The organism is Vibrio rarus (assembly GCF_024347075.1).
In the GTDB taxonomy this organism is placed as follows: domain Bacteria; phylum Pseudomonadota; class Gammaproteobacteria; order Enterobacterales; family Vibrionaceae; genus Vibrio; species Vibrio rarus.
On record NZ_AP024900.1, the window covers coordinates 2,018,259 to 2,075,060 of the forward strand.

Annotated in this window: 62 protein-coding genes (2 of these 62 running past the window's edge); 31 read left to right on the forward strand and 31 right to left on the reverse strand. The window is 43.4% G+C overall.

Translation table 11 applies throughout. The annotated features are described in order from the left end of the window. Together OCU56_RS09140 and asnB are read left to right on the forward strand one after the other, a co-directional pair. Positions 1-805 carry the 3' portion of a GGDEF domain-containing protein gene (locus OCU56_RS09140; RefSeq protein WP_261872924.1) on the forward strand. The gene continues 32 nt to the left of window position 1, outside the view, so 805 of the gene's 837 nt are visible here — the last part of the coding sequence; the start codon falls outside the window, past its left edge; the stop codon is at positions 803-805. 170 nt (positions 806-975) lie between these two features. Continuing rightward, positions 976-2,640: an asparagine synthase B gene (gene asnB, locus OCU56_RS09145; protein WP_261872925.1), complete on the forward strand. Its 1,665-nt coding sequence runs from the start codon at positions 976-978 to the stop codon at positions 2,638-2,640. 61 nt (positions 2,641-2,701) lie between these two features. Here the strand turns inward: asnB and rfaH are convergent, their stop codons facing one another. The 4 genes from rfaH to htpG form a co-directional block, all read right to left on the reverse strand. After that, positions 2,702-3,193, reverse strand: a complete 492-nt coding sequence (gene rfaH / locus OCU56_RS09150) for a transcription/translation regulatory transformer protein RfaH (protein ID WP_261872926.1) — start codon at positions 3,191-3,193, stop codon at positions 2,702-2,704. 109 nt (positions 3,194-3,302) lie between these two features. Continuing rightward, positions 3,303-4,277 (reverse strand): ferrochelatase, encoded by a 975-nt coding sequence (hemH, locus tag OCU56_RS09155; protein ID WP_261872927.1) that lies wholly within the window; start codon positions 4,275-4,277, stop codon positions 3,303-3,305. 85 nt (positions 4,278-4,362) lie between these two features. Then, complete coding sequence (gene adk / locus OCU56_RS09160; protein ID WP_261872928.1) at positions 4,363-5,007, reverse strand: adenylate kinase; 645 nt, start codon at positions 5,005-5,007, stop codon at positions 4,363-4,365. Positions 5,008-5,176: 169 nt separating this feature from the next. Then, on the reverse strand, positions 5,177-7,078 hold the full coding sequence (htpG, locus tag OCU56_RS09165) for a molecular chaperone HtpG (protein ID WP_261872929.1): 1,902 nt from the start codon (positions 7,076-7,078) through the stop codon (positions 5,177-5,179). Between the two features lie 253 nt (positions 7,079-7,331). On the opposite strand from htpG, the gene OCU56_RS09170 reads away from it, so the two are divergent. Continuing rightward, the gene (locus OCU56_RS09170) at positions 7,332-8,189 is read left to right on the forward strand and encodes a winged helix-turn-helix domain-containing protein (RefSeq protein ID WP_261872930.1); all 858 of its coding nucleotides are present in this window, start codon (positions 7,332-7,334) and stop codon (positions 8,187-8,189) included. Further along, positions 8,189-8,713 carry a regulatory protein ToxS gene (locus OCU56_RS09175; RefSeq protein ID WP_261872931.1) on the forward strand — a complete coding sequence of 175 codons (525 nt, stop codon included), beginning with the start codon at positions 8,189-8,191 and terminating at the stop codon, positions 8,711-8,713. Before OCU56_RS09170 ends, OCU56_RS09175 begins: the two co-directional genes overlap by 1 nt. A gap of 70 nt (positions 8,714-8,783) precedes the next feature. Here the strand turns inward: OCU56_RS09175 and yfcE are convergent, their stop codons facing one another. Next, positions 8,784-9,332, reverse strand: a complete 549-nt coding sequence (gene yfcE, locus OCU56_RS09180) for a phosphodiesterase (protein ID WP_261872932.1) — start codon at positions 9,330-9,332, stop codon at positions 8,784-8,786. A gap of 238 nt (positions 9,333-9,570) precedes the next feature. Here yfcE and OCU56_RS09185 point away from each other — a divergent pair, with 238 nt between their 5' ends. From OCU56_RS09185 to OCU56_RS09200, 4 genes are all read left to right on the forward strand, one after another. After that, a complete protein-coding gene (locus OCU56_RS09185; RefSeq protein ID WP_261872933.1) occupies positions 9,571-10,479 on the forward strand; it encodes a TIGR01777 family oxidoreductase in 909 nt (302 codons plus the stop codon). Between the two features lie 342 nt (positions 10,480-10,821). Next, positions 10,822-11,676, forward strand: a complete 855-nt coding sequence (locus OCU56_RS09190) for a co-chaperone YbbN (protein ID WP_261872934.1) — start codon at positions 10,822-10,824, stop codon at positions 11,674-11,676. A gap of 135 nt (positions 11,677-11,811) precedes the next feature. Further along, complete coding sequence (locus OCU56_RS09195; protein ID WP_261872935.1) at positions 11,812-12,732, forward strand: SPFH domain-containing protein; 921 nt, start codon at positions 11,812-11,814, stop codon at positions 12,730-12,732. Continuing rightward, the gene (locus OCU56_RS09200; RefSeq protein ID WP_261872936.1) at positions 12,729-13,181 is read left to right on the forward strand and encodes an NfeD family protein; all 453 of its coding nucleotides are present in this window, start codon (positions 12,729-12,731) and stop codon (positions 13,179-13,181) included. The genes OCU56_RS09195 and OCU56_RS09200 overlap by 4 nt, the downstream gene beginning before the upstream one ends. A 49-nt stretch (positions 13,182-13,230) precedes the next feature. On the opposite strand, the gene ligA is transcribed toward OCU56_RS09200, so the two are convergent. Together ligA and zipA are read right to left on the reverse strand one after the other, a co-directional pair. After that, positions 13,231-15,255: an NAD-dependent DNA ligase LigA gene (gene ligA, locus OCU56_RS09205; protein WP_261872937.1), complete on the reverse strand. Its 2,025-nt coding sequence runs from the start codon at positions 15,253-15,255 to the stop codon at positions 13,231-13,233. 73 nt (positions 15,256-15,328) lie between these two features. Further along, entirely contained in the window at positions 15,329-16,336 is a 1,008-nt protein-coding gene (gene zipA / locus OCU56_RS09210; RefSeq protein WP_261872938.1) for a cell division protein ZipA, read from the reverse strand. A 180-nt stretch (positions 16,337-16,516) separates the two neighbouring features. Between zipA and cysZ the strand changes: the two genes are divergently transcribed. The 5 genes from cysZ to crr all read left to right on the forward strand — a co-directional run bounded on the left by cysZ (position 16,517) and on the right by crr (position 21,274). After that, a complete protein-coding gene (cysZ, locus tag OCU56_RS09215) occupies positions 16,517-17,263 on the forward strand; it encodes a sulfate transporter CysZ (RefSeq protein WP_261872939.1) in 747 nt (248 codons plus the stop codon). 138 nt (positions 17,264-17,401) lie between these two features. Further along, positions 17,402-18,370, forward strand: a complete 969-nt coding sequence (gene cysK, locus OCU56_RS09220; protein ID WP_261872940.1) for a cysteine synthase A — start codon at positions 17,402-17,404, stop codon at positions 18,368-18,370. A 246-nt stretch (positions 18,371-18,616) separates the two neighbouring features. Continuing rightward, a complete protein-coding gene (locus tag OCU56_RS09225; protein WP_261872941.1) occupies positions 18,617-18,874 on the forward strand; it encodes an HPr family phosphocarrier protein in 258 nt (85 codons plus the stop codon). A gap of 124 nt (positions 18,875-18,998) precedes the next feature. Further along, the gene (gene ptsI / locus OCU56_RS09230) at positions 18,999-20,723 is read left to right on the forward strand and encodes a phosphoenolpyruvate-protein phosphotransferase PtsI (protein ID WP_261872942.1); all 1,725 of its coding nucleotides are present in this window, start codon (positions 18,999-19,001) and stop codon (positions 20,721-20,723) included. A 41-nt stretch (positions 20,724-20,764) separates the two neighbouring features. Beyond that, positions 20,765-21,274, forward strand: a complete 510-nt coding sequence (gene crr / locus OCU56_RS09235; protein WP_261872943.1) for a PTS glucose transporter subunit IIA — start codon at positions 20,765-20,767, stop codon at positions 21,272-21,274. A gap of 212 nt (positions 21,275-21,486) precedes the next feature. Here crr and OCU56_RS09240 read toward each other — a convergent pair whose 3' ends face one another. Further along, on the reverse strand, positions 21,487-22,395 hold the full coding sequence (locus OCU56_RS09240) for a Dyp-type peroxidase (RefSeq protein WP_261872944.1): 909 nt from the start codon (positions 22,393-22,395) through the stop codon (positions 21,487-21,489). A gap of 16 nt (positions 22,396-22,411) precedes the next feature. After that, the gene (locus OCU56_RS09245) at positions 22,412-22,870 is read right to left on the reverse strand and encodes a DUF2919 domain-containing protein (RefSeq protein WP_261872945.1); all 459 of its coding nucleotides are present in this window, start codon (positions 22,868-22,870) and stop codon (positions 22,412-22,414) included. 77 nt (positions 22,871-22,947) lie between these two features. On the opposite strand from OCU56_RS09245, the gene OCU56_RS09250 reads away from it, so the two are divergent. Further along, positions 22,948-23,289, forward strand: a complete 342-nt coding sequence (locus tag OCU56_RS09250) for a DUF2956 domain-containing protein (protein WP_261872946.1) — start codon at positions 22,948-22,950, stop codon at positions 23,287-23,289. A 7-nt stretch (positions 23,290-23,296) separates the two neighbouring features. Here the strand turns inward: OCU56_RS09250 and OCU56_RS09255 are convergent, their stop codons facing one another. From OCU56_RS09255 to OCU56_RS09290, 8 genes are all read right to left on the reverse strand, one after another. Further along, positions 23,297-23,575, reverse strand: coding sequence for a winged helix-turn-helix domain-containing protein (locus OCU56_RS09255; protein WP_261872947.1), 279 nt, complete (start codon positions 23,573-23,575; stop codon positions 23,297-23,299). 291 nt (positions 23,576-23,866) lie between these two features. Further along, the gene (locus OCU56_RS09260) at positions 23,867-24,043 is read right to left on the reverse strand and encodes a hypothetical protein (RefSeq protein WP_261872948.1); all 177 of its coding nucleotides are present in this window, start codon (positions 24,041-24,043) and stop codon (positions 23,867-23,869) included. Positions 24,044-24,158: 115 nt separating this feature from the next. Then, positions 24,159-24,857, reverse strand: a complete 699-nt coding sequence (locus OCU56_RS09265) for a hypothetical protein (RefSeq protein WP_261872949.1) — start codon at positions 24,855-24,857, stop codon at positions 24,159-24,161. A 14-nt stretch (positions 24,858-24,871) separates the two neighbouring features. Continuing rightward, entirely contained in the window at positions 24,872-25,825 is a 954-nt protein-coding gene (locus OCU56_RS09270) for a glycine zipper domain-containing protein (protein WP_261872950.1), read from the reverse strand. Then, on the reverse strand, positions 25,822-26,235 hold the full coding sequence (locus tag OCU56_RS09275) for a hypothetical protein (protein ID WP_261872951.1): 414 nt from the start codon (positions 26,233-26,235) through the stop codon (positions 25,822-25,824). The genes OCU56_RS09270 and OCU56_RS09275 overlap by 4 nt, the downstream gene beginning before the upstream one ends. Beyond that, positions 26,223-26,759 carry a recombinase family protein gene (locus tag OCU56_RS09280; RefSeq protein ID WP_261872952.1) on the reverse strand — a complete coding sequence of 179 codons (537 nt, stop codon included), beginning with the start codon at positions 26,757-26,759 and terminating at the stop codon, positions 26,223-26,225. Before OCU56_RS09280 ends, OCU56_RS09275 begins: the two co-directional genes overlap by 13 nt. Positions 26,760-27,240: 481 nt before the next feature. Next, entirely contained in the window at positions 27,241-27,678 is a 438-nt protein-coding gene (locus OCU56_RS09285) for an HNH endonuclease (protein ID WP_261872953.1), read from the reverse strand. 6 nt (positions 27,679-27,684) lie between these two features. Then, positions 27,685-28,218 (reverse strand): recombinase family protein, encoded by a 534-nt coding sequence (locus OCU56_RS09290; RefSeq protein ID WP_261872954.1) that lies wholly within the window; start codon positions 28,216-28,218, stop codon positions 27,685-27,687. 32 nt (positions 28,219-28,250) lie between these two features. On the opposite strand from OCU56_RS09290, the gene OCU56_RS09295 reads away from it, so the two are divergent. From OCU56_RS09295 to OCU56_RS09310, 4 genes are all read left to right on the forward strand, one after another. Further along, on the forward strand, positions 28,251-28,601 hold the full coding sequence (locus OCU56_RS09295) for an ArsC family reductase (RefSeq protein ID WP_261872955.1): 351 nt from the start codon (positions 28,251-28,253) through the stop codon (positions 28,599-28,601). 182 nt (positions 28,602-28,783) lie between these two features. Then, positions 28,784-29,920, forward strand: coding sequence for a succinyl-diaminopimelate desuccinylase (gene dapE / locus OCU56_RS09300; protein ID WP_261872956.1), 1,137 nt, complete (start codon positions 28,784-28,786; stop codon positions 29,918-29,920). Position 29,921: 1 nt separating this feature from the next. Continuing rightward, positions 29,922-30,617 carry a M15 family metallopeptidase gene (locus OCU56_RS09305; protein WP_261872957.1) on the forward strand — a complete coding sequence of 232 codons (696 nt, stop codon included), beginning with the start codon at positions 29,922-29,924 and terminating at the stop codon, positions 30,615-30,617. 31 nt (positions 30,618-30,648) lie between these two features. Continuing rightward, positions 30,649-30,885, forward strand: a complete 237-nt coding sequence (locus tag OCU56_RS09310; RefSeq protein WP_261872958.1) for a DUF2897 family protein — start codon at positions 30,649-30,651, stop codon at positions 30,883-30,885. A 144-nt stretch (positions 30,886-31,029) separates the two neighbouring features. On the opposite strand, the gene bamC is transcribed toward OCU56_RS09310, so the two are convergent. Then, on the reverse strand, positions 31,030-32,079 hold the full coding sequence (gene bamC / locus OCU56_RS09315; protein ID WP_261872959.1) for an outer membrane protein assembly factor BamC: 1,050 nt from the start codon (positions 32,077-32,079) through the stop codon (positions 31,030-31,032). A gap of 54 nt (positions 32,080-32,133) precedes the next feature. Beyond that, positions 32,134-33,012: a 4-hydroxy-tetrahydrodipicolinate synthase gene (gene dapA, locus OCU56_RS09320; protein WP_261872960.1), complete on the reverse strand. Its 879-nt coding sequence runs from the start codon at positions 33,010-33,012 to the stop codon at positions 32,134-32,136. 241 nt (positions 33,013-33,253) lie between these two features. On the opposite strand from dapA, the gene OCU56_RS09325 reads away from it, so the two are divergent. The 3 genes from OCU56_RS09325 (at position 33,254) to OCU56_RS09335 (ending at position 36,436) form a co-directional block, all read left to right on the forward strand. Further along, a complete protein-coding gene (locus OCU56_RS09325; protein ID WP_261872961.1) occupies positions 33,254-33,793 on the forward strand; it encodes a glycine cleavage system protein R in 540 nt (179 codons plus the stop codon). Between the two features lie 253 nt (positions 33,794-34,046). Then, positions 34,047-34,511 (forward strand): thioredoxin-dependent thiol peroxidase, encoded by a 465-nt coding sequence (gene bcp, locus OCU56_RS09330; RefSeq protein ID WP_261872962.1) that lies wholly within the window; start codon positions 34,047-34,049, stop codon positions 34,509-34,511. Between the two features lie 359 nt (positions 34,512-34,870). Continuing rightward, a complete protein-coding gene (locus OCU56_RS09335) occupies positions 34,871-36,436 on the forward strand; it encodes a polysaccharide lyase 6 family protein (protein WP_261872963.1) in 1,566 nt (521 codons plus the stop codon). Between the two features lie 269 nt (positions 36,437-36,705). On the opposite strand, the gene OCU56_RS09340 is transcribed toward OCU56_RS09335, so the two are convergent. Together OCU56_RS09340 and OCU56_RS09345 are read right to left on the reverse strand one after the other, a co-directional pair. Beyond that, positions 36,706-37,785 (reverse strand): AI-2E family transporter, encoded by a 1,080-nt coding sequence (locus OCU56_RS09340; RefSeq protein WP_261872964.1) that lies wholly within the window; start codon positions 37,783-37,785, stop codon positions 36,706-36,708. 4 nt (positions 37,786-37,789) lie between these two features. Further along, complete coding sequence (locus tag OCU56_RS09345; protein WP_261872965.1) at positions 37,790-38,011, reverse strand: sulfurtransferase TusA family protein; 222 nt, start codon at positions 38,009-38,011, stop codon at positions 37,790-37,792. 202 nt (positions 38,012-38,213) lie between these two features. Here OCU56_RS09345 and bepA point away from each other — a divergent pair, with 202 nt between their 5' ends. The 3 genes from bepA to OCU56_RS09360 are packed head-to-tail and all read left to right on the forward strand — an operon-like array spanning position 38,214 to position 40,495. Next, positions 38,214-39,683: a beta-barrel assembly-enhancing protease gene (bepA, locus tag OCU56_RS09350; RefSeq protein WP_261872966.1), complete on the forward strand. Its 1,470-nt coding sequence runs from the start codon at positions 38,214-38,216 to the stop codon at positions 39,681-39,683. Between the two features lie 12 nt (positions 39,684-39,695). Continuing rightward, complete coding sequence (gene arsC, locus OCU56_RS09355) at positions 39,696-40,046, forward strand: arsenate reductase (glutaredoxin) (protein WP_261872967.1); 351 nt, start codon at positions 39,696-39,698, stop codon at positions 40,044-40,046. 17 nt (positions 40,047-40,063) lie between these two features. After that, a complete protein-coding gene (locus OCU56_RS09360; protein WP_390904835.1) occupies positions 40,064-40,495 on the forward strand; it encodes a DUF2069 domain-containing protein in 432 nt (143 codons plus the stop codon). Between the two features lie 338 nt (positions 40,496-40,833). Here the strand turns inward: OCU56_RS09360 and OCU56_RS09365 are convergent, their stop codons facing one another. Beyond that, positions 40,834-42,036 carry a DUF2066 domain-containing protein gene (locus tag OCU56_RS09365; RefSeq protein ID WP_261872969.1) on the reverse strand — a complete coding sequence of 401 codons (1,203 nt, stop codon included), beginning with the start codon at positions 42,034-42,036 and terminating at the stop codon, positions 40,834-40,836. A gap of 105 nt (positions 42,037-42,141) precedes the next feature. Continuing rightward, entirely contained in the window at positions 42,142-42,768 is a 627-nt protein-coding gene (upp, locus tag OCU56_RS09370; protein ID WP_261872970.1) for a uracil phosphoribosyltransferase, read from the reverse strand. Positions 42,769-43,067: 299 nt separating this feature from the next. Here upp and purM point away from each other — a divergent pair, with 299 nt between their 5' ends. From purM to OCU56_RS09385, 3 genes are all read left to right on the forward strand, one after another. Beyond that, positions 43,068-44,108 carry a phosphoribosylformylglycinamidine cyclo-ligase gene (gene purM, locus OCU56_RS09375; protein WP_261872971.1) on the forward strand — a complete coding sequence of 347 codons (1,041 nt, stop codon included), beginning with the start codon at positions 43,068-43,070 and terminating at the stop codon, positions 44,106-44,108. Between the two features lie 2 nt (positions 44,109-44,110). After that, positions 44,111-44,695, forward strand: coding sequence for a phosphoribosylglycinamide formyltransferase (gene purN, locus OCU56_RS09380; RefSeq protein ID WP_261872972.1), 585 nt, complete (start codon positions 44,111-44,113; stop codon positions 44,693-44,695). Between the two features lie 145 nt (positions 44,696-44,840). Beyond that, positions 44,841-45,995 (forward strand): S1 family peptidase, encoded by a 1,155-nt coding sequence (locus OCU56_RS09385; protein WP_261872973.1) that lies wholly within the window; start codon positions 44,841-44,843, stop codon positions 45,993-45,995. On the opposite strand, the gene OCU56_RS09390 is transcribed toward OCU56_RS09385, so the two are convergent. Then, complete coding sequence (locus OCU56_RS09390) at positions 45,979-46,821, reverse strand: class II glutamine amidotransferase (RefSeq protein ID WP_261872974.1); 843 nt, start codon at positions 46,819-46,821, stop codon at positions 45,979-45,981. The genes OCU56_RS09385 and OCU56_RS09390 overlap by 17 nt on opposite strands. A 41-nt stretch (positions 46,822-46,862) precedes the next feature. Then, positions 46,863-47,441: a D-sedoheptulose 7-phosphate isomerase gene (gene lpcA, locus OCU56_RS09395; RefSeq protein WP_261872975.1), complete on the reverse strand. Its 579-nt coding sequence runs from the start codon at positions 47,439-47,441 to the stop codon at positions 46,863-46,865. A gap of 280 nt (positions 47,442-47,721) precedes the next feature. Between lpcA and fadE the strand changes: the two genes are divergently transcribed. Next, positions 47,722-50,190, forward strand: a complete 2,469-nt coding sequence (gene fadE / locus OCU56_RS09400) for an acyl-CoA dehydrogenase FadE (RefSeq protein WP_261872976.1) — start codon at positions 47,722-47,724, stop codon at positions 50,188-50,190. 60 nt (positions 50,191-50,250) lie between these two features. On the opposite strand, the gene dnaQ is transcribed toward fadE, so the two are convergent. Further along, on the reverse strand, positions 50,251-50,973 hold the full coding sequence (dnaQ, locus tag OCU56_RS09405) for a DNA polymerase III subunit epsilon (protein ID WP_261872977.1): 723 nt from the start codon (positions 50,971-50,973) through the stop codon (positions 50,251-50,253). A gap of 56 nt (positions 50,974-51,029) precedes the next feature. On the opposite strand from dnaQ, the gene rnhA reads away from it, so the two are divergent. Further along, positions 51,030-51,494: a ribonuclease HI gene (rnhA, locus tag OCU56_RS09410; protein ID WP_261872978.1), complete on the forward strand. Its 465-nt coding sequence runs from the start codon at positions 51,030-51,032 to the stop codon at positions 51,492-51,494. A gap of 27 nt (positions 51,495-51,521) precedes the next feature. On the opposite strand, the gene OCU56_RS09415 is transcribed toward rnhA, so the two are convergent. After that, positions 51,522-52,247: a class I SAM-dependent methyltransferase gene (locus OCU56_RS09415; protein WP_261872979.1), complete on the reverse strand. Its 726-nt coding sequence runs from the start codon at positions 52,245-52,247 to the stop codon at positions 51,522-51,524. Positions 52,248-52,286: 39 nt separating this feature from the next. Here OCU56_RS09415 and gloB point away from each other — a divergent pair, with 39 nt between their 5' ends. Next, positions 52,287-53,045: a hydroxyacylglutathione hydrolase gene (gene gloB / locus OCU56_RS09420; protein WP_261872980.1), complete on the forward strand. Its 759-nt coding sequence runs from the start codon at positions 52,287-52,289 to the stop codon at positions 53,043-53,045. Between the two features lie 120 nt (positions 53,046-53,165). Next, positions 53,166-54,752: a LysM peptidoglycan-binding domain-containing protein gene (locus tag OCU56_RS09425; protein ID WP_261872981.1), complete on the forward strand. Its 1,587-nt coding sequence runs from the start codon at positions 53,166-53,168 to the stop codon at positions 54,750-54,752. On the opposite strand, the gene OCU56_RS09430 is transcribed toward OCU56_RS09425, so the two are convergent. The 4 genes from OCU56_RS09430 to tilS all read right to left on the reverse strand — a co-directional run. Beyond that, positions 54,742-55,623, reverse strand: coding sequence for an endonuclease/exonuclease/phosphatase family protein (locus tag OCU56_RS09430; protein WP_261872982.1), 882 nt, complete (start codon positions 55,621-55,623; stop codon positions 54,742-54,744). The two genes, OCU56_RS09425 and OCU56_RS09430, sit on opposite strands and share 11 nt — an antisense overlap. A gap of 137 nt (positions 55,624-55,760) precedes the next feature. Continuing rightward, complete coding sequence (glnB, locus tag OCU56_RS09435) at positions 55,761-56,099, reverse strand: nitrogen regulatory protein P-II (protein ID WP_261872983.1); 339 nt, start codon at positions 56,097-56,099, stop codon at positions 55,761-55,763. Between the two features lie 100 nt (positions 56,100-56,199). After that, positions 56,200-56,511, reverse strand: a complete 312-nt coding sequence (locus tag OCU56_RS09440) for a c-type cytochrome (protein ID WP_261872984.1) — start codon at positions 56,509-56,511, stop codon at positions 56,200-56,202. Position 56,512: 1 nt separating this feature from the next. After that, a protein-coding gene (gene tilS, locus OCU56_RS09445; RefSeq protein ID WP_261872985.1) for a tRNA lysidine(34) synthetase TilS crosses the window boundary here: on the reverse strand, positions 56,513-56,802 show its end. Its footprint extends 1,045 nt past the window's final position; the window shows 290 of its 1,335 coding nt (coding positions 1,046-1,335); the start codon falls outside the window, past its right edge; the stop codon is at positions 56,513-56,515.

Below are 56,802 nucleotides of genomic sequence, written 5' to 3' on the forward strand. Positions count from 1 at the left end.
GATCATCATCATTACTGCTTTAGCAAAAGTGACTATTTTACGCAAACGAGAAATCATCGTTATCTATGGCTGTAGCATTTTATGTGGCTACCTATTTGTTATGTATACTCACAAGCACACTGAGATTTTAAGCCATCACCTGCTGATTTCTAATTTAATGATTATTAGTTGGTTACTTTATCTCGGGCAGGATCATTACACGACTCAGTTACGCAACTTTACTCACAACCAACAACAGCGTAAAGCCAAACAAAAAATCACCATGCAGATGATGCAATTAGAAGCGCAAAAAGTGCAACTGCAAGTTCTTCTTGGTCGTGATGCAATGACCGGACTGTATAATAGAGGCTATTTTGATCACCAGTTACTTGAAGAAATTAATCGTGCTTCTCGTGCTCACTCTCCTCTTGGCTTGCTGGTTATCGATGTCGACCACTTTAAAGTAGTCAATGACAAACTAGGGCATCACATTGGGGACGAATACTTAAAAACACTCGCCACGACTCTCGACCAAACTTGTCGCCGTGAAACTGACACTGTAGCGAGATTTGGTGGTGAAGAGTTTGTCATTCTATTACCCAACACCAGTCATAGTGGCTTAATCTCCATTTCACAAAGCCTACTACAGGCTGTCTCTGATCTGAATCTGCCACACCCGATACAACCTAAGGTCAGCATTAGTATCGGTGGCTGTGAGTTTGACCCTGACACTATGAATCGGCTGACCTTTTTTGAAAAAGCTGATCAGGCTTTATATAAAGTCAAAACATCGGGACGCGATGGATTTAGCATTCCCCCCTTGTAAGCGTTCACTTTTTCTTCACTTGATAAACAATATCAACCTAAAAGACCGTTTGATTAAATATCATTCGGGTTAAGTTACCTTTTGCTATTTAAATATTGAATAGTGGGTTGCTTTTTCTGCCAACAGTGGCAAATTGAACTTATACGAAATGAATTTGTAAGGATATAAACATGTGTTCGGTATTTGGGATTCTCGACATTAAAACTGATGCAGACAAACTTCGCCCTGTGGCGTTAGAAATGTCGAAGAAACTTCGCCACCGTGGGCCGGATTGGTCTGGTATTTATTCATCAGAAAGAGCCATTTTAGCTCACGAGCGTTTAGCTATCGTTGGGTTAAATAGTGGTGCTCAGCCACTGTATAGTTCAGATAAGAAATTGATCTTAGCGGTGAATGGTGAAATTTATAACCATAAAGAAATTCGTGCTCGCTATGAAGGCAAGTATGAATTCCAAACAGATTCGGATTGTGAAGTGATTCTGGCTCTTTACCAAGATAAAGGTGTGGATCTACTTGAAGAACTGAACGGTATCTTTGCTTTTATTCTTTATGATGAAGAAAAAGACACCTATTTAATTGGTCGCGACCACATTGGTATCATCCCTCTTTACCAAGGCCATGATGAACACGGTAACTTCTACGTAGCGTCTGAGATGAAAGCATTGGTTCCTGTATGTAAAACAGTCAGTGAATTTCCTCCAGGTAGCTACCTAGATTCGACCTCTGAAGAAGCCACACGATACTATGTACGTGATTGGAACGAATATGCCGCAGTACAAGGCAACTCCACCAGCAAAGAAGAGCTCACTGAAGCCCTTGAAGCGGCGGTTAAACGTCAACTAATGACAGATGTGCCTTATGGCGTACTACTGTCTGGCGGTCTTGACTCTTCTATTACTTCAGCCGTGGCTAAACGCTTTGCTGCAATGCGTGTTGAAGACGACAGCCAATCAGAAGCATGGTGGCCACAATTGCACTCTTTTGCTGTGGGTCTTGAAGGGGCGCCGGATCTTATCGCCGCTCGTGAAGTGGCCGACCAAATTGGCACCGTTCACCATGAAATGACCTACACCATTCAAGAAGGTCTCGATGCCATTCGCGATGTGATTTACCATATTGAAACCTACGATGTGACTACCATTCGTGCCTCTACGCCTATGTTCCTAATGGGACGTAAAATCAAAGCGATGGGGATCAAAATGGTGCTTTCTGGTGAAGGTGCAGATGAAATCTTTGGCGGTTACTTGTATTTCCATAAAGCGCCAAACGCACAAGAGTTCCATGAAGAAACGGTACGTAAATTGCTGGCTTTGAACATGTTTGACTGTGCTCGTGCCAACAAATCTTTGGCCGCTTGGGGCGTTGAAGGTCGAGTACCTTTCCTTGATAAAGAGTTCATTGATGTAGCAATGCGCTTAAACCCTAAAGACAAAATGTGTGGCAACGGAAAAATGGAAAAACACATCTTACGTGAGTGTTTTGAGCATTACCTTCCAGAATCCATCGCTTGGCGTCAAAAAGAGCAATTCTCTGATGGGGTTGGCTATAGCTGGATTGATACATTACGTGAAGTGGCCGAAGCGAAAGTCACCGATCAACAAATGGAATCGGCTAAATATCGTTTCCCGTACAACACACCGTCAACCAAAGAAGGTTACGTGTACCGTGAAATCTTTGAAGAGTTGTTCCCGCTACCATCGGCAGCAGAATGTGTACCGGGTGGACCTTCCGTTGCGTGTTCATCAGCAAAAGCGATTGAGTGGGATGAGTCATTCAAAAACAACGCCGATCCATCCGGTCGTGCAGTGAAGTCCATTCACAACGAAGCCTACTAATACGGTTTTACTCATAAAAGACATAAAGGGCGCTAACTGAGTTAGCGCCCTTTACTTATCATTACAAACCTAAATCTTGGTTATCAACCACTACTTCCACTTTTTTGTTAATCAAGGTAATTAACAAAATGGAACGTTTATCCCCATCAGGCTCTTGATAAATAGCATCAACCCCAGCAAATTGACCTGATTTAATCTCCACGCAATCCCCCTGACTTGGCATCTCTGATTCAATCACCTGTTGCCCGTCTTCGAGGTCTTTTAAAGTCAAGATGAGGTCACCTTGCAACTCCGTAGGATATTGTCCAGTACGAATAAAATCCGCCACACCCCGAGTAGAACGTATCGTGGTAAATGACGGGCCCTGTTCATAATCAAACTGGATAAACATATAACTAGGAAACAAGGGTTCCATTTTTTGTGTACGCTTACCGCGTATCACTTTCTCTGTAATGAGCTTAGGGTAATACACTTCAACACCTTGATTTTCTAGGTGCAACTGTGCCCGCTGTTGGTCCCCTCGCTTACAATACAATAAATACCAACGTTTCATCACCTTACCCCTAAACAGCTCTCTGTACCCTTTCCTGTTCGGTTACAGATTCATTGTATATACTCTATCAGTTCATTCACCGACTTAATATCCAACAAGGCACGAGTGCTCAATCACTGTACGGTATGCGGTCATTAACTAAACTAGCCATCAATTTAATATGGGCATCACTGTCGTTGAGACAAGAAATATAGTTGAATTTTTCTCCCCCTGCCAGAATAAAAACCTCACTACATTCAACGGAGATCTCTTCCAACGTTTCCAAACAGTCTGCCGAAAACGCCGGCGTCAAAATATCTAACTGTTTTATGCCTTGTTTTGGCAGTTGCTGTAATGTTTTATCAGTATAAGGTTGCAACCACTGCTCTCGACCAAAGCGAGATTGATAAGTCATCCCTATTTGGTGAGACTTTAAGCCTAACTCTTTGGCTAACAAATCGGTGGTCTTCGCGCAGTGCTGCGGGTAAATATCGCCATTATCAGCAAACCGTTTAGGGATCCCATGATAAGAGCACAACAAATACTCCCCGCGCCCTCTTTGTTGCCAAGAACGGCGCACAGAGTCTGCTAAGGCTTTAATGTACAGAGGGTGATCATGATAATCACCTACTACCTCAAACGAAGGGACGACCGTCATTTGTTTGAATGCCACACTAAGGCCATCCACCACGGCGGCCGTTGTGGTGGCCGAATATTGCGGATATAAAGGCAAAACTATCACCTTTTGCACCCCTTGCTGAAGCAATGACTGCATCCCCACCAATAAACTGGGGTTACCATATGTCATCCCCAATTCCACAGGAATAGACAAGGCCTGCTTTAGCTTAGCCACTTGTCTTTTAGCGTGCACCAGCAAAGGTGACCCCTCCTTCATCCACACCCCCTGATAAAGCTTAGCAACCTTAGGGGCACGCACCGGCAATATCACGCCATGTAAAAGCGGGCACCATAACCAGCGGTTCATATCCACAACACGTTTATCATGCAAAAACTGACTTAAAAAGCGCTTTACCCCTTTGGTTGTGGCTTCATCGGGAGTGCCTAAATTAACGAGCAATACACCTATTTTAGATTGGTTTTCCATAACGTCCTGACATCTAAGCAATAAAAAAAGGACGACCCTAAGGTCGTCCTTCTAGTATCTAAATTCGTGTATCAATAAGCAATAATTAAGAGAGTGCTTTTTCGATGTCAGCGCTCACTTCTGCAACTTGCTTAGTACCATCGAACTTCAAGTACTGAGTATTGCCTGCTTCTGCTTCTTTACCGTAGTATTGAACCAGTGGAGCCGTTTGCGTGTGGTATACGTCTAAACGAGCACGAACGGTTGCTTCTTTGTCGTCATCACGAACGACTAACGCTTCACCAGTAACGTCATCAATGCCTTCTTCTTTCGGCGGATTGAATACTACGTGGTAAGTACGTCCTGATGGAAGGTGAGCACGACGACCCGCCATACGCTCTACGATTACATCGTCAGCTACGTCAAATTCAATCACGTAATCCACTTGAACGCCCATTTCTTTTAGGCCGTCAGCTTGTGGGATTGTGCGAGGGAAGCCATCAAGTAGAAAGCCTTTTTCGCAGTCGTCTTGTGCAATACGTTCATTGATAAGACCTAGAATGATGTCATCAGAAACCAATTGACCTGCATCAATTACACCTTTAGCTTTTTTGCCTAGCTCAGTTCCCGCTTTGATCGCGGCACGTAACATGTCACCAGTAGAAATTTGTGGGATACCATATTTTTCCATGATGAACTGAGCCTGAGTGCCTTTACCTGCACCAGGAGCACCTAAAAGAATGATGCGCATTGTTTTTCCTCTTTGAATATTCTTTTTATACCGAAACCCAAAACAGCATCCTGAAAGCACAGATTCTACTGCCAGTTTTGGTATAAATTGGCTTTGATAATGATTAAGCCCAGAATACTAGCATAATTCTAGGCTTAATGTTCAGCTTTGCTTATAATCCGTTAATCGGTTATTTAACCAGCAACTGATTGACAGCGCTTAGGAATTGACTTGGGTCTTCTAAAGAACCACGCTCCGCCAGCATTGCTTGACCTAATAGCAGTTCAACCCAACGGCCAAAGGCAATATCATCTGCCGTATCGGCCATCTGTTTCACCACATCATGCTCTGGGTTTAACTCTAAAATGTACTTAACCTCAGGTGCTGCTTGACCTGCAGCCTCTAATAGTTTGGCCATTTGCGTGCCCATTTCCATATCGTCAGTAACAACGACTGCAGGAGTATTTGCCAACTTAAATGTGGTACGGACTTCTTTAACACGCTCACCTAAGTACTCTTTGGTGCGCTCAACAACCGATTTAAACTCTTCCTCGGTCTCTTTATGCTTCTCTTTTTCCTGCTCGTCTTCAAACTGGCTCAGATCAAGACCCGCTTTAGTGATGGACTGGAACGACTTACCATCAAACTCAGTTAAGTAGTTCATTAGCCACTCATCGATGCGGTCATACATTAAGACCACTTCAATGCCTTTTGCTTTAAATTGCTCTAGGTGAGGGCTGTTTTTGGCAGCAGCATAACTATCGGCCGTTAGGTAATAAATCTTATCTTGACCTTCTTTCATGCGCTCAACATAGCCTGCTAGGCTAGTAGACTGCTCATTGCTATCCACTTCCGTTGATGCAAAACGCAATAGACCGGCCACTTTTTCTTTGTTGGCATGATCTTCTGCAGGGCCTTCTTTTAACACTAGGCCAAACTCTTTCCAGAAAGAAAGGTACTTGTCGTTGTCTTTCTTAGCCAGTTTTTCCAGCATAGTCAGCACACGTTTAGTACAAGCATTGCGCAGTGATTGAGTCACTTTGTTGTCTTGTAGGATTTCGCGAGACACGTTCAATGGTAAATCGTTAGAGTCGATCAAACCCTTCACAAAGCGTAGGTAGGATGGCATGAATTGCTCGGCGTCATCCATGATGAAAACGCGTTGTACATAAAGTTTAAGACCACTTTTATGATCACGGTTCATCATATCCCACGGGGCTTTTGATGGCACATACAACAAGCTAGTGTAGTCGTTTTTGCCTTCTACCTTGTTGTGACTCCACAATAGCGGATCAGCATAATCACTTGAAACATGCTTGTAGAACTCTTGGTATTCTTCGTCGGCAATGTCAGACTTAGCACGCGTCCAAAGAGCTTGAGCCTTATTGACCTGCTCCCATTTGGTTTCGTCCGTTGCTTTACCTTCGTCATCGGTCACCTGAGTCAAAATAGACACAGGAATACCAATATGATCAGAATACTTACTGATCACATCACGCAAACGCCACTCAGATAGGAACTCTTTACCTTCTTCACGCATGTGCAAAATAATATCAGTACCACGAGACGCCTTAGTGATGTCTTCAATGGTGTAATCCCCTTCACCCGCAGAGTGCCACTGCACCCCTTGCTCAGCAGAAAGGCCCGCAGCACGAGTGCGCACGGTAACGGCATCCGCGACAATAAATGCCGAGTAGAAGCCCACACCAAACTGACCTATTAGCTGTGAATCTTTAGATTGGTCTTCAGATAGCTTAGAGAAGAACTCCGCAGTGCCTGACTTCGCAATAGTACCTAAGTGCTCGATGACATCATCACGAGTCATACCGATGCCATTATCAGAAACGGTTAAAGTATTGGTTTTTTCATCAAAAGAGAGTTTAACGCCTAAATCGGCCTCCCCTTGGTAGAGATCAGGCTGAGATAACGCTTGAAAACGCAGTTTATCCGAAGCATCCGAAGCATTCGAAATAAGCTCACGCAAGAAGATTTCTTTATTTGAATACAGTGAGTGGATCATAAGGTGAAGCAGTTGCTTAACCTCTGATTGAAAACCTCGCGTTTCTTTATTCGCTGATGCAGTTTCGCTCATTTTTACTCCATATCTTTCATGTTATTCACAAATGCATTTGTATGCATATAATGTATTACTTGTACCTATGATTCATGAGATAGGGGTCAGTTAGACAAATTCAAGGTTAATTAGGATAAAAAAACTGTTTTTTATAAGAAATTTTATTATGCTATGCCGGATATTCGTTCAAAACGACGATTTATCTCATACTTCATAGGGAATGAGTGTGATGGTGCATGAAGCATATTTGCGAAAATCAAAGAAGATATAAATGAGCCAAATCGGTATTAAATACATACTAGCCCAGCAATATATTTTTGATCCAAATAGTAACTCTCTTATCGATCAACTAGATGACGATAGTTTGGTGCGACTTGGTAGTAATGAAAGCCGAATCCTTACTTTATTATGCGAACATGCAAATGAAGTGGTCACCCGTGACCAACTGCATGAGTTTGTTTGGCGTGATCAAGGCTTTCAAGTTGATGATTCTAGCCTCACTCAGGCCATTTCTACTCTAAGAAAAGTACTTAAAGACTCAACCAAGTTACCCCAATTTATAAAAACGGTACCAAAGCGTGGTTATCAACTCATTTCCTCTGTTGAACAAGCCTCCGCTACCACGCAAAAAGAAGCGCTAATCACAGCGTCTATGGGTGATCAACACGCTCTTGCTTCTATCAGCAAATTACAATTGAAAGAGGCAGAGACAGAAAGCCCGTTACCAAATACCAAGAAACCCGCTTTCTGGACCCATTGGGACACCAATACACGAATTATATTAGTCATAGCATTACTGCTGCCTATTATTGCGTTAATCACCCCTAACTCTGCGCCGGCCAAATTTCGTGCAGTAACGGTAGTCAATGGTATTCCCGTTAACACTACCGAAGGCCATCCAGACTTAAGTAAGTGGGTAGACAGTATTAACAGTTGCGTCAGCCACTATATAAATGCGCACCCAAACGATGCAACCCCAGTAGAAGTGATTGCGACGGCCAGTCAAGCTCAGCAACTCTTTTTGAGCTACATTCATGGCCCTACACATACATCGGAAAATACCACCATACGATTAGTGGCAAACCAACAAGACTTAGTGGGTATTTGTGCTGAGGAGGACGACCAATAATGAATAAACGTGTTGCGTTGATCTTACTCGCGATTTCGACTGTGATTAGTGGATGGCTGTTCTGGGGCAGTAATGTCAAAATAGAGCAAGTGCTTACTGCTCGTGAATGGCAAACTCACTTAGTGGCTTTTGTGCATTCAGAACAAGCAGATAAAAAACTTGGCAAGCTGCGAAAAGTCAACATTACCTCTAACGTCAAGTATTGGCCGAATGGTGAATACATGCGTGTATCTCGTATTCAATTATTTGGCACGACCAAGAACAGCCCCCATACGCTCAATATAACGGAATCTGGCTCTTGGCAATTAAGTGATAACTACTTACTGATCGATCTGAAAGATTTTAAACAATCATCAGCCATTGATAACCAAGAATTTAGTGAAGCTCACTTAAATATCATCAAACAAGTGTTATTGACCGATGCCCAACAAAGCCGTCGAGTTGACATCATTAACAATAACTCGATTTTGCTGACCAGTTTAGATCACGGCTCTCGAGTATTAGTGTCAACGATGGAGCTATAAGCCCCGTCGTTGTCCATCATTGCTATAACCATAAAGGAGGCTCTATCTCCTTTATGGTTTCTCTCTCACGCTACTCAATGTGTGTTTGTGCTAACACATCACCGCTAAAGCTCACTACCTGCAGTTGATTATCACTCAGTACACCATAACTGGCCACATTGCCCCCTTTAGGTAACGTGGCTGAGCCTGGATTAAATAGTGTGTACTCACCCATACATTCAGCAACCGGGAAATGGGTGTGCCCATGGGCAAGCACATCACCGCGTTTCAGGGGTGGCAATTTGTTTTGGTTGTATAAATGACCGTGAGTTAAAAAGAGCCTTTTTCCCCCATCTAACAACACCAATGCGAAGTCGCTCATCATGGGAAACTCAAGCAACATCTGATCCACTTCACTATCACAATTACCGCGAACCGATATAATATCTTGTTGATATTCATTAAGAAGCTCCGCCACTTTGGCTGGAGCATAGTCAGCAGGAACGGCATTTCTTGGTCCGTGATTGAGGATATCACCTAGTAAAATAAAGTGATCGGCACCAGACGCTTTATAAGCCTCTATAACACGTTTTGTGGAGGTTAAGCAGCCATGCAAATCGGAAGCAAAAAACAGTTTCATTATCGATGTTACTCTATCTATTTTATATTTGGCCAAAGTGTAACAATGCCATAGGCCAAGCGCCAGAGGATCCACCACTTACCTAGACAGAACGAATACACGGTTAGGTTTGATTGATACAAGAGTCGAATTACACCGTCTATAATTATAAGTCGCCATGTAAGATGTCCATGGCGTGCCCTTTAGGTTAACCATACAGGACCTGTGGCTTAGGTTATTTTTTGAAATTGGAGCGGGTATGCACATATTGATTACAGGTGGAACAGGGTTCGTTGGCCGTTCTTTGGTCAAACAACTGATCCCTCATCAAATGACTATCTTGAGCAGAGATTGTGATAATGCTGCGCGCCAACTAAAACACGTCAACTCTAACAGTTTACAATTCATCAACTCCTTAAATCACCTCTCGTGCTTGTCAGACTTTGACGCTGTAATCAATCTCGCCGGAGAGCCTATCGTGAACAAGCGTTGGTCTGAGGCACAAAAAAAACACATTTGCGACAGTCGCTGGGACATCACACGCAAACTTGTGCAACTCATAAAACAAAGTGACTCGCCACCGAAAGTACTGATTAACGCTTCAGCAGTGGGGATCTATGGGGATCAAAAACAATTACGAGTAGAGGAAGACACCCCATATAAAACCTGCGGTTTTGCACACTATGTCTGCCAAGAGTGGGAAAACATTGCTCATCAAGCGCACAGCCAGCGTACCCGAGTAGTGGTACTGAGAACGGGCATTGTATTAGGCCTTCAAGGAGGGGCACTGGAAAAAATGTTGCCCCCTTACAAGCTTGGCTTAGGAGGGCCTTTAGGTTCTGGGCAACAATATATGCCTTGGATTCATATGCAGGACATGGTGCGTGCTATGCAATTTTTGCTAGAAACCCACGCCTGCAGTGGCGCTTTTAACTTAGTCGCCCCTCACCCAGTCACTAACCTAGAATTTAGCCAAACACTGGCCAAGTTATTAGGGCGCCCCCATTTTTTTGTCACACCTAAATTTGTTATGCAGTGGGTACTAGGTGAGTCCAGTTGCTTGCTGTTTGATAGTGTCAATGCAAAACCTAAACGTTTAACCGAGATGGGCTTCACTTTTAACTACTCTCGCTTACAACCTGCACTCGCGCAAATCCTTGCAAGTTAATTTTGTTAACCGTTTTGATAAAAAATGGCATATCGCCATAATTTTGTAATAAAAGGTGTGCAAAATAACCACTGTTACGATAATCATCACGTTGCAGAGGACAGTATGTCTTTAAACAAGCTGAATTGGTTAAGCGTAGGGGTTGTGGTTCTTGTTTTAGTTCTATTGTAATCCTTACACTAACCAAGACTACAGAAACTCAGGTTCACTCCGTTAATGATACCAATTAGCGAGAATGACCTGAGTTTTTTGCATCTGTACCATTCATACCTTGAGATTACATAAAGTAACCCAATCTATAAGGTAATTACGCACACTTATTATTAGTCTAGGAACATACCCATGCATTCAGAATTCATCGTAGAAATGAACCAGCAAAACTTCCAACAAATTTTGCAAGGCTCCATGAACACCCCGGTTGTTGTTTACTTCTGGGCACCGATGAGTCAAGAGAGTGCAGATCTTGTTCCGCAAATGCAGCAATTGGCACAGCAATATGCAGGGGCATTTACTCTCGCGCTTCTTAACTGTGAACAAGAGCAACAAATCGCGGCTCAATTTGGCATTCAAGCTCTACCGACTATCGCTTTGTTCGATCAAGGACAGGCCGTTGATGGATTAGGAGGACCGCAACCTATTGCGGCTATCGAAGCCATGTTGCAAAAACACTTACCCAGCCAAGATGAGTTAAACCTGCAAAAAGCCTTAGCATTGATGTCAGAGCAGCAATACAGCGAAGCCCTCACTCTATTAAATGGCCTTGAGCAAGAGTTGCAAGATAAAGGGGAAGTGAAACTGGCTAAAGCAGACTGTCTATTAGCTACGGCACAATTTAGTGACGCTGAAGCATTATTGGCGCACATTCCATTAGAGTATCAAGACAACTACTACAAAGGGCTGATTGCCAAATTAGAGTTGCACGCACAAGCCTCTAACAGCCCAGAAATCCAAGGGTTAGAGTCACAACTGGCTAATGATTCTAGCAATGCCAAAGTCGCCAACGAACTGGCCTTGCAATATCACGCCGTCAACCGCAGCGATGAGGCTCTTGAGGTGTTATGGTCATTTATTGCTAAAGATTTAGGGGTTCTCGATGGAGAGCTAAGAAAAACCTTTATGGACGTACTGTCTGCATTAGGTCAAGAAAACCTAACCGCAAAACAATACCGCCGTCAGCTATATTCAATTCTTTATTAGTTTTATTGAATATCAAGACAAAAACTTTTATTAAGGCGTGAATGTTTCACGCCTTTTTCAATCTTACCGCACATAGAACAGGGCTTAAATCGGGTATAGTAACCGCTCAACGACTTAACTGTAAGGAAAGTAAGCATGAACTCGACCCTCATCACCATCGCCTTTTTTATCATTTTGGCGATTGTTTTAATTGCTGCTGGGATCAAAACCGTCCCTCAAGGCAGTAACTGGACAGTAGAACGATTTGGTCGCTATACCAAAACTCTGCATCCTGGCCTTAATCTCATCATTCCATTCATTGATTCTATCGGTAATAAAATCAACATGATGGAGCGCGTTCTGGATATTCCAGCCCAAGAGGTCATTTCAAAAGACAATGCCAATGTCACTATTGATGCAGTCTGTTTCGTACAAGTGTTTGATGCACCAAAAGCCGCGTATGAAGTCACCGAACTGGAACATGCGATTCGTAACCTAACGCTAACTAACATTCGTACCGTTTTAGGCTCAATGGAATTAGATGAAATGCTCAGCCAAAGAGACATGATCAACACTCGATTACTCTCTATTGTCGATGAAGCGACTAACCCTTGGGGCGTAAAAGTCACTCGTATTGAAATTAAAGATGTTCAACCCCCAGCAGATCTAACGGCGGCGATGAATGCGCAAATGAAAGCCGAACGTAATAAACGTGCAGAAGTCCTCGAAGCAGAAGGGATTAGACAAGCTGAAATATTAAAAGCACAAGGGCATAAACAATCAGAAATACTTAAAGCGGAAGGTGAAAAACAAGCGGCTATTTTGCAAGCGGAAGCTCGTGAACGTTCAGCAGAAGCAGAAGCGCGCGCCACAACTATGGTATCTGAAGCTATCGCTGCCGGTGATATGCAAGCGGTCAATTACTTCATCGCTCAAGGGTATACCGATGCACTAAAATCTATTGGCCAAGCTGAAAATGGCAAGGTCATCATGCTACCACTAGAAGCATCAGGGCTAATGGGATCCATTGCTGGCGTGGCTGAAATGTTTAAAACCAATAACAAGGATAACGCGTGATAGAACTGCTACAACAGCTTAATCACTGGCATTGGCTCGCCTTGGGTCTTGCATTACTCTGTTTTGAAGTACTGGGCACGGCGGGTTACTGTCTATGGCTAGGTATTTCTGCCTTAGTCGTTGGTTTACTGCTGACTTTATTACCACTAGGCTGGCAAATGCAGTGGATGAGTTTTGCCAGTTTTAGCATGATCACCACTTGGCTGTGGTGGCGGTATCAAACAGGCAAAGACCAAAAAGATGAGCAAACAACCACACTGAACAAGCGTTCGCAAAGCCTTATTGGCCAATTTACTGTCCTAGATACAGATTTTCCCATAGGTAAAGGACGCATTAAGCTTGGTGATACTTCTTGGTCGGCAATGACAGAACACAATCTTGCGGCGGGAACGACGGTAGAAGTCTACAAAGTTGAAGGTATTGTGCTGTATATACGAGTTAAGAAATAAAGCAAAGGGCTGGGCTCTAGAACACTAGGACCCAGCTCTTAGCGTAGCGTTACATTCCGTTCTCTTGCATCAAAGTTATCAAGCCTTGTTCATCTTGAACTTCAACACCTAGCTCTTGGGCTTTGGCAAGTTTAGAACCGGCCGCTTCTCCAGCAAACAGGATATCGGTTTTTTTCGATACACTCCCCGTCACTTTAGCCCCTAAGTTTTGCAGTGCTGCTTTCGCATCTGAGCGAGTCAACTGAGATAGCGACCCAGTTAACACCACGGTTTTCCCCGCTAATGGTAATGTTTGTGCATCGGCCACTTCGCTAATTTCTGACCATGTAATGCCATTGTCAATCAACTCACCAATCACCGCTTGGTTTGACTGCTGAGCAAAGAACGCTTTGATGTGATCGGCGACAATCGTGCCCACATCAGGTACTTCAAGTAACTGCTCTACCGTCGCTTGTTCGATAGCCACTAAGGTTTTAAAGTGTTGCGCAAGGTTGGCGGCGGTGGCTTCACCCACTTCACGAATACCGAGAGAGTATAAAAATCTAGGCAAGGTGGTGTGCTTTGATTTTTGCAGAGCATCAATCACGTTTTGCGCCGATTTTGGCCCCATGCGCTCAAGTACCGTAATGCGACCTGCACTCAATTTAAATAGATCCGCTGGGGTTTGCACCATCTCTTTATCGACCAATTGCTCCACTACCTTGTCACCCAAACCATCCACATCCATGGCTTTACGAGATACAAAGTGCTTTAACGCCTGTTTACGTTGTGCAGAACACACTAGGCCACCAGTACAACGCGTCACCGCTTCCCCTTCTGTGCGCTCAGCATCGGAACCACACACAGGGCACACGGTTGGGTAGATAATAGGTTGGGCATCCTCGGGGCGTCTCTCCAATACTACGCCCGTGATCTGCGGAATCACGTCACCGGCGCGGCGAATAATAACCGTATCGCCAATTCTGACTCCCAGTCGTTGGATCTCATCCGCATTGTGTAGTGTGGCATTACTCACGGTAACCCCACCCACAAACACAGGTTGTAGCTTAGCCACCGGAGTAATCGCCCCAGTACGCCCTACCTGAAACTCCACATCATTTAAACAGGTCAACTCTTCTTGGGCTGGAAATTTATAAGCTATGGCCCAACGAGGCGCTCTAGCTACAAAGCCCAATTGTTGCTGTTTATCGATATCATCTATCTTAATCACTACACCATCAATTTCGTAATCAAGCTGATCTCGAGTGGCTAAAATGTGTTGGTAATAAGCTATCACTTCATTTAAAGAATTCACTTTACGTACCGCAGGGCACATAGGAAGCCCCCAGCCTTTCAGCTGAATAAAGCGCTGATAATGACTTTGTTCTAACTCGCCACCCTCGATAACCCCGACACTATAGGCATAAAAGCCCAAAGGACGTTTTGCCGTAATACGCGAGTCTAACTGACGCAAACTGCCCGCGGCAGCATTACGAGGGTTAGCAAAGGGTTTATCTCCTTTGGCTAACGCCTGTTGATTAATGCGCTCAAAACCCGCTTTAGGCATAAACACCTCACCGCGAACTTCAAGACGAGACGGGTAACCTTCCCCTTGTAATTTCAATGGAATGGCACTGATAGTACGCACGTTTTGTGTAATATTTTCTCCCGTGGCACCATCACCGCGAGTGGCCGCTTGAACCAACAATCCATTTTCATACATGAGACTGACCGCAAGACCATCTAATTTAGGTTCACAACTAAATGGACCTAATTCAGAGGCACTCAGTCTGTCTTGAGCCCGTTTATGAAAGGCCAGCAGTTCGTCATCACTGAAGGCGTTATCGAGTGATAGCATAGGCACTTGATGGGAAACCTGAGTGAACCCTGATAGTGGCGCGCCTCCTACTCGCTGAGAGGGGGAGTCCAACGTAATCAACTGTGGGTGGCTCTGTTCTAATTCCAGCAACTGACGCATTAAGCGATCATATTCAGCATCAGGGATCTCTGGGCTGTCCTCAACGTAATAACGCACCGCATGATAATGCAGTGATTCAGAGAGCTTAGCGTGTTGCTGTTGAATGGAATCTGACATAGGAATTCTCAAAATTTGGAAAAAGAAAAGGCTCTATGCAGAGCCCTTTTTATCATTTGCTGAAGCAAGGAAGCTAGATAGTGCTGACTTCATTGGCTTTTTGGCGATGAACAAACTGTTGAATTTGGCGCTTGAATGCATCAATACGATTACGTGTCATTAAGGCATGTTTATCGTCAAGTACATGTCCACCTAGATCATCGGCAATCATCTGTGCGGTATACAGCATAATTTTAAAGTTTTGTTCTGGATCCCCATAACTTGGCAAGGTCATGAAAAAGGAGATACCTTCAGTGGTAAAGGTGTCTGGGTCATCATGTTGTAATGTGCCCGGCTGGAGCATATTAGCGACACTAAACAATACTTTACCTGTGCCCGAGATATCCGCATGGCGATGATAAATATCCATAGGTCCAAAGAGTAAGCCGTTTCGCTCCATACTAGGGAAGAGATCACTGCCAACATAAATTTGATTGTGTGCCGCTTTTACATGCAGCACTAACACTTCCATTTCTGGCTCTTTTACTGGCTCAGGCTCAGTAACGACCACTGGCTCATCAATCTCTTGTTCTTCTTGCACCTGTATCGACAGTGGAATATCTTCGGCCACAGGAGCAATGGGCGCTGACGGCTCTTTACTGATAAAGACACTTGACGGTTCTTCTTCATGCTTAGAGTAGGCATCGGAGCTGATGGTAATGGTTGGCAGTTCATCCGGATACACAGTCACCGACGGTTTGCTTTCTGCCGCGTGTTGCTTACTGAATTTATCGTCTTGAGCCGTTTCTAATAACGGATCACCAATGTCCTCATCAAAGCCAGAAAAAATCGGCTCTTTTTTATCCTGTTTTTGACCCACTTTAACCACGTCAAAGTCATCTTCAGCAGGCACTGCCGTTTTAGGAGCATTTATTGATGGGTCGCTTTCAGACTCTGATATAGGACCATCAGCGAGTTTGCTCAGTGGCTTATCCGAAAATCGGCCATTTTGTTCTCGTTTATTCGTCCATAAACCATGGATAAGTAGGCCCGCAATGGCTAGAACACCTACCACTATCAATACGATTCGCAATTCCTGCATTTTTTGCTCTCTGCTTTACTCTGGTGAGACACCGAGATTGAGTTACTTAAACTACTTTAACAAAACTCTGTTATAGAGTTGAATCTTTTAATAAAATCAATGCACTTTATGCTGTGATTTTGAGCACGCTTTTCTTATATTAGGTCTAATTAGCATCAAACTCCGCTACAGGAAGCCCCAATGCATCATAATTTAACCCCTCAATCGGGTATCGGCTACTTTTTCTTAGGTTTTAAGTTAGCAATGAAACCAGGCTTACGCCGTTATGTATTTATGCCACTACTGATCAATGTGCTATTAGTAGGTGGCTCTCTATTTTATCTATTTAGCCATCTCGATCAATGGATTGAATACTGGCTTGGAGCGTTACCTGAATTTCTCACATGGTTACGTTATATTTTATGGCCAATACTTGCTATCACTATTTTAGCAACCTTTTCCTACTTCTTTAGTACCTTAGCCAATTTTATTGCGTCTCCTTTCAATGGTTTGCTCGCAGAAAAAGTCGAACTCAGGCTCAGTCCTGAGGGCGTAGATGATCAAACCGTGCTTGAACTCATCAAAGATATACCAAGAATATTAGCCCGAGAATGGCGCAAGATCGTTTATCAGTACCCGAAAGCATTAGGACTGTTTGTTTTACTACTCGTTCCCGCATTTGGCCAAACCGTTGCCCCTATTATTTGGTTTGTTTTCCACAGTTGGATGCTGGCGACACAATATTGTGACTACCCTTTTGATAATCACAAAGTCGATTTCAATACCATGCGACTCTGTTTAAAAGAAAAACAAAGCAAAGCCTACGGTTACGGCGCTATGGTGGCGTTTTTCACTTCGATACCCTTTTTAAACTTAATTGTTATGCCTGTGGCTGTGTGTGGAGCAACGGCGATGTGGGTGAACGAATTTAAGCCACAACTAAAATAGCATTAGATATAACCAACTATTCCTTTATCACTCTATAGTTGGGAGATATTCTTGAATCAAAGAATAAATGTGGTTGAATCAATTCACAGTCAAGATTCACCGCCAGACTACCAGCGTTTAACGAACAAGGAAGAAAGCATGAGCAAGATTTACGATGACAATTCACTGACTATTGGTAACACCCCTTTGGTTCGCTTAAACCGCGTCAGCAATGGCAACGTTTTAGCTAAAGTAGAAGCTCGCAACCCAAGCTTTAGCGTGAAATGTCGTATCGGCGCGAATATGGTTTGGGAAGCAGAAAAATCTGGCGCTCTTAAAAAAGGCATTGAACTTGTTGAGCCAACCAGTGGTAATACGGGTATCGCCCTTGCTTTCGTCGCAGCTGCCCGTGGTTATAAACTGACTCTTACTATGCCTGAGTCAATGAGCCTTGAACGCCGTAAGCTATTAAAAGCGCTGGGGGCAAACCTTGTGCTTACAGAAGCGGCAAAAGGAATGAAAGGGGCTATCTCTAAAGCAGAAGAAATTGTTGCTGCCAACCCTGAATCAACACTGCTACTTCAACAGTTCAATAACCCAGCAAACCCTGCAATTCACGAACAAACTACTGGCCCTGAGCTTTGGGATGCCACTGACGGTGAAATTGATGTATTGGTTTCTGGTGTCGGTACTGGTGGTACTATTACAGGTACTAGCCGTTATATTAAACAAACAAAAGGCAAAGCTATCATCTCTGTAGCGGTTGAGCCTGCAGAATCCCCAGTAATTAGCCAAGTACTCGCAGGTGACACTGTTCAACCTGGACCACATAAAATCCAAGGTATTGGTGCTGGCTTTATCCCTGGTAACCTCGATCTTGAGCTTGTTGACAAGGTTGTTACTGTGACTTCTGACGAATCCATCACAATGGCACAACGCCTAATGGAAGAAGAAGGCATTTTAGCGGGTATTTCTTCTGGCGCAGCTGTTGTAGCTGCCAACAAACTTGCCGAACTACCTGAATTTGCTGGAAAAACAATCGTTGCTATACTGCCAAGCTCTGGTGAACGTTACCTAAGTACCGCTCTATTTGCTGGTATCTTCACTGAAAAAGAGAATCAACAGTAACCACAAAAAAACTGTGCTCAAATCATATTTTTCACCAAAAAAGCCCCTTTAAGGGGCTTTTTTATTGATTCATGTTCAGCATTTGGTAGTATTTCTAGGCTTTATTTTTTGCTTCAAAATAAAAGAAGCACGAATTTAGGCTGTTATTAAAAGTCACAAGAACTTACACAGCCAAGGTCATGAGCCTAAAATTAATTATCAAGGCTTGGACTTCAAACATAATCTAATATCAACGGGGTAAATCACATGTACGAGAAGCAAGTAGAAATCACTGCAGAAAATGGTCTTCACACTCGCCCAGCGGCGCAGTTTGTTAAAGAAGCAAAATCGTTTGATGCAGACATCACTGTTACTTCTAATGGCAAAAGCGCAAGTGCGAAAAGCCTGTTCAAACTGCAAACTCTTGGCCTAGTTAAAGGCACTATGGTGACAATTTCTGCGGAAGGTGCGCAAGCGACTGAAGCAGTGGATCATCTCGTTGCTCTTATGGATGAGCTACACTAAGAGACCATCATTTCATATATCTAAGCCACTTCGTTGTCGCCAACCAAGTGGCTTTGTTGAAATAGCCTCTAAGTAAGCTAAAAATTAGTAATCCGTCCACTTTATACTAAGTAAAGGTACAGCTATGATCTCAGGTATTCTAGCGTCTCCAGGTATTGCTTTTGGTAAAGCGCTACTCCTTCAAGAAGATGAAATCGTTCTAAACACTCACAAAATTTCGGCGTCGCAAGTAGAAGCGGAAGTAAAGCGCTTTTATAGTGCGCGAGACAAATCCTCAGCCCAACTGGAAATCGTCAAACAAAAAGCTCTAGAAACGTTTGGTGAAGAAAAAGAAGCGATCTTTGAAGGTCACATCATGCTTCTTGAAGATGAAGAGTTAGAAGAGGAGATTCTTGCTCTTATTAAAGGTGATAAGCTCACTGTAGACCAAGCTATCCATTCCATCATCGAAGAGCAAGCCACAGCCCTAGAGTCCCTCGATGACGAATACCTAAAAGAGCGTGCCACTGACATTCGTGATATTGGCAATCGATTTATTAAAAATGCGCTTGGCATCAACATCGTATCACTCAGTGATATTAATGAAGAAGTGATTCTGGTTGCTTACGATCTTACCCCATCTGAAACAGCGCAAATTAACCTAGATTACGTTTTAGGCTTTGCTTGTGATATTGGTGGACGCACCTCCCATACTTCCATTATGGCTCGCTCTCTTGAACTTCCTGCTATTGTTGGCACAAACAACATTACCCAGCAAGTCAAAAACGGCGATACCCTAATTTTGGATGCGATGAATAATAAAATCATCGTGAACCCAACCCAAGCGGAACTCGACGAAGCAAAAAATATTCGTGAACAGTTCCTTGCTGACAAAGCTGAATTAGCCAAACTGAAAGACCTACCCGCGGTCACGCTTGATAGCCATCAAGTCGAAGTATGTGGCAATATTGGTACAGTGAAAGACTGTGACGGTATTCAACGCAATGGCGGTGAGGGTGTTGGACTGTATCGTACTGAATTCCTGTTTATGGACCGTACAGCGCTTCCTACAGAAGAAGAACAGTACCAAGCCTATAAAGAAGTCGCCGAAGCGATGGCTGGCCACTCTATTATTATCCGCACCATGGATATTGGTGGTGATAAAGATTTACCTTATATGGATCTTCCGCAAGAAATGAACCCATTTCTTGGCTGGCGTGCGGTTCGTATTAGCTTAGATCGTCGTGAAATCCTGCGTGACCAACTTCGCGGTATTCTACGCGCTTCAGCACACGGCAAGCTGCGCATTATGTTCCCAATGATCATTTCAGTAGAAGAAATTCGTGAGCTGAAAGCGGCCATTGAAGAATATAAAGCAGAACTGCGCGCTGAAGGTTTAGCATTTGATGAAAGCATTGAAATAGGCATAATGGTGGAAACACCTGCGGCGGCTGCTATTGCTCATCACTTAGCTAAAGAAGTTTCTTTCTTTAGTATTGGTACAAATGACTTAACTCAGTATACTCTAGCAGTAGACCGAGGTAATGAGCTCATTTCTCATCTATACAATCCACTATCACCGGCTGTTCTAACTGTGATCAAGCAAGTAATTGACGCTTCTCACAAGGAAGGTAAGTGGACGGGAATGTGTGGTGAACTTGCAGGTGACGAACGCGCTACGCTCCTTTTACTTGGAATGGGCTTAGATGAGTTCTCTATGAGTGGGATCTCAATTCCAGCAGTTAAGAAAGTGATTCGCAATGCGCACTTCTCAGAAGTGCAAGCAATGGCAGAAGAAGCCCTACAAATGCCAACTGCAGCAGAAATTGAAGCACACGTAGCAAAATTTATCGCGGAAAAAACAAACTAATAATATAATTTAATAGCAAATTAATTGCTTAGGAGCATGTAATGGGTCTGTTTGACAAACTAAAAAAGCTGGTATCGGACGAAGGCAATACTGTTGGTTCAATTGAAATCATTTCACCGCTTTCAGGTGAGATCGTCAATATCGAAGATGTGCCAGATGTAGTTTTCGCTGAAAAGATCGTTGGTGACGGCATTGCTATCAAACCAACGGGCAATAAAATTGTTGCTCCAGTAAATGGTACTATTGGTAAAATCTTTGAGACCAACCATGCGTTCTCTATCGAATCAACAGATGGCATTGAGCTATTTGTTCACTTCGGTATTGATACCGTTGAACTTAAAGGTGAAGGCTTTACTCGCATCGGTTCTGAAGGCCAAGAAGTGAAAGCTGGGGACACTATCATTGAGTTTGATCTTGCCTTCCTAGAGGAAAAAGCAAAATCTACCCTAACTCCAGTTGTCATCTCAAACATGGATGAAATCAAAGAGCTGAACAAGCTTTCTGGTGCCGTTACAGTAGGTGAAACACCGGTTCTACGTGTCACTAAGTAATTGTTATACTAATCACAGTCATTAAGTGGTCAGAAATAGCGCAGGAAAAACAGTTGAGAACAAGGCGCTATTTTTGATAAGTAGTTGTTCTACATTCAAAAATTGCAACGCCGCTATCAAGTGTTTTAACAAGCTAGATTGATCAGTTAATTGCTACGATTGATATTATTAAATAACAATAAAAAACGCAGTCATTGACTGCGTTTTTTTGTTTATAGCACGGTTAGTTGCTTTAACATACTACGACTTGGGGCAAAAAAGTAAGCACCCGTGACCGCTTTTGTGTAATCAAGAAGGTGATCCGTTTGACCATCCACCTGCCCATACATGCTTTCCAGCATAGCGGTAAAATTGTGCAGCGTATTGCAATAAGCAATAAATAACAGCCCATGCACACCCGACACTGTGCCATAAGGCAAGCTGTGACGAACTATGCTCAGTCCCTCACCTTGTTTGTCTTTAATATCAACACGTCCCACATGAGACTGAGCCGGTACGTCATCAAGCTCAATGGAGTCCTGCTTAGTACGGCCTATTTTAAGTTCTTGCTGACGAACAGAAAGGGCATTCCAAGCGGGAAGATCATGCTCAAAACGTTGCACCATTACATAGCTCCCCCCAGAGAATTTTCCCTCATCAAGTAAAGCCACGCTCGCTCGTTCGTCCCCTTCTGGGTTTTCAGTACCATCAACAAAATCAGTCATATCACGAGAGTCAAGGTAACGATAACCATAGGTTTCATCGACAATCGTCACATCTTCGCATACTACTTGCATCAATTTACGTAGCAAAAAGAAATGCAAATCATGACGCAAAGAGTGGCAATGCAGTAATACATCGCTGCTAGTTGTCGGTGCTTGATGCTCCCCACACTCAAGTGCTGGGAATGGAATCAACTCGCTAGGCATCTCTTCTGCAATGCTTTGTTGCCAAAACGAGTGAGAGAAAGCCACACTGCTCGTTAGCTGTGCATCTGGTTGATTGGCATTGATTTCATCAACCCAGCTATCCACCTGTTGTAATGCATTCAGTACTTTATTCTGGTCCCCAGTGACTTTCATCAGAACATATAAGGCAAATGGGCCTGGTTCTGGCACTATCGCTGCTTGAGCTTGAATCATATTTACTCCGTTCACTCTATTTATCTGAAATACTTTTAAAACAATCTTTTACCCTTCGGCTATTGTATAGATATATCACAATCCAACTTAAGCCGACTACTGATAAGGATCCACCCCAACTAAAGCGCCCGTGCTGCAAAACGATATAATGCAGCTCAAGGACAAGCTGTGCTACCGTGAGCAGAAGGGATACTGGACGTCCAACACCAATCACTTGGTTTAATCTGGGTCTGTTAGGGCTTCTGAGCTCTATTAACCACATCAATAGTAAACTGGGGACGCCCATCGCCATCATAATATACAGGCTTGTGGCATTGGGGTAGATCATCGCCAACGTATCACTGCCCTGATCTTTGGTCACCCCAGCTAATACAAATACGATCCAACCTCTGGCTAAGAACAACCAGCACAGCCAAAGCCACACTGGCGCTTTTAAATAACCATTTTTATCATATGCTTCAATTAAGTAACGCAAACTAACCACTTTCTATTGAGGAATTTTGTAAAGTTTAAAGGCATAATTAAGCCAAATACTTTATTCACTATTATTTTATGAAAAAGAACAATACGTCAATTTCATCAGAAACCCAACAGCAAGCGATGCAAGTTGCACGAGCGACCCAAAAACCTGGGCAAACAAAAGAGCAAACCCGCTTAATTGCCCTGGGCATCGAAAAAGGTATTGCTGAATATAAGAAGCGTCAGAAGCAAAAATCTCGAGAAGCCGACAAGTTGAAAAAGCGTGCCAGTAAGCAAAAACAAAGCGCTACAAAGCCTACGGCAGAAACTGTCACTTCCCCTATAGAAACGTCGTCTAACACACACTATTTACCTTGGGCTTTACTGTTGGTCAGTTGGATTGGTTTCATTGTTTACACGGTTCTTGTTGCTTAGTAGAGCATTAAGAAAGATGTGAGCGTAATTGGGTGGTATTTCCCGCTACCCAATGTTCATCTAATGGTCCCCAATCGGACACACAATAATAACCGTCATTATGACGGCGTCCATCTTGAATAAAAGATAGAGATATACCAATACCGGGTAATGCCTTCAACACATCTTGAATGGTGCGTCGTGGCCATCCAGTATACTCCACCAAACGTGGAACATTCGGTCTATCTAGGCTTGCCACCAAATGAGCAAGATACAAGCGCCGAGCAAAAACAGGATTCAATTCCATTGATACCTCCTACAGCTGTTTTGCTCAATTATTGCCAATAACAACATTGGAGACTTGAGACGGATCAAACAACATTGACTCTTTTAGGGCCTGTAATCCGTTTTTTATTCAATTCGAGACATAGCCTACTTTTGTAAATTAGAGTTAGTGATACACCCCATCGAATTTGTTTGGTAGGATTCCTATATATTCCACTCACTAAGGACAGATAATGAGCGTTATTATGTACGGTATCCCGAACTGCAAGACCTTTTAGACCCTTCCGTATACTAAATCTAAACTTCACGTAACTTATTGATTTTCAAGTGAGCGACATCTGACTCCCACATAAACCAGTGATCCAATGGTATAACCGCCAATAATCAACCAGTCATACCAAAGAATCGGTTCATCAAATAGCCAAGCATACCCAATATACGCCCAACCAATAACTGTCCACAGTAATGGCGTTAATGCTGCACCTAACATTTCCAAACCTCTTTTTTCTCAATCACAAGGGTCTACCCTGTGAAAATTCTTTTCCAAAAATAGAAAACGACCCTAAAGACATAGTCTTAAGAGCCGTTTCAATTTTGTCACTAGGCTATACCCGTTTGCCAACGTCTGATATTTGCTTAGCTTTACTTGCCTTCCGATATAGCTTATAGCCAATAAACAATGCACCTACGATACCAACACGACCAAAGATTGGAATCAAACACACCGCAATAACAAGTGAAACGATCAGATATGTATTGGAGTTTTTATCATCAGCGGCTTTCTCAAATGAAGTTTTCATATTGTATTTGGGGTCAATTACACGTTTGAGTTTTTCTTGACGTTCCAAATTAGCCGCAAGCTCTTCCTTCAAAATAGACACTTTATTTTCTATTGTCTCTAGAGCTTCGTTTGTTGGTTGTTTCAGTGTGCGCACGCTCGTATCTTGAGATGCATATTTTAGAGCCAACTTGTTCTTTTCTGACTGAATTTCAATCAGTCTGACTTTGTTATCTAGTACTTCTCGATGAAGAGCACTTATAGCGCTATCGTCATCAGCTTCTTCATTGCAAGCAGGCTCTAAGTCCGTAATAGCTTCATTCCTTGCGTTAAGCCTGCACTCCTCTTCCTTTAAACTATCCTGTGCAGAAACCAAGTTTTTAAGCTCGGTCTCATTAGTTTTTCGCTGCTTGTTATGGTCTTCTCTATGAGCTTTAGATTCATTGACCAGCTTATCAAGTTCTTTTCTAATAGCCTTCTCTTTGCTCTGAGCTTCTTGCAGTTCTGTTTTTAGTTCTAGTTCCACGATTACTTCCTCTTCTACCATTTAGCCCAAAAAGCTGAAGCTTTTTGGGCTAAAGCTTTTGAGATATCTTGCGCTTCATCAAAAGTTTCTTTTGCATAGACTGCTGCATCGTTAGCTAGAGACTCGACTTCATCATTTCTGTTTTTCGATTTTTCATCATCTAGATCTGGACGAGCAATTTCTTCACCTACGCTTTTTCCTATTATTTGCCCCGCAACGCCACCTACAGCAGCTCCGACAACGGTTCCAAAACCTGGAAAGACTGAACCCACAATAGCCCCAACTTTTGCTCCAGCAACTGCACCTGTCATCCCACCAGCTATTTTTCCAGCTTTCGCCATCCCTGTATCCAGAGAGCCATCGAGGTATCCATATTGCCAATAATCTTCAACCTGAGTTTCAAACTGATTTTTTGCTTCAGTTATTAGAGTTAGATCACTAAGTGCATCTTCTGTAAAATTCTGGCTATCATCAATCAGTCCATCAATATAGAGGTATGCCAACTCAATAGCCGCATAAAGCTCTGAGGACTCAACTCCTCTGCTCATTAACTCATCTAGAGCACTGAGTACCACTGGTAACGCACTAGTTCGGAGAACACTTCGTAATTGAAGAAACTCAGGCTTATCATCGATATCTTCTAATACTTCTCTCGCAGCAAACCTCAAAGGATTTGTTGTTAATCGAATTCCCGTCGAAATATTATTAACCAACTGAGCTGATTCAGATTTAGTTAGCATTTGTTGAAGTACAATTTCAGTAGCTTTTATTGCGTGAGGTGGGTATAAGCTGAAAACTTCGGAGTGCACACCATAGTCATCGGCCAAATTTCGACAAATATACTCAATAACATCTAAATGTATTTTCGCTAGATTCCCATAGATTATAGGGTCCTGCGATAACTCAAGTTTAGATACGCTAATCAAAAGTGTGTATGCACTACTGTGGAGCCTATCAGTCATTTTCATGAGATAAAATCCACTAAATCATCACTTAAGCTCAAAGCTCCACTCATAAAGTTCTGAGCTAACTCCATAGAATCTTCAGAGTCACCGATAATGCTTTTAACTAGAGTCCCATTTTCAAATACTGATGCACCCATCACATTTTCTTGTGCAAATGAGTGACCACCATCTACGCCATGAAAATGTGTATTCCCAAAAGCATCTTCGTTACTAAATCCTTTAAAACTTCCATCTTGATCGAAGTGGCTTGTACCAAAAGCACTATCAACGTCTCTCCCACCAAAAGAACCGTTAGCTTCAAAATAATTAGTACCTAAGTTAAATGGCGTTGGAGTTGACGACCCTATCAGTTGTCCCTCCTGACTAAAGAGACTCTGTGTTCCAAATGTGGTTGTTTTGTTTATAAATGACATTTCGAAATAATCCGATATACAGAAGAAAGACTTATATTCAACTTTTGAGCAACTTGTGCCTTGCTCATCCCACAAACTAGTAACTCACGCACTTGTGCTTGCTTAGCTCTAGTTGTCGGTTTACGCCCTTTCGATTTAGCCAGCGCAATACCTTCTGCCTGACGTTCAAGAAGGGTTTGCCGCTCAAATGTGGCGATAGCTCCAATTAGAGTCACCATAAGGCGACCCGTTGTGCTGGCGGTGTCTATCCCTAGATTTAACACCTGTAATGATACTTTCTTAACATCGAGTAATTCGACGACCTCAAGCAGATGCTTTGTGTTCGTTGCAAGCCTACATAGCTTTGTTATCTTGACTGTGTCACCTTCTCGGACGTACTCAAGCATACAATTCAGCTCTTCTCGTTCTGATTGTGCGCCCGACTTTTTCTCTTGAAAGACGATGTCACAGTCATTTAATGCGTTCAATTGATCCTCTAAACTCTGCCCTGTCGTGCTCACTCGTGCGTATCCAACGATTGCCATAAATTCTCCAACGAAACAGTCTATGGTATGGCAACTCTTACAAATAGATTATTCCACAAACCTCATTTAAATTCATTTAAATTCATTTAAATTATTGATAAGACTCTGATTTCCTATTGACCAACTCACTTAATACAGCATGTACAAATTCGATAACTCTGGTAAGTAATAGTTCGATGATAAATTGTTTGAATTTCATGGTAGCCCCTTTCGTTAGTTTGATTACATAGCGAGAATTCTAATAACTCGCTACACATTTCTTATAACCCTTGAGCTAACAAAAATTGAATTATGAACATAACCCTAATTCTTGCGCTATATCGTAGCTATCAATGGCAGCATCGTTAGCCCTATCAAACAGGTAATCATCCATGTCATGTGCTTTTGGAGGGATGTCAAAGTTCCAGCGAATGAATCCGTACGGATGATGTGGCTCTTCAACCCAAGAGTGGAAATATTCTTCTTGATAACTTTGGTCTCGTTACAGGGTTGCACGTTCAACGGTCGAAAATTTTCCTACCCATTTTCTGTCTTCTGCATCCCAAGCACGAAAATAATCTCGTACTCGTTTCATGCCAAACCAATGCCTGTAGGAAGGTTGGTCATCTTTAGCTAGGTTGTTTTGGCGTGAACTACACACCCGAAGATTACCTCGGCGATTATTAAGCGTATCCTTGTCTACATAATCGACTTCTTGGTCTCGCTCTGGACTCTCTATGAGCCTGTGGAGCAGTTTTCCGTCTTGAGAGCACCTAGCAACCCAATTACCATCATTAAGCTGCTGAGCGTAGAAGCTGCGCTCTGAGAGCAATTCAATATCGCAAAGATCAATCATGGCAATCTTTCGGTTTCCAAGACTGATTAATGCGACTAACTGCCATTCAAAATTGATTAACGACAAAGTCTGTTTTGTCACCATTCCAGCTCAACCAATCAGGCAAGGCAGCCTTGAGTTCTTGGCTTTAATGCCATTCAAAGCATCGAGGCGAGCTTTATTCCATACAGCGGAGGTTCTTTGAGACTTCATTTCTGACTCCTCATTAGCTCGACTCATGGTTACGATCGACATAATCAGTTTTGTCATATCTAGTTCACCACGTTTGTAAACATGGTTATCTGACAAAGTTACGAGCGTAATCCCCCGATTCACAACTTGTAGCAACAAAGCCAAAGCATCTTCAACAGCTTGTCGACTTAGTCGATCGAACGACTCAACGAGCAGGTAGCAATTTGAATCTATCTTTTGCTCATCAACAAGTCTAAGGAATGCACCTAAAGCACCCTCAGTTGCATTTGAACCACGAAATGCACTAGCGCCAAAGTCACTAATCGAAACATCTTGTAAATCCAAGCCGTTCTTATCGGCATATGAGCGAGCAAGCTCAGTTTGTCTACGAATAGAGTCACCGTCAGCTTGTCGGCTTGAGCTAAAACGAATGTAACTGTAAGCTGTATTCATATGATAATTACCACTTAAATGGATGTATTTACATGAGCGTTATTATGTACGGTATCCCGAACTGCGATACCATCAAGAAAGCCAAAAAGTGGTTGGAAAGCCATCAAATTGACTTTACTTTTCATGATTACCGTAAACACGGCATCACGACAGAAATGGTCACTGAGTTCTGTGACATCTTTGGTTGGGAGTTGGTGCTCAACAAGCGCGGCACCACTTATCGTCAACTTTCTGATGAACAAAAAAACACTCTTGATAAAAACAGTGCGATTGCACTTTTAGTCGAGCACCCTGCTATGGTTAAACGCCCTATTCTCCGTATTGGTGACCTTTTTCACATTGGCTTTAAAGCCGAACAATATGACAACATTTTTCACGTTTAATACCAATCACACTAAGTAAGTGATCAGAAATAGCGCAGGAAAAATGCTCGAAAACAAGGCAGAATTTTTCGACAAGTAGTTATTCTACAATCAAAAATTCTAACGCTGTTATCGAGTATTTTAACAAGCTAGAATGATCAGTTATTTAGTACGATTGGTATAACCTGCTTTAAGGAATTAGGATGAACTCAAGTCCTGTTTTAGAACTCGCCATTGATTTAATGAGTCGCGAGTCTGTCACACCAGAAGACGCTGGCTGTCAGCCACTAATGATTGAACGCCTCAAAGCACTAGGCTTTGCCATAGAAGTCATGCATTTTGATGACACCCTTAATCTATGGGCAAGAAAAGGCACACAAGCGCCCTTGTTCGCCTTTGCCGGTCATACCGATGTTGTCCCAGCAGGTAACTTAAAAGATTGGCGCACGCCGCCTTTTGAGCCCACCCTTAAGGATGGCTACTTATATGGGCGCGGGGCGGCTGACATGAAGGGCTCTCTAGCTTCTATGGTTGTCGCCGTCGAACGCTTTGTTGAGCAATACCCGCAACACAGTGGCTCCATTGCCTTTCTCATCACCTCAGATGAAGAGGGTCCTTTCATTAACGGAACCACCCGTGTCATCGACACTCTAGTGGCCCGTGATGAAATCATAGATATGTGCATTGTCGGTGAACCTTCTTCTACTGAGTATGTGGGCGATATCGTTAAAAATGGCCGCCGCGGTTCATTTACCGGTGAGCTCACCGTCAAAGGTATTCAAGGCCATGTGGCCTATCCGCACATAGCGAAAAACCCGATTCATCAGGCACTACCAGCATTGACTGAGCTTAGCCAAGTTGAGTGGGATAACGGCAATGACTTCTTCCCACCCACCAGCTTCCAATTCCCTAATCTCAACTCAGGTACTGGTGCAAGCAATGTGATTCCCGGCGAATTGCACGCTATGTTCAACCTAAGATACAGCACAGAGATCGGTCACCATCAAATTAAAGAGCGCGTTTATCAGGTATTAGATCAATATGATTTTGATTACGACCTAAAGTGGACTCTCAACGGCGAACCTTTCTTAACCGCTACCGGTGATCTTCTCACGGCTGTCGTTGATGCGGTGACGACGGTAAATGGCAAAGCCCCACAACTGTTAACCACAGGTGGCACATCCGACGGACGATTTATCGCTAAAATGGGCGCGCAAGTTATCGAGTTAGGTCCTGTAAATGCCACCATTCATAAAGTGAATGAGTGTGTAAAAGCGGAAGATCTTGACCGATTGGCCGACATGTACCAAAACGTATTGATCAATCTGTTAGGAAAATAACATGCCACAAACTAGCGACTGGACTCAGCAACAATTAACTGGACTTGATGACTCTCATCTCACGGTTATCCAACTGGATAAACAAGCGGTCAGAGTTCAGCAGCAGGTTCAGCATGATCTTTCAGCGCTAGTATCTCATGCTAAGCAAGATGGGTTTTCTGTGGCGGTAGCCAGTGGATACAGAGATTTCGAACGTCAACGACTTATCTGGAATAACAAGTATTTAGGCCTGCGCCCCTTACTTGATAGCCAAGGGCAACCACTGGATGCCAACACCTTATCTCCAATACAGCGTATTCATGCTATTTTAAGATGGTCCGCCTTACCTGGTGCCAGTCGCCACCACTGGGGCAGTGATTTTGATTTGTACGCCATTAATTTACTGCCAAATAACACCCAGCTGCAATTAGAGCCGTGGGAATACCTTAGTGGGCACCAGTCCCCTTTCTATGAATGGCTCGTCACTCATGGGGCACAATTTGGTTTCTTTTTTCCCTACGCCCAAGACCAAGGCGGAGTGGCTGTTGAACCTTGGCATTTAAGTCATAAAGCCACGGCGACCACGGCACTGAATACTTTAACTGAGCAACGACTGTTGGACACCTTACAACAACACCCTATTGAAGGTTGCGATGAAGTATTCAAGCACTTCAATCACATCTACACTCAATATGTTACTAATATCTCCAATTTATAAGGCTCACTGCTCTTTATAGGACAATCATATTATGTTTTTAGATTTACTATTTAACCCTTGGGTCATCATTTTCATTGTGGTTAGTGTCATTGCCGGCAATATTGCCGCCCTAAAGTACACTGCAAATATGAAAATTGGCTCAGTGTCGAAACAACAAAAAGACGATATAGATAAACTTAAACAACTGGATGCTGAACGCCAACAGAAAAGCAATGCAAATTTAAAAGAGAAAAGCCCTGAACAACCCAGTGAAAATGGTGCAGAGTAAGCAATCACTGATTAGCCTAATTGTCAGATGTTTTTGCTACGCGATGACTAAGAACACGTTTGCTGTAATAGATATAAAAAAGGAGCACCTAAATAGGGGCTCCTTTTTTCATTTGCTCATAGAGTGCCAATAGAGACTTGGCTTCTATTGCTCAGTGTCGTCAACTTGATCTGGATTACTTTGTTTCATCATCATACCAAGGGCGGGAACCATTTCTTCTAACATCTCTTCAGTCACAGGCTTGCCTGCAGCATCGGTAATATTAATCGAAGTACGGTTACCTAAATCACCTAATAAGAAGGTGTAGCTTTCTGACTCATAGCTCAAAGGCTTAGTGCCAATGCTTTCCCAAAACTCATCGTTTGGTTGAGCAAAAGAGACGTTAATCGTACCTTGAGACTGATTACGGTCATCAATAGTGAAACCTAAAGTCGGTAGCAATTCAGGAATACGTTGCCAGAAAACATCGTATTGAGCACGAGCTATAATGATCGGCAATCCACTGCGATCTTTACCCATACTTAACGGGATGATCTTAACCAGTTCCAGCGCTTCCTTGGCTGCCTGCTCACGAACTTCTTGATCGTAACGAGCCATGACTAAATTGGTCATAAAGGTGTTATAACGCTCTTTGTTAGTAAAGCTCACCTCTTGCTCTTGACCGCCTTCTTTCCAAGCGATTAAGCTAATACGGAAGCCATAACGAGAGTTCTGCTCAAATCGTTCAATAAGATAACGACTGCTTAGCGTTTCCTCTTCGTCTTCTTCTTCCCATACGATCCAATCCGTCTCTAGACGATCGTCACTGGAGTCTACTAGTTTGATATCTCGAGATTGCAACATATCATTGACTGTTTGCCATACTTTATCTCGCTCATCTTGAGTCAGTAGCCATAAGGTGATCACACCATCTTTCTGCTCGGTACGTGCTCCAGGAATCAGCTCTAATACTTGCTGAGGTGGACGTATATCTACGTCTTTACCTAAGCCACCCATATAGTCGCCACTAGGAATCGTATAATCTGGGTAGACTTCAAGCTGCTGCTCCGGTGCTGAAACCAGTCCAGAATAAGGCTTAACATCGAGATACTTAAAATCGTCTTTTGCTTGACGACGCTCCGCTGCACTACCTGCACAACCACTTAATATAGCGACAGCCAGTGAACTGATCACCAGCTGATTAACAAACTTCATTGAGACTCCTGACTCTTTGCGTTATCCGTAGTACGCAAATCGTAGATAATTAATTTAACGTATATTAGCTTGCTTAAATGCGGCTTTAACCACTTCTTGACCAGCTTCCGTTAGTGGCACCATAGGTAAACGTAATTCACCACATGAGATCATGCCCAACTCGTGAGCGGCCCATTTTACAGGGGTAGGACTTGATTCAATAAACAAGCCGTGATGCAGTCCCATCAAACGTTGATTAATCACTTCCGCTTCTGCGTATTTATTGTCTTTAGCGAGTTGGAGCATCTCTGCCATATCACGAGCGGCAATATTATTGGTTACCGAAATAACACCATGCCCACCGAGCTTAACAAAATCCAACCCTGTTGCATCATCACCACTAAGTAAGATGAAGTCGTCACCACAAAGTTCTTTATGTTGTGCAACGCGAGTTACATCGCCCGTCGCATCTTTAATAGCAATAATATTATCCAGTTTAGATAATCTCGCTACCGTTTCAGGCTTCATATCCACCCCGCTACGACTCGGCACATTGTATAAAATAACAGGGACTTTACTCACCTTGGCAATGGCCGCAAAGTGTTGGTACATACCTTCTTGGGTTGGCTTGTTGTAATACGGTGTCACGCTCAGGCAAGCAGCAATACCAGAGTCGTTGAGCAAACGGCTAAAGGTAATGGCTTCATGAGTTGCATTAGCCCCTGTGCCAGCAATTACAGGAATACGGCCTGCGGCGAACTCGACAACCTTATTTACAACTTTCACATGTTCTTCAACAGTAAGCGTTGCCGACTCACCCGTAGTGCCTACGGCAACAATCGAAGAGGTGCCGGCTTCAACATGGAACTCAACCAAGCTCTTAAGGCTTTGATAGTCCACCTCGTCATCGGCATTGAAAGGCGTTATTAAAGCAACGATACTTCCAGAAAACATGATTCACTCCCTAAATTTCATTTATATGGCATGGTACTTGATAGAGATTAGATAACACAAGTGGATAAAGGCTTTGCCGTGAACTTTTTACCATTTATTTGCATAGTGATTGACCTTATCAACCGACCAGCAAACAACAAGCTCTTATCGGCAATCAACTTAAAGTTTCTAACATTTATCGTCACAGGGGCAAATGATTCGGTGTAGACTACTAGGATTAGTAAGTTAAAGGATTATTATTATGCCGCAGCATCTAGTGATTACTGCCGTTGGTACAGACCGCCCAGGTATTGGCAACAAAATCATTCACCTAGTTTCAAACCTTGGTTGCAACATTATTGATAGCCGCATCGCTATTTTCGGTGCTGACTTTACCTTGGTGATGCTGGTTTCAGGCAAAATATCGCAAATTACCCGAGTGGAACATACCTTGCCACAACTGGGGCAAGAGCACGACTTAATCACCTTGGTTAAACGCACCTCAGCCCATATAGAAATCCCTCGCGGATTTACCCTTGAGGCTCATATTCAGGCAAATGATAAAGTGGGATTAACCGAACAAGTCACGCACTTTTTTGCTGATAGAGAGATAGGTATTAACTCGCTCAGTGCCCGCACTTTACCGCGAGAGAGCACAAAGCACGATGCAGACCAGTTTCAAATTGCCATTACCACCTCTTTATCTGACGAATACAACATCATGCAACTGCAAGAGGACTTCAACGCATTTTGCCAGTCGCTGGATGTGCAAGGCTCTCTCAACTTTATCAACAATGGCTAGTGCCCAAAAAACCGCCAAATAAAACAAACCGTTAAATGTAAGCACTAGACAAAACCTAAACATATCGATAAAAATACCCACTCTTTCGATATGAACATGCACCAATAGAAACGACAGTAAGAGCCCTTGCAGAAATAGCACCAGTGTTTACACCGCTAGCTATGCTCAATGGCTGACTCGTATTGCTATAGACGCACATAGCAAACTCGACTCGTTCACACAATTTTGATGTAGAAATTAAGGATTAATACCAATGGCAATCGAAGCGGGACAAACTGCACCAGATTTTACTCTGAATGACCAAGACAATAACCCAGTAACGCTATCTGAACTGCAAGGCAACAAGGTACTGATTTATTTTTACCCGCGAGCTTCAACACCAGGTTGTACTGTGCAAGCTCAAGGGCTACGTGATACCAAAGCGCAGCTCGATGCGCTTAATGTCGTGGTACTTGGTATCAGCCCGGACACGCCTAAAAAACTGACTAATTTTGTCAACAAACAAGAACTTAATTTCACCTTGTTAGCCGATGAAGAGCACGCTGTGTGTGAAAAATACGGTGTTTGGCAACTGAAAAAGTTCATGGGCCGTGAAAACATGGGCGTGGTAAGAACAAGCTTCCTCGTGGATGAGGCGGGTAACCTTGAGCATGTATTTAACAAGTTCAAAACCAAAGATCACCATGAGGTGGTATTGGACTACCTAAACAGTAAATAACCTGCTCGTTTTCTTTATTGATTGGGGCTCAGCGCCCCTTTTATCACAAGGATTACCGCGCTAAAAGCCTTGGCACGGATGTGGCTCTACGCCACCTGAGTCAAACATAACCCTTGGCAAAGTGCCATCAAGTACACGCCCCCCCTTCTAATAAGCAAATTGCACGCTTACTTTTCCTTGCTTCAATTTTCAAGCCTAAAATCAACTATTGGTATTCTTGTATTACAATACATGACGAAGCCTACATTTTAATGAAAAAGACACGATTTTGATAACAGTTACCTACTTATTCGATTGATTGCGTATGCATCTTATTGCTAGTGTGCCTCTTAAAATAAATCCCTACAAAAGAGATAGTTATGAAAAAGGCTCCCATTTTATTAATCGCAGGTTCTTTACTATTAACGGGCTGTATGTCTAATCAAGGACACACAGAGATGACGACCAAGCCAACACTGGTAATGGTTGATCAAGGCGTTGCTATGGCCTCAATGCAGCAAGTATCTGAATTAAGAAACAGCATCTTAAACGCTCAAGATGGTGACGTGATCAGCATTAAAGCGGGCCACTATAAAGATTTAGGCCGAATTGCTTTAACCGCAAATAACGTAACCATTAAAGCCGAAGTACCAGGGACAGTTATCTTTAATGGCTCTGTTCAATTCCTAGTAGAAGGCAACGGTAACCTATTTGATAGCTTGGTATTTACCGATGGTGGCCCAATGCTAAGCACGGAAAGCCATGATGCTAACATCGTTGGTGTATTCGGTATTTACGGCAAAAATAACACCCTTAATAACTCTGTTATTTACAAATTCAACGACTACGATTACGTCGCAGATAAAAAAGGCAAATACCCTAATATCCGTTGGATCACCGTTGGCGGCGAAAACAACAAAATCACTAACAACACCTTTGAAGGCAAATACAAGCGAGGCGCGATGCTTGTGGTTGCCACTTCTGACAAATTAGAAAAAACATTAATCGAAGGCAATATCTTTAAAGACCTCACCGCTTTAGATATCGAATTAATTGAAAACTCTAACCCTAAAATGGTTCGCACCAACCGTAACGATAGACAAGCTATCCGCATTGGTGACAGCCATAACTCACTATTCGACTCGCAAAGTGTGGTAAAAAACAACTACTTTGACAACATCAGCGGCTATGTTGGCAAAACTGGCTCGGGTGAAATTGAACTCATTTCAATTAAAGCAAGTGGTGTGACTTTTGATGGAAATACCATTAGAAACAGTACTTCTATGATTTCACTTCGTCACGGCCACAACAATGTTGTCACCAACAACGTGATTTTACCTGGTACTACAGTTAACTCTGGCGGCATCAGAATTTATGATGAAAATCACCTCATCGAAAATAACTACGTGGAAGGGACTTTAGGCAAGGGCACCTACCGCGGCGCACTGGTTTTAAACACGGGTATTATTGATGTGGCTAATGGTGAAGTGCTAAGCAAAGATTCTAAAGGCAAAACGCTACAGAAACAGTGGACACCTAAGGATGTTGTCGTTAAGAACAATACATTAGTCAACAACACTCAAGGTATTTTTGCTAGTAATGCTATCCACCGAGTGAGCCTAACGGACGATGCACGCGTAGAAACCATCTTCCCAGCAGTCGACACGGTATTTGAAAACAACCTATCCATTGCTGAAACACCAGACAAAAATGCATTCAGACAATTTGATGGCGAAAAATTCAAAATGGTGGGTACAGAATTTAACAACAACATCTTCTACGGCCAAATACAAGGACTAGATCCATTACCGAAAGGCATTTCAACGGAAAAACCTGCAATGGAAAGAGATGAGCAAGGTTTGGTTAAAGCCGTCGGTAACGTTGGCGCAAGCAACTTAACCGTATTAACGGAAGAAATGGTGGGTTCTAATATAGTATTCAAATAATCACTTTATAACGCACCACAAACGGGGTTGGCGGTTCATCTTGTGTTAACGCACAAAATGAAACACCAGCCCCGCTTTTTATTGGTGATACCAAGCCTAGTGAGTCTTACCATCACAGTAAACAAGGCTTAGCATACTGCCTCTAACAATAGAGTGGCCGTGATAGGTTACTTTGTAATGACAACTTTGCATAAGCTCCAATACCGAAAAAGCCAGCTGTGATTAACAACTGGCTTTTATGTAGGCTTAATGTTTAGAGAAATATCACTCTATGTTGTCGCGGCGTTTTTTGAGCCTTCAAGTTGTGGGTGGTTAAATGCATTCACTACTGCCTTCACCAAAGTGGCTAAAGGAATAGCGAAGAAAATCCCCCAGAATCCCCACAGTCCGCCAAACACCAATACCGAGATAATAATCGCTACAGGGTGCAGGTTCACCGCTTCAGAAAATAATACGGGAACCAGAACATTGCCATCTAATGCTTGGATGATGCCATAAGCGATCAGTAAGGAATAAAACTCAGGGCTCAATCCCCATTGAAACAATCCAACAATGGCAATAGGTACTGTCACCGCCGCCGCACCAATATAAGGAATGAGCACCGATAGGCCTACAGCGACCGCTAATAAGGCTGAATACCTAAGATCAAGCACCACAAACGTGAGGTAACTCACTCCACCTACGATCAAAATTTCTAACACTTTACCGCGAATATAATTAGAAATCTGATCATTCATTTCATACCAAACCTGATAAGCAAGGTTGCGGTTTTTAGGCAGGATTCCCCCTAACATTCTGAGCATTTCGTTTTTATCTTTCAGCAAAAAGAAAGTCAGTAATGGCACTAAAATCAGGTAGACCCCTAGCGTAGCCAAACTAATTAATGATGCCAAAGAGCCCTTAACAAGGCTCTCCCCTAAGCCCACAAATTTATTTTTCATGTCGGCAAACATAAACTCGACATTGGTAACGGTGGCAAACTCAGGATAGCGTTCAGGAATACTATTGATGTAGTTTTGCAGTTCAAGGTACATATTAGGCACATCGTTAACCAAGTTGCCTATTTGCTGCCAAACCGTCGGCACTAAAACCACGAAGGCGACGGTCACTAAGCCCACAAACAACAATAAAACGATAATCACAGAAAGAGTGCGCGGCAGCCCGACTCTATTCAATTGCACCACGGGCCATTCCAATAAATATGCCAGCACAATCGCCACCAATAACGGCGCAATAAGGTGACCGAAGAAATAGATAGTAATAAAGCCAAATAGAATAATGGCAGCTAAGCTTACTGCATGAGGATCAGAAAATCGGCGCTTGTACCACTGCTTTATCATTTCAAGCATTAGGTTACTCTTTAATTATGGTTAAGTAATAACAATGAGGTTCTTTCCTCACATCCACTTGCATATTATGACGCAAGAAATACGCTTGCATGTCATGGACCGAACTTTTTTCTGCCACAACAAAAGTCAACGCTTGGGATGCGCTTAACTTACTGCTGGCTCGCTTAGCCAGTAGTAGAGTCATAGGGCAACGCTCTTGTGTAAGATCAATCGTTTCTAGAGACATATTAGAACGAGTTCTATTTATTCTAAATACGTCTATTGTAAATCTTTTTTAGTTCAAAACCACCATTATCCCGTGCTAACCTATTGACTGAACCATCTCTCACTGTATGAGTTGTTTCGCAGAAGAAACCAATTGATATTTTAAATGTCTTACATTTACCTACTGGCCGCTAAATAGAAAAGGATCTCACGTTAAATCCATAATGAATGCCTCTATTTTAAAACGCAGCGTTTCAACCTTAGCCATACTGCTAAGTACGACTCTCCCTTGGTGTCCACTCACTCAAGCGAGCACCTCTGACTTGCCTGATATAGGTACCACAGCAGGTGCTACGCTCAGCATTGACCAAGAGCGTAATTATGGTGATGCTTACATGCGCATTCTTAGAGCCAGTCAACCTGTCGTCAGTGACCCCGTATTAAGCGAATATATCTCAAGTTTAGGTTACCGACTGGTGGCGAACTCTTCTGACGTCAAAACGCCCTTTGAGTTTTTTTTAATTCGTGATCGCAATATCAATGCTTTTGCGTTTTTTGGTGGCCATGTGGCCTTACACACCGGCCTGTTTTTGCATGCGGACTCAGAAGGTGAGCTCGCCTCTGTTGTGGCGCACGAAATTGCCCACGTAACCCAACGACACTTAGCCCGTCGTATGGAAGATCAAGCGCGAAAAACCCCAGTGACACTCGCCGCCTTAGCCGGTTCAATATTATTAGCCATTGCAGCCCCAGAAGCGGGGATCGCGGCCCTCACGGCGACACAAGCCGGGGCGATGCAAAGCGCCATTAACTACACACGAAGCAACGAAAAAGAAGCTGACCGCGTCGGAATGAGCACCTTAATTAAAGCGGGCTATGATCCTCATGCTATGCCGATGTTCTTTGGTCGTCTAGCGGATCAATATCGCTATGCCAGCAAGCCACCACCTATGTTGCTTACCCACCCTCTTCCTGAAGATCGCATCACCGACTCCCGTGCCCGAGCGGATGCTTACCCCGTAAAATCCGTCATCCCATCGCTGGACTTTCATATGGCAAAAGCGCGTATTGTTGCTCGCTATGTGGGGATAAACAGCGATGGAGCCATGGACTGGCTTAGCCGAAAAGAAAAAAGGGCCAGCAGCAAAATTAAAGGGGCATATGAATACGGTAAGGCGCTTGTGTACCTCGATACCAAACAGCTTGATAAGGCTGATGCTATTTTACAAAAGCTGCACAAGCAATTACCACACAACAATTTTGTATTAGACGCGCTTTCTGATCTCTACCTAGAAAAAAAACAACCACAGCAAGCGCAACAGTTGCTACAGAGCGCCTTAAAAAGCAAACCAAACAACCCTGTATTACAAATTAACCTTGCTAACGTGATGATTGCCAGTGACAACAATCATGATGCGATCCAGCTATTGCAACGTTATACCCATCGAAATCCACACGATACCAATGGTTGGCACTTATTAAGTAAAGCACATGCTAACCTAGGTGATTCAGCCAATGAAGTAGCTGCACGCGGTGAGCTCTACGCACTCAATGCCAACTGGAACCGTGCTATTCAAAGCTTCACTCAAGCAGCGCAATTGTCCCAACTGGGCAGTCTTCAGCAGGCCCGTTTTGATGCACGTATCGACCAATTATTACAACAACGCGACCAATTTATGGCGCTACAAAACTAGAAAAGGAAACTCATGTCTGTCGTTATCTATCACAACCCTCGCTGCTCAAAAAGCAGAGAAACTTTAGCGCTACTAGAAGAAAAAGGCATTACCCCTGAAGTCGTGCTGTATTTGCAAGCGGAACTGACCGTTGAAGCACTACAAAACTTGTACTCCTTATTGGACCTTAATGAAGTGCGTGACATGATGCGCACCAAAGAGAGCCTCTATAAAGAGTTAAACCTTGGGGATCCAGCTCTAGATGATCACGCCCTGTTCCAAGCGATGCTTGAACACCGTAAACTCATTGAGCGCCCTATTGTGGTCGCTAACGGCAAAGCAAAACATGGCCGTCCCCCACAACAGGTACTTGAGATCCTATAATGCCTCCTCCCAATGATATGGCACCCCAGACTAGACGCTGGCTAAGAGTGGCGCAAATGGGTCACGGCTTGCTAGTTGCTTGGGTTGTGCTTTGGCACAGCTTAATCTCTCCCCCCATAGAATTTAGCCCTTGGTTTCTTACCATTGCTTGGACCTTGCCTTTATTGTTACCAATGAAAGGCATACTTAAGCAAAACCCCTACACTTTTGCCTGGGCTAACTTCATTCTTCTTTTGTATTTTCTACATTCTTTAACACTGGTTTATGTGGATGAGGGAGAGCGAGCTTTAGCCATCACTGAACTGTGTTTAACCAGTATCACCTTTATTGCCAATACGGTTTATAGTCGCCAACGTGGTAGAGAGTTAGGTTTAAAGCTAAAAAAACTCTCGCAATATAAACAAGAAGAGCAACAACGCTTTGAAGGTTATACCAATCACACTAAGTAAGTGATCAGAAATAGCGTAGGAAAAATGCTCGAAAACAAGGCAGGATTTTTCGATAAGTAGTTATTCTACAATCAAAAATTCTAACGCAGTTATCGAGTATTTTAACAAGCTAGAATGACCAGTTATTTAGTACGATTGGTATTCACTCTATGTATCACCACAGGTTCGATTAACCAAAAAAAATCCCCATCATAGAATGGGGATTTTTTTGTGCTTGACCGAGTCACTCATACCACTAATCACTGTAATTAAGTGGTCAGAATAAGCAGTTGTTCTACATTCAAAAGTTACAACGCCGTGATCAAGTGTTTTAACAAGCTAGAATGATCAGTTAATGACTACGATTGCCATTTATAATGTAATGGCTCCGGGGTAGTCTCCACCACAGGTGCCGTTTCTGGTTGCAGTGGCGCGGTGACTTTCTCAGTAACTTGTGGCGCACCACTGATGGTACCTTCCCCTTGAGAGACACTATTTTCTGGCGCTACGCTCACCTGTTTTACCTCTTTAGGCGTAACAGGTGCCGCTATTTTTATCACACGCTTGTTTCTAAGAAGTTGTCGTTCAAAATCGGCTTGTTCGGTAATAAGGTTAACTTGAAAATTCACTTCTTGTCCTACGGTATGCACTAAGTCCACCGAGGCAACACTAGGTAAGTTTTCTAAGTAACGCTCAATATGAAAGAACATACTTGCCCCTTTAACACCGCTGAACTTTACATTCATAGAAGAAGCGATTTCACCGTTAGATTTAGCCGAGCTTTTTTTTGCGTAATAACGACCCAGTTCCGCCACCATATTTTCAGTGACCTGCTTGTTAGTACCTGTTGCTTCACCACTCACAGAAGCTATCTGAGTATCCGCTATGAATTGTGGCTTATCATCATATAAAGTCCAACGTAAATGCTGTTGATTGCCCTTACGGGTGATTCGAGCTACCACTACGGCATCCGCATCACTATAACGACGGCTACTTTTAGAAATTTGTTTTGTGAAACCGCCCCAGACTTCTGTTGCCTTGATGCTAGTAATATCATCAATATCACCCACAGGCACAGTTATTGGCAATCCCTTCATTCCTGCAATATATCTTAAATTAGCAACGGAGGTTCTTTCTGATTGCTCCCAACTAATCGTACGGTCATAGCCATTATCTTCCACTACCCATACTAATAGACGTGCACGTTCTTCTGGCCAAAAAGGGAGGTTAGCTTGAGCTAATAAAGATTGGATCTGCCTAGAGTTGAACGACATTTTTAATAGAGGTTGACCATTTTTCTCCGCGGGAGTAATGGTTGAAAGAAAGCGGCTGCTTTGAGTTAACGCCTTTTGTATCACAGCACTCTCTAACGAGGCGGAGTCCCCTGTAGCCCGAACGATGACATCTCTCATGCCTTCACGACGCGCCAATTCCTCACCACTATGTTTCGCATCTTGTTGCTGTTCAAACACAACAGCTTCTGTATCAAACACATTAACCTTAGTCACAGCTAATGCCGAAAATGAGGTTAATGTTGCTAGCAAACAAGCCAAAAATCGCATAAATAACTCAATAATATTAAATAGTTAACAAATAATAACTAAGGATACGAAAACCAACAAGTAGAGCCTAAAAAAAACAGCTCTACTATGTGGCGTTATTGGGGTTTATTTAGTACCAAAAATTTTATCGCCCGCATCACCTAGACCCGGAACAATGTAACCTTTGTCATTTAAGCACTCATCGATAGCAGCAGTGAAAAGCTCGATATCAGGGTGGGCTTTTTCTAATGCCTCAATACCTTCAGGAGCGGCAACCAATACTAAGGCTTTAACTGTTTTACAGCCTTGCTCTTTTAAAAGATCAATGGTTGCGATCATAGAGCCACCTGTTGCCAGCATTGGGTCAACAACCAAAGCAATACGCTCATCAATAGAAGACGCTAACTTATTAAAGTAAGGTACGGGTTCTAATGTTTCTTCATCACGGTAGATACCTACCACGCTGATTTTAGCACTAGGCATGTGCTCTAACACGCCATCCATCATGCCAAGGCCTGCACGCAAGATTGGTACAACTGTGACTTTTTTACCTTTAATTTGGTCAACTTCAACATCGCCATCCCACCCTTTAATGGTGACACGCTCTGTTGCGAAATCAGCTGTAGCTTCATAAGTCAGTAAACTACCCACTTCTGTTGCTAGTTCTCTAAAACGCTTAGTACTAATATCCCCTTCGCGCATTAAACCTAGTTTATGTTTCACAAGCGGGTGTTTTACTTCAACAACTCTCATATTCTTCTCCAATCTAATTTTACAAACGCCAGAATTATATACCCAAACCGCCTCAAGTTACGAGTCACACACCCCTTTGCACGCAATTTAACCGTAGAGATAAAGAAATAAATAGGCCCTTGCCTGCGCCACTTAGCTCCCTTCTACTCTCGCTTTTTGCTCTTTTTTACCCCCCTGATATGCACATCAAATCAACAACTGACACAAATATCCGCGCAAACGTTTGCTATTACTGATTATCCCTTGTTAGAATAGCGCCGATTTTTCTTCCCTAAACTTTTCTAAACGAGGAATTTCCCGTGAGTAGTAACAAGCCTTCTCTGAGCTATAAAGATGCTGGTGTAGATATTGATGCTGGCAACGCACTGGTTGACAAAATTAAAGGTGCTGTAAAGCGCACACGTCGTCCAGAGGTCATGGGTGGCATTGGTGGCTTTGGTGCATTATGCGAATTGCCAACCAAATATAAGCAACCAGTACTGGTTTCGGGTACAGATGGCGTTGGTACTAAACTACGCCTTGCTCTAGATATGAAAAAACATGACACCATTGGTATCGATCTAGTGGCAATGTGTGTGAATGACCTTATCGTTCAAGGTGGCGAGCCTCTATTTTTCTTAGATTATTACGCAACAGGGAAACTTGACGTTGAAACTGCAGCTGACGTTGTAGCGGGTATTGCAGAAGGTTGTGTGCAAGCTGGTTGTTCATTAATCGGTGGTGAAACAGCTGAAATGCCAGGCATGTATGAAGGTGACGACTACGACGTTGCTGGCTTCTGTGTTGGCGTGGTAGAAAAAGAAGACATCATCGACGGCACTAAAGTGGCTGCAGGTGACGCTCTTATTGCCGTAGGTTCAAGTGGCCCACACTCAAACGGTTACTCTCTAGTTCGTAAGATCCTTGAAGTTTCACAAGCGGATCTAAACCAAGACCTAGAAGGCAAACCACTAGGTGAGCACCTACTACAACCAACAAAAATTTACATCAAATCAGCGCTTAAAATGATTGAGAAGCACGACATTCATGCTATCTCTCACATCACTGGCGGTGGTTTCTGGGAAAATATCCCACGAGTGCTTCCTGAAGGTACTAAAGCGGTTATCGATGGTAACAGCTGGCAGTGGCCAACCGTGTTCAACTGGCTGCAAGAAAACGGCAATGTTGACACTCGCGAAATGTACCGCACATTTAACTGTGGTGTTGGCCTTGTTGTTGCACTTCCTCAAGATCAAGCACAAGCGGCGGTTGACCTTCTAATCGAAGAAGGTGAAAACGCTTGGGTTATCGGTCAAATCGCTGAAGCAAACGGCGACGAAGAGCAAGTAGAGATCAAATAAAAATGACTAAAATAGTCGTCTTAATTTCAGGGAATGGAAGTAATTTACAGGCGATTATTGATGCCTGTATTAAAGGCGACATTGACGGTCAAGTCAGTGCGGTTATCAGTAATCGCACTGACGCATTTGGTTTACAGCGAGCCAAGCAAGCCAATATCCCGACCCATGTAAAATCGCATAAAGACTTCTCCGACAGAGAATCATTTGATCAAGCCATGATGAACATCATTGATGACTATCAGCCTGATGTCATAGTGCTAGCGGGTTACATGCGTATTCTTACTGACGGTTTTGTCAATCATTACCTAGGTAAAATGATCAACATCCACCCATCTTTATTACCTAAATACCCAGGTTTACACACCCATAAGCGCGCTATTGAAGCCGGTGATAGTGAACACGGTAGTAGCGTACACTTTGTAACGCCAGAGCTAGATAGCGGCCCTATTATAGAGCAAGCAAAAGTCCCCATTGAAGCGCATGATAACCCGCAATCACTATTAGCTAAGGTACAAAAAGCGGAGCATATTCTCTACCCTAAAGTGATTCAAGATATCATTTCTGGTCGCGTTGTTTGGCAACAGTAGCCACATTAAGCACATTGACTTTCTCATTGCTATTCTCTGTTTTCATGTCACAAATAATAAAAAATCCTCCCACTGTAAATATGTTGCATATGGCTAGTGTTTATTCAGAATTATAAAATCTTAGTTTTCACATAATGAGATTTATATGCGCACTACATGGCTCACTGTCCTTCTTAGCTTATTCACTGTGAGTGCTCACAGCGCACCAACTCCAGAAAATCAAAATAGTGCTTATATCGTCAACGGTATCAATACCAGCGTAAGAGACTATAGCTCTTTTGTAAGTTTATATTATGACCCGTCAGGATATGTCTCTAATAAACGTTATTATCCTTATTGTGGTGGTGTATTAATTGCCCCGCAGTATGTGCTAACCGCTGCACATTGCATTTATGATAATCGAGCAGTACAACTGTATACCTCAGTTTCCTTTATGCCTCAAAATGAGCAACTCAGTCACCCAACAATTTTGGGATTCAGTCGACGCATCAGCGATGTTTATTATCGAACGGACTTCTATGATGATGTAGAGGCAAATTTGCCAAATGATATCGCCATACTAAAACTTGAAGCACCAAGGCAAATTGGTACCCCGGTGGACTGGGCGATTGATGAATCATATAGATATAATGCTACGGCGCACTTTACAGCGGTGGGGCATGGCAACAACACCTATGACAGCAAAGAGACCCATACTCTACAAAAAGTGGCTCTATCGTTAGTAGATAATGAAACATGCCGACAAGAATTTGGCGATGGTATCACTCAATCACACTTGTGCTTTGATGGCGAATATAACCCTGCCACTCAGTTAAAAAACTCCCCCTGCAATGGTGATTCCGGTGGTCCACTTTATTGGACGCATAATGGCCGAAATATCTTAGTCGGCATCACCAGTTTTGGCCCAAAAATCTGTGGTACGCCGTATCGCAGTCCTACTTCGATATTTACTGAAGTCGCCGATTATAACTTCTGGATTACCGATGTGCTCAACAACCAAATCGATCCCGAGATTACGACTCATCTACACATTAGCAAGGAAAACCGGCGCTCTGGCATTGTTGAAACAGTCAATCACAAGGATGCACCTGTGATTGTTGAAGAGGTAAATAACCAGGTTGCGCCTGTAATTGTTGAGGAAAAAGAGCCCATACAGACAAGCGAGCCTTTAAGCGTGGATTCAAACAATAATTCAAAAAAAAGTGGCGGTACAATCGGAATGTGCTGGTTGCTGTTGATGGGATTATTGGTTGCTCAACGAAGAGCAACCAATAATAGCGACTCTAAAGTGCTTCAGTAGGCGCTTGACTGCGTGGTTTGGCTTCTGCATAGGCTACATTAGATAAAGCCTGTGCATTGCCATCAATCACTTCACCGAACTGAAATAAAGTAAATTCACCCGGCTTAAGCCTATGCCATACCTCATCTTCAGTCAGTGGTTGTGTGGCGATAATGGAAACGACATCATTAGGTGTGGTTTCTTCTTGGAAGTTAATCGTCACGTCTTCATCAATCAAACTTGCCTTACCAAAAGGGGCTCGGCGAGTAATGTAATAAAGATGGTTAGTACAGTATGCAAGTACATACTCACCATCTGAAAGCAGCATATTAAATACGCCCATCGCTCTTAATTCATCACATTTTTCCACTAAAAACTGGAACACTTCTTTCATATCTTTAGGTGGATTAGGATAACGAGCTTCTAGCTTATCTAAGATCCAACAAAACGCTTTTTCACTGTCGGTCTCACCCACAGAGCGATGGCGAGATATTGGCAGCTCTTGATAACCCGTCAGTTGGCCATTATGAGCAAAAGTCCAATAACGCCCCCATAGCTCACGAGTGAAGGGATGCGTATTTTCTAGGTTTACCGCGCCACGATTCGCTTGTCTAATATGACTAATAACAGCACGGCTCTTGATAGGATAGCTTTGTACCAACTCAGCTATTTTAGAATTACAGCTCGGGTTAGGATCTTTAAACGTTCGAAAGCCTTTCCCTTCATAAAAGGTAATTCCCCAACCATCAGTATGTGGTCCAGTATTACCGCCGCGCTGAATCAAACCGGTAAAGCTAAAACAGATATCTGTTGGCACATTGGCGCTCATGCCAAGCAGTTCACACATAATATTCTCCTACTAAGGTTATCTCAGTGTCCTTACTAATCCTAATCTTCCATCTCTTTTTCTATCAATTGAATGATGATATGGATAATTTTGATATGGATTTCTTGAATACGATCAGCGTAGCCAAAATGAGGGACACGCACTTCAACATCCGCAACCCCAGCCATTTTACCACCATCTTTGCCAGTTAACGCGATCGTTTTCATTCCTTTGGCTTTAGCCGCTTCAATCCCTTTTAAAATGTTTGCGGAATTACCTGATGTCGATAAACCAAACAGAACATCACCACTTTGCCCTACCGCTTCCACATAACGAGAAAAAACCGATTCATAGCCAAAGTCATTACTCACACAAGAAATATGGCTTGGGTCCGAAATAGCAATGCCAGGATAACCCGGTCTATCTTCGCGATAGCGCCCTGTGAGTTCTTCGGCAAAATGCATCGCATCACAATGGGAGCCCCCGTTACCGCAAGACAATACTTTACCGCCTTGCTTAAAAGAATCAGCAATCGTCTTCGCGGCCAGCTCGATCTGAACTAAGTTTTTTTCTTCCGATAAGAACGCCTGTAATACAAGTGCGGCTTGCGTCAACTCGCTCTTGATAAGGTCTTGATACATGGCTTGACTCTCCTGAATGATAACGTCACGGCTATAGCGTCGAATGTAGCAAGAAAAGTGAAGTAGTGTCGAGCTTCATACCGATAGAATGCCAACTCTCTTTATAGATTGAACACTATTCAACCAGCTCAGCTTTTCCCTCTATCCCTACAACCGAACTCACAAAACCCCACCAACAATACTTTACAAATATTTAACATTTGCGATACTAAGCTTACTGGTTAGACCTCTTACCTATGGTTTTAGGTGCTTACTCTTGCACAATGGAGACGCGTTTTATATGGAATTACTTTTTGCACTACTCACCTTATTGGTCGTTTCGGCCATCTGCCTCTATCACCGTACATCGCTATTTAGCAGTTTTTTCTGTAATACAGTGGCTTTGAGTCTTTGTTCTTTTATTGCAGGGTTTTCCATCATCCCTTGGGCTGTTTTGCTACTGATAACTGCGTTTATGCTGTGTGATACATGGCGTCAAAATAGCGTCACTAAGAAAGTTCTCACCCTATTTAAAGGGATGCTCCCCCCCATGTCGCAAACAGAAAAAGAAGCTCTGGATGCGGGTACTACTTGGTGGGAAGCCGAGTTATTTCAAGGGAAACCCAATTGGAAAGTGTTACAAGACATCCCAAAATCAGAGCTTTCTATGGAAGAAAAAGCCTTTCTCGATGGGCCTGTAAATGAGCTTTGCGCCATGGTCAATGATTATCAAATCACCCATGAGATGGCCGATATGCCTCCTGAAATTTGGCAATTTTTAAAGCAGCATAAGTTTTTTGCCATGATCATTAAAAAGCAATACGGTGGTCTTGAATTTTCAGCCTACGCACAAGCATTGGTGTTACAAAGATTAGCCGGAACCTCCATTGTGGTGGCCTCTACCGTTGGCGTACCTAACTCACTAGGCCCCGGTGAATTGCTGCAAATGTATGGTACCCAGCAGCAACGTGACCACTACTTACCAAGATTAGCCAACGGACAAGAAATCCCCTGCTTTGCATTAACCAACCCAGAAGCAGGATCCGATGCGGGAGCCATTCCTGACTACGGCATTGTTTGTCATGGTGAGTGGCAAGGACAACAAGTACTCGGCATGCGCCTAACATGGAATAAACGTTACATCACTCTAGCACCGGTCGCCACTGTACTTGGATTGGCATTTAAACTGCGCGATCCCGACTCTCTGTTAGGCGACACTGAAGATCTTGGTATTACCTGTGCGTTAATTCCCACCAATCTTAACGGGGTAAAAATAGGCCGCAGGCACTTCCCTCTTAATATCCCCTTTCAAAACGGCCCCACTCAAGCTGAGGACTTATTTGTTCCCCTAGATTTTATTATCGGGGGACAACAAATGGCAGGACAGGGCTGGAAAATGCTAGTGGAATGCCTCTCGGTGGGGCGCGCCATTACTTTACCTTCAACAAATACTGGTGGCATCAAAACCAACGCGCTCGCCATTGGTGCGTACGCTCGGATTCGACGCCAATTTAAACAACCGATTGGGCGCATGGAAGGGATTGAAGAACCATTAGCTCGTATTGCAGGTAGTGCATATTTGCTTGAAGGCGCCAACCTGCTCACCATGGGGGCGATAGATAAAGGTGCCAAGCCATCCGTGATCTCTGCCATTGTGAAATATCACTGTACCCATCTAGGACAAAAAGCGGCCATTGATGCCATGGACATTGCCGGCGGTAAAGGCGTTATGCTCGGTCCCTCAAACTTCCTTGGTCGCGCCTATCAAGGTGCCCCCATATCCGTCACCGTAGAAGGGGCCAATATTTTAACGCGCTCGTTGATGATCTATGGGCAAGGGGCCATTCGTTGCCATCCTTATATTTTACAAGAAATGGAGATGGCTTATAGCGATGCTCCTGATGCACTAGCGAAATTTGACCGCGCATTATTTAGCCACATTGGCTTTACCCTAAGTAACCTATCTCGCAGCTTAGTGTTCTCGGTAACCGATGGCTATGGCTCCTACGCGCCCACTCAAGGCGCTCCTGCTCATAAGGAAATAGCGCGCTATTACCAGCAACTAAACCGCTACAGTGCCAATTTAGCCCTACTCTCCGATATTTCCATGGCCTTCCTCGGTGGTTCATTGAAACGCAAGGAGCGTTTATCTGCGCGCTTAGCCGACATGTTAGGGCAACTTTATTTATGCTCGGCCATGCTAAAACGCTTCCAATTAGACGGTTGCCCAAAAGAAGATCTCCCTTTGGTGCACTGGTGCGCACAAGACAGCCTGTTTAAAATGGAATCGGCAATGCATCAATTCTTAATCAACTTCCCCATCTCGTGGGTGGGATTAACACTACGGGTACTATTGATGCCGATTGGGCGAGTTCGTAAAGCGCCCAGTGATAAACTCGATAGCCAAGTGGCAAAAATATTGCAAACCCCTAGCGCCACACGCTCAAGGCTTGGCAGAAATCAATATTTAGAACCATCTAAGTACTGTGTTCATGGGCAACTGGAACTGGCTCTCACCGTGATTGTGCAAGCGGAACCTATTTTTGACAAAGTGTGTAAGGGCTTAGGACGACGCAAACCTTTCACGCAACTCAACCTCATTGCAGAGCTTGGTCTTGCCAAAAATATCATTACTCAAGAAGAAGCAGATATTTTACTAGAGGCCGAATTGCATAGACTAAAAACCATCAATGTCGATGACTTTGACCCACAGCAACTGCCTGCTCAATCCACTCACCGAGCAACGCAAATGAACACCTCGCAAGTGTAACGGCGCAAAAAAAACAGCCCCGCAATAGCAGGGCTGTTTTTCTCTATCACAATCAAAGGGTTACCAATTATTATCACCAGAGACTAAGGTCATGCGCTTAGCATGCTCGGCCAATTCCTCATCGCTAGCTTTAATGACCTTCAATGGAGCACGACCCAACGCAACACGCTGAATGGTGGAACCTCCTGCAGTCTCACCGTTGTCACCTGTGAACTGAATCGCCGTCTGCCCCCCTGTCATAAACAAGAAAACATCCGCCAGAATTTCGGCATCGAGTAACGCGCCGTGTAATACACGAGCGGAAATATCAATGGTGAAATGCTTGGCTAACGAATCTAGGTTTTTACGGGCCGGCATATTGGGCAGGCGCTTAGCCATGGCCAGAGAATCCGTAATTTTGCAGTAATCCTGCGTTTTACCAATCGACGGATCTAGCAGGCTAAATTCGTTATCCATAAAGCCCACATCGAAGGGCGCATTATGAGCCACCAGCTCAGCGCCATCGATAAACTCAAGGAACTCTTGGTGAATCTCTTTATATTCGGGTTTGTCTAACAAAAACTCGTCAGTAATACCGTGTACAGCAATCGCTTCTGGCTGTATTTCACGATCAGGTTTGATGTAAACATGGAAATGACGGCCGGTTAATTTACGGTTAATTATCTCCACTGCACCAATTTCAATGATGCGATGACCTAAGTACGTTGGGCCACCTTCACGGTTCATACCCGTGGTTTCTGTATCGAGCACCACTATGCGGCGCGAATTGTTACTAGTATTCATAATAAAAACTGTGTCAGACTAAAGATAAGGCTGTTATTAGGCAATCATATCAAATCATGAATAAATACGTTGAGATTTTCACAGATGGATCCTGTTTAGGTAATCCGGGAGCTGGCGGTTATGGCATCGTCATGCGCTATAAAGAGCACGAAAAGCACATAGCTAAAGGCTTTAAGCTCACCACGAACAACCGCATGGAAATGATGGCGGCCATTGAAGGTTTAAAGTTACTTAAAGAGCCATGCAAGGTGATCCTCACTACCGACAGCCAATATGTGCGTCAAGGGATCACTCAATGGATCCACAACTGGAAAAAACGAGATTGGAAGACCGCCAATAAAAAACCGGTTAAGAATGCCGATCTTTGGCAGGCTTTGGATAAAGAAAGCCAGCGCCATGAAGTGGACTGGAAATGGGTTAAAGGCCATGCTGGCCACAGAGAAAATGAAATTTGTGATGACATTGCCCGTCAAGCAGCAGAAAAACCTACCGCCGAAGATACGGGCTATCAGCCATCATAAGGCGACAGCGCTATTGCATTGAAAGAGCTAGTGTTTAACTCGGCAATTAAGCCTTACTGGAGCAAGACGTCTCTTTAGTTTCCAGTGAGGTTTAATGGGCTTTAACGGATAGGTTCTTTTACGCGCTACAATAAAATATTGACTGCAAAACGGCGTACTCCAACCCCCGATACCATTTTCAATCCAAGTCCATACCGCTCGTTGTTTTTTCACCGGCACTAAGCCGTATGTATCCATATGCACAACTTGATAATTTAGAACACTCAGCCAATCTTGTATTCGGTAAGGGGTGAACATTCGCCCACTCCAAGGCAAGTCATGTTTACGCCAAGGCATTAAACTGTTCAAACCGGATAAACTGATCGGGTTAAATCCGGTAAGAATAAGATAACCATCGTCTATCATCACTCTATCCACCTCGCGTAATAAACGGTGCGGGTCGAGGCAATAATCAAGTTGATGGGCCATCAACACAACGTCGATGCTCTTTTCTAAAAAGGGTAAATCGAAGGCGTCGGCAATCACGTTGTGGATAGGATTCTCAATATCCAGATTAATTTGATGCTGAATATTACAGTTACAACTGGTAATCTCACAGCTTAAACCGCCCAGTTTCAGCATGTGGTAACCAAAAAGCTTAGGGCACCATTCATCCAAGCGCATTTGAATCGCCTCTCGCACCCATGCATGCTTAGGTAGATCGTCCCACGAATGGGGTTGCGTCATTTTCCGTGATATTCGAGCGGGTCGCATTCAGCTGTTCATCCATACAGAAACAATAGGAATATCTTAATGTTAGTCGTAAAAAGCATACCTGCATTTAATGATAATTACATCTGGCTAATTCACAATAACCAAGGTCAATGTGCCATCGTTGATCCCGGAGATGCCACGCCTGTTTTGTCTTATCTGCAAGAGCATCAATTACAGCTTACGACTATTTTAGTCACTCATCATCACTCCGACCATGTGGGTGGCATTGCAGAGTTAAAGCGCCACTTCCCCAACGCTGCCGTTGTCGGTCCTAAAAATGATGCTGTGGCAGGATTAACCTACTCCGTGGATGCTGAGCAACAGCTGGAGTTGTTTGGTGAGCATTTCACTGTATTAAGTTTACCAGGCCACACTTTAGGTCATATTGGGTTCTATGGTGGCGGCAAGTTATTTTGTGGCGACGTGCTCTTTTCTGCAGGGTGTGGCCGTGTGTTTGAAGGCACAGCCAAACAAATGTGGCAGTCACTACAAAAAATCGCGGACCTGCCGCTGGAAACGCAAATTTACTGCGCCCATGAATACACCGCCGGTAATCTCTCTTTTGCGATGGCTATTGAGCCAAACAACCCTCAACTGCATGAATACAGAGAAAAGGTGAACCAACTCAGAGCCCATCAAAAACCCACAGTGCCCACCACCATTGAGCAAGAAAAGCGAATTAACCCTTTTTTAAGGCTAGAATCGGCTGAAATTATCAAATCTGTATCACATAGGACTCAAGATCTCACCCCCGAGGGCGTTTTTACCGCATTGCGTAAATGGAAAGATAGCTTCTAATTGAGTACACTCAGCACAATTTATCTATCATACCTATCGAAATGGATTACAGTGCATCTAATTTCACAGAGCACATTGTCATTTATTTGATTGATTTTATCTTGTACTAAGGCTTTTTTAATGAAATTGAAACACAGTTGGATCATAGCTCTGCTACTTGCAGGTTGTCAGGCTCCACAACAACCCATAGAAACAGACACTACAGAGCTTCCTCCAACAACAGAAGAAAGCCCTATTAGCCAAGTTACACCTGTTGAAAAACCACCTGAGGTTGTCAGCCAACCGGTAGAAAAAGAGGAAGAGGCGCCACAGCCTACTCCTCAAGAGCAGGAAGACTTATGGAAACGCATTGGTATGCAACTGCACATGCCAGTCGCAAATGATAAGAAAGTGGAGTATTACCGTAACTGGTATATCAAGCATCCTAATCATCTAAAAACCGTCTCCAAAAGAGCAGAACCTTATTTACACATTATCGTTGAGCAAATAGAACAACGAAATCTCCCTATGGAGCTTGCGTTATTACCTGTTGTAGAAAGCTCTTTTGATGCGTTTGCCTACTCACACGGCAGTGCGGCTGGTTTATGGCAGTTCATCCCCGGCACTGGCAAGTGGTATGGCCTAGAACAAGGTTATTGGTATGACGGCCGTCGAGATGTGGTTGCATCAACCAGCGCCGCATTAAAGTACCTTGGAGACCTAAATAACCGCTTTGACGGTAATTGGAACCACGCTATCGCAGCCTATAACAGTGGCGGTGGACGTGTTAGCAGTGCGATTCGTAAAAATAGACGTTTAAAAAAACCAACGGATTTCTTTTCTTTGGAGCTTCCTAAAGAAACCAGCGCTTATGTACCTAAGTTAATGGCCATTGCCGATATTGTGGCAAACCAAGAAAAATACGGTGTGGAAATCCCACCCATTGCCAATAAACCGGTACTGGTGCAGGTCAATCCAAAAGAACAGCTCGATCTGGGCATTGCGGCAAAATATGCCGGTATCACGGTAAAAGAACTACAAAGCTACAACCCCGCTTACAACCAATGGGCAACGGCACCAGACGGACCGCATCAACTGCTGATCCCTATAGAGAAGAAAAAACAATTTTTAGCGCAAGTTGAAAAACACCGTGGTGAAGGGGTAAAACTGGTTCGTTATAAAGTGCAACCAGGTGACAGCCTAGGTCTTATTGCCCAAAAGCACGACACGACTATCAAGGTCATTCAAAATGCTAACGGCATGTCTAACTCCACCATTAGAGCGGGACATTACTTATTAATCCCGACCTCGACACGTTCAAACAGTGCTTATGCATTAAGTGCTCAAAACCGTCTTAAACGAACCCAGTCTCGCAGTCGTGGCGACTACAAGATGACCCATACGGTGAAATCAGGAGACAGTTTTTGGACCATAGCGAAAAAATATGATGTCTCTGTACAATCCCTAGCAAAATGGAACGGTATGGCCCCTAAAGACACCTTGCGCATCGGACAAAACTTGGTGATTTGGAAAAAAGGGGACAACGGCGCTGTGCTACGTACCGTTTATTACAATGTGCGCAGTGGAGACAGCATCAGTAGCATCGCTAGCCGCTTTAAAGTGCGTACTAGCGATGTGATTAAATGGAACGATTTAAGTAAATCTAAATACCTAAAACTTGGGCAGAAGCTAAAACTTTATGTGGATGTCACTAAGGTCAGTGTCTAACTTGATTGATAGAGAACTTAGCTAGCATCGGGTTATGATCGGAGGCGTCACTGGTGGGCGCCTCCGCTTTTATTAGCTGTAAATCACGGTAGAAAATATGGTCTAAAATATGGCCATACATGAACTTGGTTCGCGCTCCTTTATCAAAAGTGACTTCTTTTAAACCCACCGATGCCATGATGTGACTTAGCACGCTCATGCGCTCAGCGCTCCACGAGTTAAAATCCCCCCCAAGCAATATTGGCCCTTGATGCTGTTTGAGTTTATCAGCGAGCCGCTGTAATTGCTCTTGATAGGCCTTTGTTCCTATAGTGAAATTGATGCCGTGCACATTTCCCACCGCCAATACCTCACCATTGGACAAGGAATACGTCGCAAACAATGCCGACTTAGGTAACTGTATCCAAGGTTCTGTATCTAACTGCGCGCACGCCTGCTTTGGGTAGACATGGGTAATATTAAGTACCCCAGCACTGACATCAAAGGCATCAAAGGCATTCACTTGCTGGCCAATCCAATCTAATTGATAGAGCCAATCTTTAAACTCATCAGTGAGGCTAGCCTCTTGTAATAACGTCAGTTGTTTGCCGTCAATGAGGTCAGTTAACTCCCCTTGCCAATTATCACGGTTCTCTTTATATATATTCCACACCAACACATCAATGTAACCATTGTCATCTAAAAAGCCACTGGCATGAGCGGGACTCCAGCATTGAAAAGAGCTTGCTACTTGCATGTCCGCAACTCCATCCGTGGTAATAAGATGTTCATCCTCTGGTACAGTAAAAGTGAATTTAAACCACAACACCGCAAGCAGAACGCAAACCATGACAACCGATAGCCATAAACGCTTTGTGACAGAAAATATCATACGTCGAATACCTTAAACCTATTACTATAAGCATAATCAATTTAGCTTATAGTAATATTTAAGCATTAGAAAATAAAAACCCCCGCACTAATGGCGAGGGCTTCGTTTTATCTCTACCGTTGACCAAGCAACAGGCACTAAATGGCGTCTTCGTCTTCTTCACCGGTACGGATACGAATAACACGCTCTACCGTCGAGACAAATATCTTACCATCGCCGATCTTACCGGTTTGCGCTGTTTCAACAATACTATCGATACATTGTGCAGCAACATCATCAGATACGACGATTTCTAACTTAACTTTTGGCAGGAAATCAACCATATATTCAGCACCACGGTAAAGCTCAGTGTGGCCTTTTTGACGTCCAAAGCCTTTCACTTCAGATACCGTCATCCCGGTAATTCCTACTTCGGCCAAAGCCTCTCGCACATCATCAAGTTTAAAAGGTTTAATGATTGCTTCAATCTTTTTCATTACTGTCCCCTAATTACTCAAACCTTAATAAGTGTGAGTATTATCAACGATTTTCACTAAATTACCACAGACGAATTGCTTGCTAACAACAATTCTATCGTTATTTCATAGAGGCATAATATGCCGCTAGGTTTTCCATATCCTGATCATTTAACAGCGATGCCTGCGCTTGCATCACGGCCGCAAACGCTCCATTTCTCTGTTTCGCTTTATAAGCCTTCAATGAACTGACAATGTATTTCGCATTTTGCCCATTAAGATGAGGATAGCCATCAATATTTGAACGGCCATCAACACCATGACAAGCGGCACAAATCCCGGCCTTAGCCTTACCCGCTTCAATATCTGCAGCGGTAGCGGTGACGCTCACTAGCGACGCCAAAAGAGAGGATACAACGAGAGATTTTTTCATTTTAATTCCTTGTTGATGATCTTTTTTCCCAATAGAAGCGAGTGTTTGTCCCTACATAATTCTGGCAAACAAACACATCGCCCACGGCAACGACCTTCTCGTTATACATCAAAATGGGTATCAATGAGCGTTTCCATGGCGGAATATGATACTCCTGAAACAGTTTTTTTAGTTTTCGGCTTCCTGAACGTCCTTCAGGATGTGCCGTTAAACCACTAGGGTTGCAATGAACCCAAACTCTTTCATCCCCTTCTGGGGCTCGAATAGGCATGCCATCAACCAGTCCCTCCC

What these genes read in the sequence shown, in the direction of transcription:
- asnB (WP_261872925.1), top strand. Translation starts at nt 976, where the DNA reads ATGTGTTCGGTATTTGGGATTCTCGACATTAAAACTGATGCAGACAAA.
- rfaH (WP_261872926.1), bottom strand. Translation starts at nt 3,193, where the DNA reads ATGAAACGTTGGTATTTATTGTATTGTAAGCGAGGGGACCAACAGCGG.
- hemH (WP_261872927.1), bottom strand. Translation starts at nt 4,277, where the DNA reads ATGGAAAACCAATCTAAAATAGGTGTATTGCTCGTTAATTTAGGCACT.
- adk (WP_261872928.1), bottom strand. Translation starts at nt 5,007, where the DNA reads ATGCGCATCATTCTTTTAGGTGCTCCTGGTGCAGGTAAAGGCACTCAG.
- htpG (WP_261872929.1), bottom strand. Translation starts at nt 7,078, where the DNA reads ATGAGCGAAACTGCATCAGCGAATAAAGAAACGCGAGGTTTTCAATCA.
- OCU56_RS09170 (WP_261872930.1), top strand. Translation starts at nt 7,332, where the DNA reads ATGAGCCAAATCGGTATTAAATACATACTAGCCCAGCAATATATTTTT.
- OCU56_RS09175 (WP_261872931.1), top strand. Translation starts at nt 8,189, where the DNA reads ATGAATAAACGTGTTGCGTTGATCTTACTCGCGATTTCGACTGTGATT.
- yfcE (WP_261872932.1), bottom strand. Translation starts at nt 9,332, where the DNA reads ATGAAACTGTTTTTTGCTTCCGATTTGCATGGCTGCTTAACCTCCACA.
- OCU56_RS09185 (WP_261872933.1), top strand. Translation starts at nt 9,571, where the DNA reads ATGCACATATTGATTACAGGTGGAACAGGGTTCGTTGGCCGTTCTTTG.
- OCU56_RS09190 (WP_261872934.1), top strand. Translation starts at nt 10,822, where the DNA reads ATGCATTCAGAATTCATCGTAGAAATGAACCAGCAAAACTTCCAACAA.
- OCU56_RS09195 (WP_261872935.1), top strand. Translation starts at nt 11,812, where the DNA reads ATGAACTCGACCCTCATCACCATCGCCTTTTTTATCATTTTGGCGATT.
- ligA (WP_261872937.1), bottom strand. Translation starts at nt 15,255, where the DNA reads ATGTCAGATTCCATTCAACAGCAACACGCTAAGCTCTCTGAATCACTG.
- zipA (WP_261872938.1), bottom strand. Translation starts at nt 16,336, where the DNA reads ATGCAGGAATTGCGAATCGTATTGATAGTGGTAGGTGTTCTAGCCATT.
- cysZ (WP_261872939.1), top strand. Translation starts at nt 16,517, where the DNA reads ATGCATCATAATTTAACCCCTCAATCGGGTATCGGCTACTTTTTCTTA.
- cysK (WP_261872940.1), top strand. Translation starts at nt 17,402, where the DNA reads ATGAGCAAGATTTACGATGACAATTCACTGACTATTGGTAACACCCCT.
- OCU56_RS09225 (WP_261872941.1), top strand. Translation starts at nt 18,617, where the DNA reads ATGTACGAGAAGCAAGTAGAAATCACTGCAGAAAATGGTCTTCACACT.
- ptsI (WP_261872942.1), top strand. Translation starts at nt 18,999, where the DNA reads ATGATCTCAGGTATTCTAGCGTCTCCAGGTATTGCTTTTGGTAAAGCG.
- crr (WP_261872943.1), top strand. Translation starts at nt 20,765, where the DNA reads ATGGGTCTGTTTGACAAACTAAAAAAGCTGGTATCGGACGAAGGCAAT.
- OCU56_RS09240 (WP_261872944.1), bottom strand. Translation starts at nt 22,395, where the DNA reads ATGATTCAAGCTCAAGCAGCGATAGTGCCAGAACCAGGCCCATTTGCC.
- OCU56_RS09250 (WP_261872946.1), top strand. Translation starts at nt 22,948, where the DNA reads ATGAAAAAGAACAATACGTCAATTTCATCAGAAACCCAACAGCAAGCG.
- OCU56_RS09255 (WP_261872947.1), bottom strand. Translation starts at nt 23,575, where the DNA reads ATGGAATTGAATCCTGTTTTTGCTCGGCGCTTGTATCTTGCTCATTTG.
- OCU56_RS09260 (WP_261872948.1), bottom strand. Translation starts at nt 24,043, where the DNA reads ATGTTAGGTGCAGCATTAACGCCATTACTGTGGACAGTTATTGGTTGG.
- OCU56_RS09270 (WP_261872950.1), bottom strand. Translation starts at nt 25,825, where the DNA reads ATGAAAATGACTGATAGGCTCCACAGTAGTGCATACACACTTTTGATT.
- OCU56_RS09275 (WP_261872951.1), bottom strand. Translation starts at nt 26,235, where the DNA reads ATGTCATTTATAAACAAAACAACCACATTTGGAACACAGAGTCTCTTT.
- OCU56_RS09280 (WP_261872952.1), bottom strand. Translation starts at nt 26,759, where the DNA reads ATGGCAATCGTTGGATACGCACGAGTGAGCACGACAGGGCAGAGTTTA.
- OCU56_RS09285 (WP_261872953.1), bottom strand. Translation starts at nt 27,678, where the DNA reads ATGGTGACAAAACAGACTTTGTCGTTAATCAATTTTGAATGGCAGTTA.
- OCU56_RS09290 (WP_261872954.1), bottom strand. Translation starts at nt 28,218, where the DNA reads ATGAATACAGCTTACAGTTACATTCGTTTTAGCTCAAGCCGACAAGCT.
- OCU56_RS09295 (WP_261872955.1), top strand. Translation starts at nt 28,251, where the DNA reads ATGAGCGTTATTATGTACGGTATCCCGAACTGCGATACCATCAAGAAA.
- dapE (WP_261872956.1), top strand. Translation starts at nt 28,784, where the DNA reads ATGAACTCAAGTCCTGTTTTAGAACTCGCCATTGATTTAATGAGTCGC.
- OCU56_RS09305 (WP_261872957.1), top strand. Translation starts at nt 29,922, where the DNA reads ATGCCACAAACTAGCGACTGGACTCAGCAACAATTAACTGGACTTGAT.
- OCU56_RS09310 (WP_261872958.1), top strand. Translation starts at nt 30,649, where the DNA reads ATGTTTTTAGATTTACTATTTAACCCTTGGGTCATCATTTTCATTGTG.
- bamC (WP_261872959.1), bottom strand. Translation starts at nt 32,079, where the DNA reads ATGAAGTTTGTTAATCAGCTGGTGATCAGTTCACTGGCTGTCGCTATA.
- dapA (WP_261872960.1), bottom strand. Translation starts at nt 33,012, where the DNA reads ATGTTTTCTGGAAGTATCGTTGCTTTAATAACGCCTTTCAATGCCGAT.
- OCU56_RS09325 (WP_261872961.1), top strand. Translation starts at nt 33,254, where the DNA reads ATGCCGCAGCATCTAGTGATTACTGCCGTTGGTACAGACCGCCCAGGT.
- bcp (WP_261872962.1), top strand. Translation starts at nt 34,047, where the DNA reads ATGGCAATCGAAGCGGGACAAACTGCACCAGATTTTACTCTGAATGAC.
- OCU56_RS09335 (WP_261872963.1), top strand. Translation starts at nt 34,871, where the DNA reads ATGAAAAAGGCTCCCATTTTATTAATCGCAGGTTCTTTACTATTAACG.
- OCU56_RS09340 (WP_261872964.1), bottom strand. Translation starts at nt 37,785, where the DNA reads ATGCTTGAAATGATAAAGCAGTGGTACAAGCGCCGATTTTCTGATCCT.
- OCU56_RS09345 (WP_261872965.1), bottom strand. Translation starts at nt 38,011, where the DNA reads ATGTCTCTAGAAACGATTGATCTTACACAAGAGCGTTGCCCTATGACT.
- bepA (WP_261872966.1), top strand. Translation starts at nt 38,214, where the DNA reads ATGAATGCCTCTATTTTAAAACGCAGCGTTTCAACCTTAGCCATACTG.
- arsC (WP_261872967.1), top strand. Translation starts at nt 39,696, where the DNA reads ATGTCTGTCGTTATCTATCACAACCCTCGCTGCTCAAAAAGCAGAGAA.
- OCU56_RS09360 (WP_390904835.1), top strand. Translation starts at nt 40,064, where the DNA reads ATGGCACCCCAGACTAGACGCTGGCTAAGAGTGGCGCAAATGGGTCAC.
- OCU56_RS09365 (WP_261872969.1), bottom strand. Translation starts at nt 42,036, where the DNA reads ATGCGATTTTTGGCTTGTTTGCTAGCAACATTAACCTCATTTTCGGCA.
- upp (WP_261872970.1), bottom strand. Translation starts at nt 42,768, where the DNA reads ATGAGAGTTGTTGAAGTAAAACACCCGCTTGTGAAACATAAACTAGGT.
- purN (WP_261872972.1), top strand. Translation starts at nt 44,111, where the DNA reads ATGACTAAAATAGTCGTCTTAATTTCAGGGAATGGAAGTAATTTACAG.
- OCU56_RS09385 (WP_261872973.1), top strand. Translation starts at nt 44,841, where the DNA reads ATGCGCACTACATGGCTCACTGTCCTTCTTAGCTTATTCACTGTGAGT.
- OCU56_RS09390 (WP_261872974.1), bottom strand. Translation starts at nt 46,821, where the DNA reads ATGTGTGAACTGCTTGGCATGAGCGCCAATGTGCCAACAGATATCTGT.
- lpcA (WP_261872975.1), bottom strand. Translation starts at nt 47,441, where the DNA reads ATGTATCAAGACCTTATCAAGAGCGAGTTGACGCAAGCCGCACTTGTA.
- fadE (WP_261872976.1), top strand. Translation starts at nt 47,722, where the DNA reads ATGGAATTACTTTTTGCACTACTCACCTTATTGGTCGTTTCGGCCATC.
- dnaQ (WP_261872977.1), bottom strand. Translation starts at nt 50,973, where the DNA reads ATGAATACTAGTAACAATTCGCGCCGCATAGTGGTGCTCGATACAGAA.
- rnhA (WP_261872978.1), top strand. Translation starts at nt 51,030, where the DNA reads ATGAATAAATACGTTGAGATTTTCACAGATGGATCCTGTTTAGGTAAT.
- OCU56_RS09415 (WP_261872979.1), bottom strand. Translation starts at nt 52,247, where the DNA reads ATGCGACCCGCTCGAATATCACGGAAAATGACGCAACCCCATTCGTGG.
- gloB (WP_261872980.1), top strand. Translation starts at nt 52,287, where the DNA reads ATGTTAGTCGTAAAAAGCATACCTGCATTTAATGATAATTACATCTGG.
- OCU56_RS09425 (WP_261872981.1), top strand. Translation starts at nt 53,166, where the DNA reads ATGAAATTGAAACACAGTTGGATCATAGCTCTGCTACTTGCAGGTTGT.
- OCU56_RS09430 (WP_261872982.1), bottom strand. Translation starts at nt 55,623, where the DNA reads ATGATATTTTCTGTCACAAAGCGTTTATGGCTATCGGTTGTCATGGTT.
- glnB (WP_261872983.1), bottom strand. Translation starts at nt 56,099, where the DNA reads ATGAAAAAGATTGAAGCAATCATTAAACCTTTTAAACTTGATGATGTG.
- OCU56_RS09440 (WP_261872984.1), bottom strand. Translation starts at nt 56,511, where the DNA reads ATGAAAAAATCTCTCGTTGTATCCTCTCTTTTGGCGTCGCTAGTGAGC.